This is a genomic window from Brevibacillus sp. HB1.4B (assembly GCF_013284285.1).
GTDB classification, from domain to species: Bacteria; Bacillota; Bacilli; order Brevibacillales; family Brevibacillaceae; genus Brevibacillus; species Brevibacillus porteri.
In genome coordinates this window covers 1-57,671 of sequence record NZ_JABSUT010000017.1, presented here as the reverse complement: position 1 = coordinate 57,671, position 57,671 = coordinate 1, and the positions used below count along the sequence as shown (strand labels likewise).

Sequence of the window (57,671 nt, the reverse complement as noted above, 5' to 3'; positions counted from 1 at the left end):
AGTTCATCGAGTATTGGGGTCATGACGGTAAAAACAAGTACAACACCCTCTTGGACATGTATGAGCCTGGCATGACTGTCGACCAGCTCGATCCGATCTTCGCCACCTTGCGCGAGAAAACTGTCAAGCTGGTAAAAGCAATCGCCGACTCCCCGAACAAACCAAATACATCATTTTTGACGAAAAACTTCCCTGTGGCAGACCAAGAAGCATTCAGCCGTTATATCCTCGAGAAAATCGGGTACGACTTCAAGTCTGGCCGCATGGATCGCAGTGCGCATCCGTTCTGCACCACCTTCAATCCTGGTGATGTCCGCATTACGACGCGCTACGCTGAAAATGATTTCAACTCTGCGCTCTTCAGTTGTATTCACGAGGCTGGCCACGCGATGTACGAGCAGAACATCAATCCTGACCTGCTGTTCACTCCTCTGTGCGATGGTACCTCCATGGGGATTCACGAATCTCAATCCCGCTACTGGGAAAACATGGTCGGACGCAGTCTGCCGTTCTGGAATCACTTTTTCGCGGACTTGCAAAAAGCGTTCCCTACTCAATTCGAAGGTGTGTCCGTAGAAGACCTGCATCGTGCGGTTAACGCTGTTACTCCTTCCTTTATCCGTACGGAAGCAGATGAGTTGACGTACAACCTGCATGTCATGATCCGCTACGAAATCGAGAAAGGCTTGATCAATCAAACCATTCAAGTGGCTGATCTGCCAAAAATTTGGAACGAAAAAATGAAAGAATACCTGGGTGTCGAGCCACCGACAGATGCACTGGGTGTGCTTCAGGATGTACACTGGTCAGGTGGAATGATCGGCTACTTCCCTACTTACTCGCTGGGTAATGTGTATGCGGCACAATTCGTCCACGTTATGGAGAGTGAGATCAACGGCTACGAAGAACTGATCGCAAAAGGCGATTTCGCTCCAATCCGTGAGTGGCTCAAGGAAAAAATCCATCAGTACGGTAAAATGAAGAGCCCTCGTGAACTCGTTCAAGCGATTACAGGCGAAGGTACAAATGCGACTTACTTGATGAATTACCTTGAGAAAAAATACACAGACGTATACAAGCTGTAAGCAGTTATCCCCTTGCTATCCAATGTTCTCCCTGCTCAGGGAGGACATTTTTATTTTGCAAAGTTACTTTTCGTAACCTACGTACATAAAAGTGCATCCTTCCCCTCGAGGATAAATGCTAGTACACTGCACAATATACATGAGATTCCTATTGTCTTGAAAAAGGAGTGTTATCGATTGGCTATCGATCTAAAAGGAAAAACCGCAATCATTACAGGAGCAGGTAAAGGCATTGGTCGCGCTACTGCAATTGCTTTGGCAAAAGAAGGCGTGAATCTTGGACTCTTGGCTCGCTCTGAGGAAAATTTGAAGCAAGTAGCCAAGGAAATAGAAGCATTCGGCGTGAAGGTCGCGATTGCCACAGCAGACGTTTCCAACTATGATGACGTCACGACAGCCGTTACCTCTATCAAAAATGAACTGGGTCACATTGATATTCTGCTCAACAATGCAGGCGTCGCTAAATTCGGTAAATTCCTGGAGCTTGAAACGAGCGAATGGGAACAAATCATCCAAGTCAATCTGATGGGTGTGTACTACGTCACTCGCGCTGTACTCCCTGGCATGATTGACCAAAACTCCGGTGACATTATCAACATCTCCTCCACTGCTGGACAAAAAGGAGCTCCTGTCACCAGCGCGTATAGTGCATCCAAGTTTGGTGTTCTTGGTCTGACTGAATCGTTGGCTCTCGAAGTGCGCAAACACAACATTCGCGTAACGGCGCTTACGCCTAGCACAGTAGCAACCGATATGGCTATTGACTTGGGTCTGACCGACGGAAATCCTGAAAAGACCATGCAACCTGAGGATATTGCTGAGTTCGTGGTTAGCCAGCTGAAGCTGAACAAACGCATCTTCGTAAAATCCGCTGGACTGTGGTCCACCAATCCATAGAAATGGCACGGCAAAAAAGCGAAAAGAGTCCGTTCGTACAGGCGGATTTCTTTACGCTTTTTTTCGAAGCCCTGTGAAATCGCTTCCTTTTTGTTCACGTTCTATCCACGATTTCTTCACGCCTTATTCACACCTGCCCAACCAAAAATGCCCTCAACTGGAGTATGATGAACATGTAAAACATTTCCACAAAGTGGAGGGTATCCTTATGATACAAATGCTGTCGAATTGGTTGTGGGGTAACGAAGAACAAGAAGTCGTTCCATTCGAGACGAAAAGATACGTCCGAAATGAAATGGATCAATTCACGTTCAATGAGCCACAGCAAGTGCTGCCGTATCCGCTTCCCCAGTTATAAGATCCAATACTTGATCGAATATAACCTGAAGCTGCCGAATCTGGCAGCTTTTTTTGCTCCTTTCTGAAAGCGCTCACTGATGTGCTACAATGTGGTAAACAGGAGGGGTTCGCTTTTGGTCGAGTTCACAGAAAAATGGTTGCCCACATACATTCGCCGCGATTTGGCGGTCTTATTTTGCGGTATCAATCCAGGGCGTATATCAGCTACGACGGGTTTCCACTACGCCAATCCAGCCAACCTGTTTTGGCGTGGATTGTACGAAGGCGGCCTGACACCTCACAAGCTCTTGCCCGAGGAAACCGCTACCCTCTTAGACTACAACTACGGTATTACCGATCTGGTATCACGCCCTACCCGCTCCGCAACAGACCTGCGCAACGAGGATTATGCCACAGGGGCAGAGCTGTTCGTCCAAATGATCCAGACTTACCGGCCTCGTGTCATTTGTTTTAACGGCATTACTGCTTTTCGTCACGCGACTGGACAAAAAAAAGAAGCCATTTCACTGGGGCTTCAGCCAATCAGGTACTTTGGGACAGAAGATTGGTCTGGCAGCTATGTGTTTGTCGTCCCGTCTACCAGTGGGGCTAACGCATCTTTTACACGTGAGGAACGAATCGCCAAGTTTAGTGAGCTGAGTCATTTTTTACGCGAGATGAATTGGCACCCTCTTCCCGCGCCTAAGTAGATCCTTTCGTGTCAACCACTCCTCTTCTTCCATACAATACTTGTAGCTCTGTACGCAAGGAGGGGCATCAGTAGTGGACGACCTCATCAAAAAAATCCAGAACAGATACGACATGACCGTTCTGCATCACAAAACCATTCGGGATACATCCAAATCATTCGTCATTTACTTGGAAACAACCAATGGCAAATTCATCGGAAAAGCTTTCCCTCTGCAAAAGGAACGTTTACATTTCATTCTGAATGCAGAAGCGTATTTGCGCAAAAACGGCGTACTCATCCCCGACATTCAACGAACCAAAAATAATAAGCGTTACATCACTCATAAAGAAAATCTTTTCGTTCTGCACCAAAGGCTATCCTGGCCAAATATTGCGTATAACTCCCCTATTCGAATGGAACGGATCGGCATGGTATTAGGCAAATTTCATGCGAGGTCGCTCGGTTTTTCCTCCAACCATGGCATCCTTTACAATGGCGCAGAAAAATGGTCCGTGGAGTACAAAACAGATTTAGCTGCCATTGAGAAGTGGGAGCTTCGACACGCTGGGAAGAATGATCAAAAATACACTGCGCTCGCGGATTATCTTCCTTTTTTTAAACAAGCCGGGATCACAGCCAAGGAACATTTGATATCCTCTCCATACTTCTCGAAATGGAAAAAGGAACCCCTAAGCAATCACTATCTCTGTCATGGAGATTTTAACAATGGGAATTTGCTCGTCAGTAATCAAAGAATTGCAATCATTGACTGGGAGGATGTTCGTTACGATTTTCCGTCCAAAGACATTGCCCGTGTTCTATCCCTTGCGATGCGAAAAAATGAGCAGTGGAACGAAGAATGGTTCTCTCATATATTGAGTGGCTATCTCCAAGAAAATCCCCTATCGATTGAGCAACTGCATTTGCTCTTTGTCGATCTCGCATTCCCACATATCATTGAACGTTTCTTACGCAAGAAGCTGTATGCCCAGATGAGCCTTGCTGAGATTCAACAGTTTTGCAATCGGGAAGCTCTCAAGACCGCCTATATGTTAGACGAGATGAAGGCCCATGTATATTAGACGCAAGGCTATAGCCTGTCTATACACATAGGCCTTCCCTATTTTACTGATGTATACCGCTAAGTCTGAGCCAGCTTCACTAATGAGCTTTGCTGGCGCGTGTATTGAATGAGCTCTGCCGCCATCTCGTAATAATTGAAGGGTGTAATCAGATAGATGCCATTGAAGTAACGAACGGCCGTGTCGACCAATTCCTTCGCGATTGCGATCCCTTCCTGTCGGGCGGCCTCTCCCTGTACCTTTTTCATCCGTTCCAGAGCTTCTGTCGATAGCTTGATTCCTGGCACTTCATTATGCAGGAACTCCGCATTGCGCGAGCTGGTCAACGGCATGATCCCGATAAAGACAGGAATGCCGATATGCTTCGTCGCCTCGTATACATTCCGGATGGACTCAGCATCGTACACAGGTTGTGTCATAATGTAGTCCGCGCCTGCCTCGACCTTTTTTTCCAAGCGGGCAACGGCAGCATCCATATTTCGGACATTCGGATTAAAGGCTGCGCCCACGATGAACTGGGCTTTTTGCTTTAACGGACGTCCTGAGAACGAAACGCCTTCGTTCAACTGCTTCACCATGCGAATCAGATCAAAAGAGGTCACATCAAATACCGAGCTGGCACCTGGCAAATCCCCAAAGCGCGATGGATCCCCAGTAATCACCAATATTTGGTCGATCCCCAAAGCGTGCAGCCCCATTAAGTGCGATTGCTGCCCAATGAGATTACGGTCCCGGCAAGCGATGTGTAAGAGCGGATCGATTCCATGTCTGCTCTTCATGAGTGCTCCGAGAGCCATGTTGCTCATCCGCACTGTCGCCAACGAGTTATCCGCCAACGTAATGGCGTCCGCTCCTGCCTTGTGCAGCTCGCAGCATCCATGGAGAAACTGGTCTGCATCCAGATCACGCGGTGGATCAAACTCGACAATGATCGTCGTTGCTGTTTTTACGCGCTCGACAATGCTTGGTTTCTCCCTCTCCCTCGTGTTTTGCACAGAAATCGAAGGACGATCACCTGCTACGATGGTCGGGTTCACACGCGCTTGCGGCTCAAGTGACTCAAGTGCATCCGCAATCGCCTTCACATGTGCAGGTGTGGTTCCGCAGCATCCGCCAATCAACCGTACCCCCTGCTCACGCAAGCGAAGCGCACTCTGTCCAAAATATTCAGGTGATGATTTAAAAGCGTATTCGCCGTCAGTCATCCCCAGACGCCCCGCATTCGGGAATACGGATAAAAGTGCATCTTCTGGAATCACTGTATTTTCAAACGAGCGTAGCAATTCAGCGGGACCAAGGCGACAGTTTAGTCCGATCACGTCAGCTCCTGCGGCTTTTAGCTCGGAAAAAGCATCTGTCAAAGCGTAGCCATCACGTGTGCGTCCTACTTCCAGAGTGGCTAACTGCGCGATTACAGGGACATCTGTGAGCGGACGGATTACCTCGATCGCCAGAAGCAGCTCCTCCAAGTCCACGAACGTCTCCAGAATCAGTCCATCTACGCCAGCATGCAACAGAGCAATCGCCTGTTCCTCATACTGGTCACGGTATTCGTCCAAAACCTTTTTCTTCACCCGTCCAGCCAAAATCGATCCGATGCTCCCAGCCACATAAGCATCATCCTGTGCGGCTTCCCGTGCAATGGCGACTGCTAGCCGGTTAATCCGCGCTACCTTATGCTCCAGACCGTAACGGCTCAATGCATCTCGGTTGGCAGAATACGTATTTGTCTCTAGGAAACGTGCACCGGCCTGATAGTAAGACGTATGAACTTCATGTACCAAACGCGGGTTGGATAAACACAGCTCTTCAAAGCTGACGCCAACCGGGACGCCCAGCCCGTGCAGCTGGGTCGCCATCGCACCATCTCCGACTAGCAGGTGGTCTTTCAAATAGGCTCGTAAATCTTTCTTTCTCGTCGTCAACTCAATCCCTTCTCTCCCCGTTTCATTTATCTTTACTACTTTCCTTACACTTCAAAAATAGACGGACCTGCGTTGAAATAACGTGCTTCAGGATGTGCAAATACCATCGCCGATACGGAAGCTTCTGGCTCCATCATGAATCCCTCTGTCAGCTGAACGCCGATATCCTCTGGACGCAACAGACGGAACAACTGCGCCTGATCTTCCAGGTTCGGGCAAGCAGGGTAACCGAAGGAGACACGAATGCCCTGATATCTAGCACCAAAGCGCTCGAGCATCGTCATCTCAACCGGATCAGGAATGCCCCACACGTCGCGCATGACGTGGTGAATTCGCTCTGCAAATGCCTCTGCCAGCTCCAATGCCAAGGATTGGAGGACATGAGAGCGCAAGTAGTCACCACGCTCTTTTAGCTCTGTAGATTTTTCGCGAATCCCTCCCCCAGCCGTTACGGTCAGGAATCCGACATAATCCATTTCCTTGCTCTCCACTGGTCGCAAGAAGTCGGACAGGCAAAGATGAGGTTCTTCCAGCTGACGCGGGAACGAGAAGCGCTCCAGCAGCTTGCTGTGGTCTTTTGGATCATAAACCAAAATATCGTTGCCATCTGACTGAGCCGGGAAGAACTGATACACGCCGTGTGTCGTAATGGTTCCTTTTTGCTTCGCTTCATTTAATAGCTCTTCCACAATGCCGTACAGTTCCAGTACCTTCTCGTCGCCTGCCTCTATCAATCTATCTACATTTCCGCGAACACCGAGGTGTTTTCCGAGGAGCATCCGCAGGTTCAAATACGGTTGCAGATGGCTGAGCGGGTATTGTCGCAGAACATGTCGTTCACAATCTGGTGGCAGGTGGATCGGAACCGTTCTGCTGACGGCTGAGCGAGCTGGCAAAGGTGCTTTTTTCTCCTCGATAACAGGTTGAGCCGTTGCAACTGCTTCCAGGAGATGTTGCTGTTCCTCTACCAAGCGATCACGTTCTTCCGGATTTTGCAGACGATTTACGAGATCCAGACCATCCATGGCATCTTTTGCGTATAAAACAATTCCACGGTATTCCGGTGCGATCCGGTTCGATGTGAACTTGCGCGTCAACGCCGCACCGCCAACCATCATCGGGATATCAATGCCTGCATCACGCAGGTCTTGTGCTGTAATGACCATTTGCTGTGCGGATTTTACCAAGAGTCCAGACAGACCGATGGCATCCGGCTTTTCTTCTCTGCATGCGGCAATCAGTTGCTCTGGTGGTACCTTGATCCCCAGGTTCACGACATTGTAGCCATTGTTTGACAAAATAATTTCCACCAAGTTTTTTCCGATGTCGTGCACATCGCCTTTAACGGTCGCCAGCAAGATTTTCCCCTTTGCAGCAGCGTCGCTTTTTTCCATGAATGGCTCCAGAAACGATACGGATGCCTTCATGACTTCCGCACTCTGCAACACTTCTGCCACGATCAACTGGTTGCCGTTGAACAGGCGACCGACCTCTTCCATCCCAGCCATCAGCGGACCGTTGATGATCTCGAGCGGTGTGTATTTTTCCAGAGCCAGCTTTAGGTCTTCCACCAGGCCATCCTTGGAGCCTTCGACTACATAACGGGCCAAGCGTTCTTCGAGCGTTAACGAGGAGACTTCCACACTGACTTCCTTTTTCTTTTGGCGATAAAATTCGGTAAAGGCCGCCAATGTCTCATCATTTGTCTCGAATAGAAGAGCTTCTGCCAGCTTTCTCTCGTCTTCTGGAATCGAAGCGTAGCGCTCCAGCTTTTCCGTGTTGACGATGGCGTAATCAAGCCCTGCGAGAGTTGTGTGGTACAAGAAGACCGCATTCAGTACTTCCCGACCCGCAGGAGGCAAGCCGAAGGAAACGTTACTGACACCTAGGATCGTCTTGCAAGCAGGCATTACCTGTTTAATCAAACGAATTCCTTCTACGGTTTCCTTGGCAGAGCCGATGTATTGTTCATCCCCTGTCCCTACTGGAAAGACGAGTGGATCGAATATAATATCCTGTGGCTTTATGCCATACTGGTTGACAAGAATGTCGTACGAGCGTTGCGCGACCTCCAGCTTCTTTTCGCGAGTGATAGCCATACCCGCTTCCTCAATCGTTCCAACGACAACGGAGGCACCGAACTTGTGAATAAGTGGAACCACTTCCTCAAATCGCTCCAAGCCGTCTTCCAAGTTAATCGAGTTGAGGATGGCCTTCCCTTGCGAATAGCGAAGTCCCAGCTCCATGACCTTGGCATCTGTCGAATCGATCATGAGGGGCGCTTTTACTTTTTTCACGATGAACTGTAGGAATTTTTCCATATCTTCGTATTCATCACGGTCGGGGTCAGCCAAGCATATATCGATGACATGTGCGCCGCGCTTCACTTGTGCTCGGGCAATATCAGATGCTTCTTCATAATGACCAGCTGCAATCATTTCACGGAATTTTTTGGAACCGATGACATTGGTCCTCTCCCCTACTAGCAAGGGACGATTGTCATCTTCGACGTAAACAACCTCGATCCCGGAGACTGCGCTCAGCGGTTCCACAGCTGCACTGCGCGGCTTGCAGTCTTTCAATGCTTCTGCCATCGCTTGAATATGGTCAGGCGTTGTTCCGCAGCAACCGCCAGCGACGTTTATCCAGCCCTGATCAGCGAATGCCCGCATTTTCGAAGCAAGTCCCTGTGGCGTTTCATGGTAATGGCCGTTCTCGTCTGGCAAGCCTGCGTTCGGATAACAGCTAACCGCACATTGGGCAATTCCTGACAGTGTCCGCAGATGATCACGCATAAACTCTGGTCCTGTCGCACAGTTCAGACCAATGGAGACTGGCTGTAAATGCTCTAAGGAGATGTAAAACGCCTCGATGTTTTGGCCAGCCAGCGTTGTGCCCATCGGCTCAATCGTACCTGACAGCATCACCGGGAGCTCCTGTCCAAGCTCTTCAAAAGCTTTGCGAATCCCGATTCCGCCAGCCTTGACGTTTAACGTGTCTTGCGAGGTTTCCAATAGAAGAACATCGGAGCCGCCAAGAATCAGACCTTTTGCCTGACGATAATACGCCTCGACCAGTTCTTCGAAAGTGACACCGCCTGTCAACGCAAGGGTTTTGGTCGTAGGTCCCATTGCACCTGCTACAAAACGCGGCCACTCCTCCGTAGAATAGGCATCCACCGCTTCTCTGGCCAAGCGGGCTGCGGCTATATTGATCTCAAGGTCTTTTTCTGGCACATCGTACTCAGCCAAAACGATGGAAGCAGCACCAAATGTATTTGTCTCGACGATGTCTGCGCCCGCCGCTAAATATTTCTCGTGAATGGAACGGATCACATCTGGTCTGGTCAGGTTCAGGAGTTCATTACAGCCATCATAGGCTTCACCGCCGAAATCATCAGCAGTCAGGTTTGCCTGTTGAAGCATGGTGCCCATTGCACCGTCCAGAATCAGAATTTTCCGGGAAAGTTGTTCGCGAAAAGTTGGTTTCATTGACGTGCCCCTTTTCTACCTTGCATCGGCTTATTCTCCGTAATTGGGTAAATAAAAAAATCCTCTTCTTTGAAAGAAGAGGATTTGTCAGCAGATACGAAAACGCCTGAGACATCCTCTTATCTTTCAAAGCACGTAGCTTTGCTGGAATTGGCACCGGATTTTTACCGGTTGCCGAGGCTTCATCAGGCCAGTCCCTCTGCCTCTCTGGATAAGAGTCGTACACTTGTCATTTAGTTGTTTTGCGAAATGTCTTGAATGTTTGCAAGTATCTTAACACCACCTTTGTCTCCCCGTCAATTGTGAATTGTCTATTTTTTACTGAGCCTCTCCTCTTACGCGCCCATTTTTGCCTAAGCTGGGCATCCGCCCAGTCCAATATCCGCATTCGTGTATAGACTGGAGTATAACGGAAAGGAGGGGAAACAAAGATGAGTACATCATTCTGCGGAAACGGATTCTTCGGTGACTGCTTCGCAATCGTGCTCGTGCTGTTTATCCTGTTGGTAATTATTGGGTGTTCGTGTGACGACTGTTAGATAAGTGTTTAAAAAAGGCTATCCCAAAAGCCATCAGGAATGGCTGCGGGATAGCCTTTTTTTCTTGTTATTTGGTGATGATCTTGCCTGTCACGGCATCCAGAGTAATATATTTGAGCGCCAGCTTTTCGTCACTCCACGGCACATACGCCAGCTTTGGTTGAGCTAATTTTTGCCCATCCACATCTCTCCTCAAATAGACCAGCTTTAAAGGCATGACGCGTAAATACGCCTCAACAGCCTTGTCTTTCGAGACGATCTCGTCGGATGCTGGAAGCTCCACCAACTCGTGCGTCTCTCTGTAGTTTTCAAACTTTGTCACTTTGCCAGAAGACGGATCGACTGTTACTGAATAAGCCGCTTTTTGCCCGCGATCCTGTACTGGAATGCCATCCTTGCTCATGAGATATCTGAATTCCCATTCGCCCGATGACACAGGATTCGTTTCGCCTGGCTGTATGACTTGTGCCAATTGCACTTCTTTTATGCCTGGATCAACGTATTTAGGCAGAAAGGCAAGTGCAGCCTCTTCCGCTTGCTCGCGTTTGACAGTCACTGCTGTATCGGAACGAGGTGTTCCCAGCCCGACGACACTGCCTGTTTCTGCAAGGACTTCTACGCCGATATACTTGTCATTTTTATCATTCCAGGCGTATTCCTTGCGTCCGTCACGGTTACTCTCTCTATAGGTCGAGTCATCCACTTGTATGCCGAATTCCGCTTGAAGCAACGCTTTTGCCTCATCCTTGGAGCGAACCTTGACGTATTCCTTTGGAGATTCGATCGGATGGGCTTCCTTCGTATTCAACTGATCATAAGCAAGCCCGTTATCTCCCGTTCCATACACCGTCTTGCCATTTGTCGCGTCGATATACCACTCCTGACCATCTTCACGTCCTCTTTGCATGAAGGAAACAGCTGGTGTGTACTCCAGAATGGGCTGCCACATATCCCCTTGTTTTGATTGTGGCTGTATTCTCGGATTCTGCACGTACCGAAGCTTCATATGCTCGCTCAGCTCTTTGATGGCTACCTCTTCTGACACAGCAGTCGATACATCCGGGTACTGCGACGGCTCAAATGATTCGAGGTCCTTACTGAAATATTCGAGGTGGCCAGAGTCGGTTGTTTCGATGCTTATTTCATCAGACAACACCGGCATCCCGTTATAGTATCTCAGGTACAATCCCGGATGGTTGGCGTCCAACAACCGATAGTTCTCGCTATCAGCCCCGAGCAGCTTGTTCAGGAACTGTCGCTCTTGCTCCAATGCTTTTGCTCCTTCTGCTCTTTTCTGGCTCGCTGCTTCCTTTTCATCCTTCAACAGAAGGCTATACCATTCCAATGCTTGACCATTGCCAGTGATCACAAGAGAAACTTTATGCCCCTCTTTGTTCGTTTTCCCCAAGATGAATGACATGCCATCGTGGTTCTTTTCTTTATCCAAAAGAAGAAGGGAGGGGTTCAAATCGGGCACGGTATCTGTCAGCTTGGTGAAAAAAGCTTGTTCACTCGTATTCAATCGCCCGAAAAACGCGACTTGCTCACGTTCGTCAATTCCAACCGACAATACGTCGAACGGAACGGGCTGGCCGTTTTCCATACGTTGATAATTCACGCTCATCCATGGGCCTTTTACCTTATACTCGTCCGTATAGATCTGAGTCTCGACGAGCTGATAGGTCTTACTTTCCTCCTCCAAAAAAGCTTGAAGAAATGCGCTTGCTGCTTTCTCCGCAGTCTTGGCTGATGGCAATTTCTCTTCCTTCTGTTCTCCTCGATCACCATCAATTGTAAAGCTCTCAATTTGTCCTGTCTGTATATCATAAGCAACATTGGCACGCGCATTATCGCCTTCCAGTAACATTAAGTCACTGATTCCATGGCTTGTACGATCCACCCTGATTGTCATCTTGCTCAAAGCTGGAATCACCTTTTTCAATGGTAAAACAGCCTCTTCCGGCGACACCTTTACGTTGTTCTGATTGGCCTCCGTTTTCTTTTTATCCCTTGCAGTCGTTGCGACCGCATTCGTTACATTTTTTCCACTGGGCATCTGTGAAAACCAACCTTGTTGCTGCAAGCCCACGGCTGTTACCGCCAAGCAAGCTACCAAGGAGCCAGCCATGAATATCCTGTTCCGATTCTTGTGTTTATCTCGTGCAATCGCATCTCTGATCCGCGATTCCATTTCTTTTGTAAACCTCACTTCCTCCACAGATTTCTCACTTGCACTCCGTACCACTTCGCGAATTTGCTTATCTACATCCATTCCAATCCCTCCTTTTCACACAATGCCTTAAAATGTTTTCGGGCCCGTGACAATTGGGTTCGTACGGCATCTTCTGAAATATCCAACACTTGCGCAATCTCTCTTATCGACAAATCTTCATAGTAATGAAGTACCATGACTTTTCGGTACAGCGGCGAGAGCTTCATCACCTGCTCCGCTACCTGTACCTTGCTCATTCGTCCGATGACTGCCGCTTCAACGTTTGCGGTGTCGGCCTTCTCCGGGGGTGCTTCCTCTTTGGAGAGGTATGTAGAAAAAATCTGGCGAAAGGACCACGAACGCAAATATTTGCGGGACTCGTTGATCGCAATTCGGTAAAGCCACGTTTTTACGCTACTCTGATGGCGGAACTGATCCAGACCCCGATACGCCTTCAGGAACACTTCCTGGGTAATGTCTTCCGCGATTCCCCGGTCCTTGACGATCAAGTAGGCGAGCTGCACGATGTTGTCTCCGTACTCGCTCATGAGTCTCGTCAGCTTCTCCTCGTTGGTCAGTTGCAGCGTCCAGTCCGCTTCGCTACTTTTGGCACTTGCATTCACGCGCTGTTCACCTCCTTGTTTCGTGTTGATATGTATTTGATCCAGCTGGCTTATTTTTGTGACAAGATTATCCAATTGTTTTATCAATCATCCTTTTCCCTGCTTCCACTGCTGCACTCCGTTGCGTTGCTTTCATTGTCAGAGCACATTGCTTTTGCTATCATGAGGCTTATTGTAGAGCGAAAGGAACGAGATGACATGGCTGACTTGCAAGCACGTGAAAAAGACAAATTTCTGTCCTGTTTAGAGACCATAAAAGAACTATCCAAATCCGAATTTGAAACGTATTCCATCGTTAAGAATACCGAAACTGGGGAACATTATCTCCACTATTTTTTGTCCCACATTAACTTGTCCGAGGGAGGCAGAAGAGACGATTACGATCACTTCCTGCCGATTGAATCCGACGATATTTTAGCGATTATGTTTGGCGAACAGCCTTACCAGTTTCCGGAGAACTGGCGCTCCGCTTATTTGCGCAGTGGGAATGACAATCGATTGATCCCGTTCGATCCATCGGAAAATTACGATCTGGACGATGCCGCTGCTGCCGAGCTGGCCATGCTCGAAAAGCTGGAACAGTACAAAGAGCAAATGATGAACGCGGATAACCTCAGCGCGGAAGAAAGAGAAGAGCTGACCAAACAATATTTCGCGGAATTAGATAAGATTTTGCAAAAACCGGAACAGTGAGTTGCATCCTGACGGTTAAAACAGCTATAATTCTAGAGAAACAAACGAATCGTTGATGAGGAAAGTACTCCTTGTGCGAGGCTGTAGCGAGTCGGGGACGGTGTGAGCCCGATGCCAAACCATGTGAGGAAACGCCCCTCGGAGATGCGGCCTGAACATCCTACGCCAGTCAATATGGGCAACGGATCGTGTAGGGCTATGCCGGGACTGCCCGTTACAGCAGGTCAAGCGGTTTTTGTCTTCCAAGTTTACTGGAAGGGAAAAACAACAAGAGTGGCACCGCGGGAGTATAACCTCTCGTCTCTTTTTCACAGGAGACGTAGAGGTTTTTTTATTTGAAAGGAGTAGAAATTTTAGATGAGCTACAAACACCAAGTCGCTGAAAAGATTGCCGCTACGCTCTCCTCGATGGGCGTAGACACACTGACAAAAGAAGCCGTATACGGCATGCTGGAAACACCACCAAACCCTGCAATGGGCGATGTGGCCTTCCCTTGCTTCCAATTGGCAAAAGCATTGCGCAAAGCCCCACCGATGATCGCAGCAGAGCTGGCTGGACAGCTCTCCGGTGCACCATTGCGTGAATCACAAGCAGTTGGACCGTATGTGAACCTGTTCCTGGACCAAGAAAATGTGGCAGAGCAAGTAATCGGAACCATCATTACGCAAGGCAGCACATATGGAAGCAGCAATGTCGGTCAAGGACGCAAAGTACCAATCGACCTCTCCTCACCGAATATCGCCAAGCCGTTTTCCATGGGGCATCTGCGCTCTACTGTAATCGGAAACGCGATTGCCAACATCATGGAAAAGCAAGGCTACGAGCCAGTGCGCATCAATCACTTGGGTGACTGGGGTACGCAGTTCGGTAAACTGATCGTTGCGTACCGCCTCTGGGGTGACGAAGCAAAGGTAAAAGCAGAACCAATCAAGGAGCTGCTCAGCCTCTACGTTCGCTTCCACGAAGAAGTCGAAAACGATTCTACGCTGGAAGACCAAGGCCGTGAATGGTTCAAAAAGCTCGAGGATGGCGACGAAGAAGCACAGCATCTGTGGAAATGGTTCCGTGATGAGTCCCTCAAGGAATTCATGAAGATCTACGACCTGATGAACGTAGCCTTCGACTCCACACACGGTGAAGCATTCTACAACGACAAAATGGATCGCGTTGTTACGTTGCTCGAGGAAAAAGGTCTCTTGACTGAATCCGACGGTGCGATGGTCGTGAACCTCGATGAATACAACATGCCGCCATGCCTGATCAAAAAATCAGACGGCGCTACCCTGTACGCTACGCGTGATTTGGCTGCTGCCCTCTTCCGCCACGAATCGTACGATTTTGCAAAAGCACTCTATGTCGTAGGGAACGAGCAACGCCTCCACTTCCAGCAGCTCTATAAAGTGTTGGAAAAAATGGGCTATGCTTGGTCCGCAAATATGCACCACATCCCATTCGGCATGATGCTCAAGGACGGCAAGAAAATGTCCACGCGTAAAGGGAAAGTGGTTCTCTTGGAAGAAGTGTTGGCACAGGCCATTTCTGATGTCCAAAAAGTCATCGAAGAGAAAAACCCTACGTTATCCAATAAAGAAGAGGTGGCTCGTCAAGTCGGGGTAGGCGCAGTTATTTTCCATGACTTGAAAAACTTCCGCCTGAATGATGTCAACTTCTCCTGGGAAGAGATGCTGACCTTCGAAGGGGAAACAGGACCATACGTGCAATACGCACACGCTCGTGCATGCTCACTCTTGCGCAGAGGTGGCTACCAGCCAGCAACGACAGTGAACCTGGCTTCCGGTGCACTTGACAGCAAAGAGGCTTGGGCAGTGATTACCCTCTTGAACGCGTTCCCAGAGGTAATCGAACGTGCTGCCGATAACTTCGATCCGTCGCAAATCGGCAAGTATGTAATCGACCTAGCGCAAACGTTCAACAAGTTCTATGCGAATGTACGCATCCTGGCTGAAGAAGAAGATGTGAAAGCATCCCGTCTCCAGCTCGTAGCAGCAGTCGTTGCTGTACTAAAGGAAGGTCTGCGTCTGCTCGGTTTGGCTGCTCCAGAAGAAATGTAAGAAAGAATACGAAAAGCCGGTTGCCTTCCTCTTGCGGGGAAGCTCCGGCTTTTTTGATAGTCCCGTGTCATCATCATTCATCTGTGAGATAATGAAACGATGGCAGATGAATGAGGTGATCAACGATGGGAAGACGTGTACATTTTGGAAAGACGGATTTTACCTTGCGTCTCACTGGCTTGCATACCTTCTTAGCCTTGAAGAGCACCATCACGTTACCGTATCAATCGATCAAGCATGTCGAGGTCGGTTCTTTTGTTCCGCCAAAATGGATGTTGCGCATGCCAGGGACGTCTATAGCTCCATTGAACATATATGAAGGAAGCTTTCAGCATGGAAATGAATGGTACTTCCTTTCTTTTGCCCAGACTGATTCGTTGTTGATTCTAGAAGTAGAGGGTCATGTTAAATATCAGCATGTCATTGTACAGCTGGAAAACCCAACAGAAGTAGCGGCCACATTGCGAAAATACTTACACGAACAATAGGTCCCCTAATAAGCGATCACACTTTCATGGCAAAAAGCCCCGACATATCAATGTTCGGGGCTTTTTCATATGCACATGAGAATTTTACATCGTCAAATTTTCATAGATCACTGACATCCCCATGCCACCTGCCATGCATAGCGTCACCATGCCATACTTCTCTCGTCTGCGCATCATTTCGTTCATCAACGTCACTGTCAGTTTAGCACCAGTAGCTCCCACAGGGTGACCCAAGGCAATCGCGCCTCCATTGACATTCACCTTGCTCGTGTCCAGCTCCAGGCATTTGATTACAGACAAAGCCTGGGCGGCAAATGCCTCGTTCAATTCGATGAGTCCAATGTCACCCTGCGTCAATCCCGCTTTCTCCAGAACCTTCTGCGTGGCGGGCACTGGTCCGATTCCCATCACCCCAGGTTCGACGCCTGCGCTTGCAAAAGCCTTGATTTTCACGAGCGGAGTCAAACCCGCTTCCTCCGCCTTTTCACGAGACATCATCAATACAGCGGCTGCGCCGTCATTCATCGGACACGCATTTCCGGCAGTGATGGTTCCTTCATTTTGAAAAACACTTTTCAGCTTAGCCAGCTCTTCCAGCTTGATATCATGGCGAACGGATTCATCTTGCGCAAATACGCGGGTGCCTTTGCGATCCTTGATTTCAATCGGTACGATCTCACTCTCGAACGTACCCGCTTCGATTGCTGCCGCTGCTCTTACGTGACTCTCGTAGGCATAACGATCCTGCTCCTCACGGGAAATACCGTACTGTACAGCCAGCCGTTCTGCGGTCATGCCCATATGCTCACCAGTCAACGAGCAGATCAAGCCATCGGATAAGAGAGCGTCCTCCATGGACAAATTGCCAAATTTGCTGCCCCAGCGGTTCTTCACGAGGTAGGGAACATTGCTCATGGACTCCACTCCCCCCGCAATCACCACATCCTCTTGACCTGCTGCTATGGCTAGCGCACCGTTGCCAATCGCCTTCAATCCTGAACCACATGCTTTGATGACGATGTGACCATAGACATTGCGTGGAAATCCCGCCAGCTGCGAGCTGATACGTGCAGCATTGAGTCCTCCCCCATGTACGTAACCATTGCCAAAAATCACTTCATTGACTTGTTCCTTCGGCAAATCAACCTTATTCATCAAGCCTTCCAACACTTGCCGCCCCAGCTCTGTTGCCGGTACGTCACGTAGGCTCTTCCCGAATGCACCCACTGCACTGCGCACACCCGCGACTATGACCACATCTTTCATGCCACAGCTCCCTTTCGTTTTCTGTCATTACAGTACACGGTTCAAAAATTCTCTCGTGCGCTCTTCTTTCGGGTTGTTGAAAATTTCTTGGGGTCTAGCCATCTCGATGATCTTGCCTTGATTCATAAACGCAACCCAATCGGCCACTTCCTTGGCGAACCCCATTTCGTGCGTCACAATAATCATCGTCATTCCTTCTTGCGCGAGCTGCTTCATTGTCTCTAGCACTTCCCCTACCAGCTCTGGGTCAAGCGCTGAGGTTGGTTCGTCGAAAAGCATGATCTCAGGCTTCATCGCCAGCGAACGAGCAATTGCCACGCGTTGCTTTTGTCCACCGGAGAGGCTGGACGGGTAGGCGTCTGCTTTTTCAGAAAGACCTACCTTTTGCAGCAGCCGGAGCGCTTCCTGCTTCGTTTCTTCCTTGTCCGCTTTCTTAGCAATCAGCGGTGCCTCCATGATGTTTTCCAGTACCGTTTTATGCGGAAACAGATTGAAGTGCTGGAACACCATGCCTACCTTTTGCCGTACTTTGGTCAATTCATCTTTTTTCGGGTCGATGCTTTTCCCTTCGATATAGATCTCTCCGCCGTCCTTGATCTCCAGAAAATTAATGCATCGAATCAATGTGCTTTTCCCCGATCCACTGGCACCGATCAAGACGACGACCTCGCCCTTTCCGACTTGCAAGGTAACATCCTTGAGAACTTCCACTTTTCCGAAGCTTTTCTTCAAATTTTGCACGCGTATCATTTCTCTTTGCTTTTCCATCGTCTTTCCCCTCCGCTTTACGCCTCTCCTTTGGCCAGACGCTTCTCCATGATGTGGACCACAAACGTAAACACCATGACAATGACCAAGTAATAAAGCGCCACAATCAAAAAGTACGTCATTTCGTCAAACGTTTCCGCAGACAAGCGGCGGGCCAGTGAGAACAACTCATCCATGGCAATGAAAGCGGCCAGAGACGATTCCTTCAAAGACAAAATAAACTGGTTACCAAGCGGCGGGATCGATCTTTTCATCGCTTGCGGAAAAATGATTCGACGCATGGTCTGACGAGTGGACATGCCCAAAGACAGCCCTGCCTCCATTTGTCCTTTATCAATCGACTGAATAGCACCCCGGAAAATCTCTGCGATATAGGCTCCGCTGTGAATCGCCAGAGCGAGCGCTGCTGACCAAAATTGACCGAGGTCAATGATTTTGTAAAAGCCGAAATACAAGACGAATATTTGCACGATCAGCGGTGTCCCGCGAATGATCATGATGTACGCATTGGCTACGAAACGTGCAACTGGAAGCTTGGATACCTTTAACAAAGCGACAAACAATCCGATAATCGAGCCTACGATAACAGAAGCGATCGTCAACTGAAATGTCAGCAGCAACGGCTTCCAAAAAAACGGCAATGTCCGGAAAAACTCTTCTGTCAGATGGGCAAAACTGGGCACTTGATGCCACCCCTCACTCGTAATGGAATATACTTGTTATACCAACTCACTATTCGGCTTTGCTGATGTCGCGATTAAAATACTTTTCGCTCAATTTGACGTAGGTACCATCTTCCATCATTTGCTTGAGCACTTCGTTGATCTTGTTCAGCAATTCCGTATTTCCTTTGCGCACTGCGATTCCATGCTTGACTTCCGAGAGTGGCGACCCGCTTTTCTTGAGCTTCAAGCCTTGCCCAATGGCAATCTCCCCTACGACGCTATCTGTAATCACGACATCATGTTTTCCCTGCTCCAAGGCACGCAGAGCCGTTACATCACTGTCATACGTTTTGATGTTATCCGTATACTCCCGCGCCATCTTTTCATGTGTAGTGCCGAGTGCAACTGCCACTTCCTTGCCTTTTAATCCTTCCAGCGTGCTAATGGTCCCATCCGGGCGAACGAACAGTTGACCACCGGACAAGTAGTACGGGTCTGCGAAATCAACCTGCTGCTTCCGCTCTTCTGTAATCGCATGGCTGGCAATCGCCGCATCGTAGCGTCCTTCCTTTACCCCTGCGATAATACCGGAAAAAGGCGACGTGACTGGCTTTGGCTCAAGCCCCAAGCGCTTGGCGATCTCATTACCGATCTCGACATCAAAGCCGGTCAATTGACCATCCTTGAAGTAGCTGAATGGCTGATATTCACCTGATGCCGCGTATACAAATACGCCTGCCTCTTTTGTCATGGACGATGCATTTCCAGCAGTAGCCCCACCCGCTTGACCTCCCGCACTGTTTGTGGAAGCGCCTTGGCTACATCCGCTTACAAGTAGTGACAACGAAAATACGACTCCTGCGATTGTTTTCCATGTTTTTTTCATCTGTTCCATCCCCCAATTCTTTATGTTCACGCTTACAATTCTCATTACTCTACTATTTGTAAATTTTCTGAAATCATTAGAGGTGCTCCGGTATGCGTGATGACATTTTCCAAGGTGTACGGGTACATGACCTCTGTCAAAAGCAAGCCTCTTTGCGTGACCTCGATAACGGCCCTCTCGGTGATAATGAGATCAACGCAGCCCTTCGCTGTCAGTGGCAACGTGCACTCCCTGCGAATTTTGGGCTCCCCTGTCTGATTGACATGGCTCATGAGCACGATTACTTTCTTCGCGTAATAGGCTAGCTCTGCTCCTCCACCAATTCCGTGAACGCGTGAGCCAGGAACAATCCAGTTTGCCAGATCTCCTCGGCGATTCACCTGCAAAGCCCCGATAAACGCTGCATCCAGCTTTCTTCTTCGGATCATGCCATACGCTATGGTGCTGTCGAAATACGATGCCCCCGGTACTACGGTAACAGGTGCTCCACCTGCGTTGGAAATATGCTGGTCCTCTTCTCCCTTTAACGGCGTAGGTCCGACTCCCAAGATTCCATTCACCGAGTGAAACATGACTTGCCATTCATGCGGGATAAAATCAGCGACGAGCTCAGGTATCCCAATCCCCAAGTTCACTGCCATTCCGGGAGCGACCTCTTTGGCTGCACGCCATGCAACCATATTTCGCTGATCCACTTCCAACCCCATTAGCTGTTCCCTCCGCCACTTACCACGATATAATCCACAAAAATGCCAGGCGTCACGATTTTATCCGGGTCCAGCTCTCCTGCCGGAACGATCTCCTCCACCTCAGCGATCGTGATATCTGCGGCCATCGCTACTAGCGGATTCAGATTTCTTGCCGCCTTGTCATAAATGAGGTTTCCGTAAGTATCCGCCTGTTTCGCATAGACGATCCCTACCTCCGCTGTAAGGGCAGCTTCAATCTGACAAGTTCTTCCGGCAAAAGCAAATGGCTCTGCTCCTTCCATTCGCTCTCCTCTCACATGCGCATCTACAACGATTCCCGGAATGCCAACACCTCCTGCCCGAATCTTTTCTGCGAAAATTCCTTGTGGACAAAATGTCACTTCCAGCATCCCGTCCATCATTCGTTGACCTGCTTCGGGATTGGAGCCAATATGTGTGGTTATCAGCCGCCTCACCCGTCCATGACTAATCAGCTTTCCGATTCCGATTTCCGGATACCCCGCATCAATTCCGATGAGTGTCAAGTTTTGCACGCCTTTGTGCAAGATCGCATCAATCAAGTGTGCTGGGGAACCAATCGTGCCGAATCCGCCATACATCAGCCGGGTGCCATCCAGAACATGCTCCACTGCTTGTTCGTGCGTCACCAGTTTTGATAACATCGCATGCTTTTCCTTATCTCTTATTCTTGGGTCAATCGCTTACGTCTAACTATGTAATAGCAATTCTTGTGCCAAGCCTTAAAAGGGCAAGAAAACGCAATCAAGCTAAAAGCATTCCTTTCCGGTTGAGTCGAAGTAGATTCACTTTCGAATCGAAAAGTAGGAAAAGTCTAACTTTTCGCTTGAATCTATTTCGACTCAACTATTTTTAATTTCGATTCACTATACAACGATCAATTTGATCTTGTACAATCAGTTGAAAAACCGGGGAGCTACTCAACATGGAAAAAGCTGCGGAGATACTAGCATTGTCTTCTGTTGATCGTTTTATTGACATCCTGAACACACTGGCAGATGGCATATTCATTGCTGATGCGCAGGGAACTACTTTATGGTTAAACAATGCCAGTGAAAACCTGTGTGGTCTACCAAAAGCCGAACTCATCGGGCAAAACGTATCCGACCTCGAAGAAATGGGGATTTTCAGTCCTTCAGTTACCCGCTTGGTTTTAGAAACGGGAAAACCGACCACAACCATTCAACTCGTCAATAGTAAAGGGAAGTTCCTGGTGACCGGGCATATCATCCCGGATGAGGATGGGAGACCGGAGCTGATCGTTTCCCACTCACGTGATATCACAGAGGCAGCCCGTGCCAGTTCGCAGCTGGAAGAGACGGTCGCTTTGCTTAAGCGGTACAGCGAAGAGATTCAGCTCATGAAGTGGGAAGCGAGCCAGAGCTCTTCTCAAACCATGATTGGCAACAGTCGTTCCTATCTCGCCCTGTTGGAATTAATGAAAAAAGCAGCCCCTGTCGACACAACTGTGTTTATTACGGGTGAAACAGGCGTAGGAAAAAGCTATCTTGCGGAGCAAATCCACCAGTTGAGCGGACGAAGAAGCGGGCCGTTCGTCCACGTCAACTGTAGCGCCATTCCCGAAACCTTGATCGAGTCAGAGCTGTTCGGCTACCACAAAGGGGCATTTACGGGGGCGAGTCACTCGGGGAAAATCGGATTAGTGAAAATGGCGGACAAAGGGACGCTTTTCTTGGATGAAATCAGCGAGCTTCCCTACCACTTGCAATCGAAATTATTGCTGCTTTTGCAAAACAAAACATTTATGCCGATCGGCGGCACCAAAACATACACAGCTGACATCCGCATCATAACGGCAACGAATGCCAACCTTCAGGAACTCGTGCGGTTGGGCAAATTCAGGCACGACCTGTACTATCGCCTAAATATTTTGCCAATCAATGTTCCGCCATTACGGGAGAGAAAGGACGATATTTTCCCTTTACTCCACCACAATTTACAGCGATTCAATAGCAAGCATAACCAGAAACGTCGTTTTTCCCCGGAAGCGCTGGATGTTTTGCATCAATACGAATGGCCTGGGAATGTGCGGGAGTTGGAAAATTTGGTAGAGCGGATCGTGATTACGTCCAAGCTGGATGAAATCCAAGTCAGTGATTTGCCAGAAGAACTGCGGAGTATTCGTGAGCTGGAGGAAGGGATTCTTTCACTCGGTTCTCTTTCTCTTACAGAGCGGATGGAGAAAATTGAGATGGAATTTATTCTGCAAGCATTGCGCACGCATAAAACGACTCGCAAAACAGCAGCGGCCCTCGGCATTACCCAGTCTCTTCTCATGCGTCGGATTAAAAAGTATGGGATTCAACTTGATTTTGAGGATGAGTGATTGGGAAACTTAGTTAAACACTGAGTCAACATAGTGGAGGAGAAGAAAAAGCGCAGTTCTCTTCGACTCTGACACGCCCTCAAGCGGGATTGACTGTCCGTCTCCACTTAAAAAAGGGGACCGTCGAGCCAAAGCCACCCTACGGACGGAAGATTCCCAAGGAAGAAGTGTTCGACAAGCGTGGTCCCCTTTTTTAAGTTCCGACTGGGTAGGCGTTGTCAAGGTCTGCGAGTCCTGCGCTTTTTCTTCTCACCAGCATTGTTGGTTCATCGATACCTTTAAAAATGATCATCTTTATCTTTTTAGATTGGTATATAAAAAAGGAGCGCTATCTCGCAGCGCTCCTTTTCATTCTTGGATTACTCTTCAATCTTCTTTGCTTTTTTGCCAAACCACGTATTGGCAACCAGCTCGACGACTTGCTTCGGCAGTGATTGCGGTGCTTGGATTTCTGTTCCAGCCTTGTCCACTGTGCGGTACAGCAAAGCCTTGTCATCTGCTGGGTCAGACATGGTTTGCAGTGTCCACTCGCCGATTTGTCCGGCGTTTGTCCACTCCTCGATCATCAGCTGATACTCTCCCGGAGCCAGCTCGATGTAATCCTCGTCTGTCACATCCACAATCGCATATCCATCATGCTCGATTTCAGCATCGTATGTATTTCCGTTCGCCGCTTCGTACAGAGCGAGCTCCTCCGGGTTATTCAAGTTTTCTGTAAGATGAGTAAAATCCGCAATCGTCACCTTAATACGCTTTTTCATAGGTACCCCTCCCGTGTTGAACACATCATTTCACACTCTACCACAACATGGTCAGCCCTGCCAATTGTCTCTAAGTAGACGAACATGTTTGATTTCTTCGCTATGGACTCCTTCTGAGCCTCTCGCCGTTTCCAGAACGATGGGAAGTCCTTGCAATTCGGGTGTTTGTAAGAAAGCCGCAATGGCTGCATCACCAATCATCCCTTTTCCGATGGAAGCATGTCGGTCTCGAAAGGAACCACTCGGATAAACGGAATCGTTCAGATGAACGGCACGCAAGCTCGTAAAATAATCGAGCTCTCGCATCCGATCGGCTACTTCCCCCCAATCATTCCCTTTCCACAATCCACTGGCAAATGCATGACACGTATCCAGGCAAAAGCCTACCTTCTGTGGCTCAGCAAACAATTGTCGAACCTGCGTGAGCTCTTCAATTGTTGTGCCCATGCGATTGCCTTGTCCTGCATTGTTTTCGATTAACAGCTGGGCCTTTCCATCCCAGCCATCCAGTATTTGATTGACCATCTGGATCATGATTTTGTAACCGGTAAGTACATCAGCGCCTTTATACTGGCCAAAATGAACGACCACGCCCAACGCTCCACAAGCTTCGGCAATTTCAAGGTCATTTCGTACGGAGCCCACTGTAACAGCGAAAAGCTCCTGCTCCTCGACGCAAAGATTCACCGGGTATGGCGTATGGGCAATCGACAGCATGCCGTTTTGCTGACAAAAAGCGCGACATCGCTCTGCGTCCCGGGCATCGAATTGCTTGACACCTAGGCTTCGCGGGCTTTTCGGGAAAAATTGAAAGGATAACGCTCCTTCTTTGTATGCAGTTCTCGCTGCCTCCTCATACCCATGACGAATACTGACATGACAACCGATTTGCAAGGTAATCCCGCCCTTCTCTCGCTTCCTTTCATTGCTTGTTCAAAAAGTCGTCTTTTCAGCACCAAGAAAGTGGTGTGAACCTGAAAAAGGAGGAGCGGAATGTAGGGAACCTACATGAGCACCGGACTTTGAAGGTGAACACCTCTTTCGACGCCGAATAGACTTTCAGGACGACTCCGTGATCAAAAGACGACTTTTTGAAATACCTCTATCATTTTTCCCTCTGTCTCTTCTTCTCAATCGAATACTTGCGCTTCCCTGTCAAATCGAATAAACTAAAACTAAACCGAACGTTCAGTCTAGGAGAAGGAGCATTTGTAAAATGTCAAAGCGTCGTCTCGATGGGGAGAAAACCAAGCAACATATCGTAGAGAAAGCCACCGAGTTATTTTCTCAGAAAGGCTATTCAGCCACTTCCATTGAGGACATTTGCCAAGCAACTGGAGCGAGTAAGGGCAGCCTCTATTACCACTTCAAAAACAAGGAGCAGTTGTTCCTGTATTTGCTTGAAAAACAGTACAACGAATGGGAATATCTGTGGCAGGAAAAAGAAAAAGAATTCGAGACATCTATCGATAAACTGTACGGCTTAGCTGTTTTTTTCTTGGAGGATTATTTGTCCCACCCTCTAAAAAAAGCGGGCGAAGAGTTCTCCGGTAGCCAGCTAGCAGATCCAGTCATTTTGGAACAAGTGCTAGAAATGCTCGGCTCCACGTATACCCTCTATACTTCCCTCTTCCAAGAAGGAATCGACCGAGGCGAGTTCGCCCCATGCGATCCCGAAGAAATGGCGATGATACTGGAAGGGCTGATGAACGGAATCATTAACGTGGGTTATCAAATGGAAGACGAGCGTCTTTATGCTCTGCTGAAAAGGAGCATTGACGTTTTGCTGCATGGCATTGCTGCCAAGTAGCATTTTTTTCAACTTTTATTAGACCGGACGTTCGGTATAACTTTTTGGGAGTGAAATGACCTATGAAAGGTCTTTGGGGAAACAAAGTTTTTCTCACTGTCTTTATCAGTGATACATTAGAAAATATCGGTATATGGATCCGAAACATGGCCTTGCTCTACTATGTGATGGAGACGAGCGGCAACAATCCAACTGCCGTATCGCTTTTGACCGCTATCGAACTTGCGCCGATCTTGGTTTTTTCGATTATTGGCGGAGCATTAGCTGATCGCTGGAATCCGAAGCGAACGATGATAGCCGGGAACCTGTTGAGCGCCCTCTCTGTTTTAGTCATCGTGTATTTGCTCTGGCAAGGGATGTGGATCGCTGTATTCTTTGCGACATTTATCTCAGCTGTCGTGTCGCAGTTCTCCCAGCCTTCCTCTGCCAAGATGATGAAGCGTCATATTCCTGATGAGCAAGTTGCAGCAGCTGTGTCTATTTCACAAAGTACGGGTTCAATTTTTCTTCTGGTTGGCCCAATCGTCGGTACCTTCTTCTTTGAACATTGGGGCATCTACCCTTCCCTGTTAACGATGGCCGGCCTCTTCTTCGTCTCGGCACTGATCCTTTTGACACTCCCTACCTCAACTGCCAGTGCAACAGAGGAAGACGGAACTCTCCTTTCTGAGATTAAAGCAGGTTTTGCCTATGTAAAAAAGCGCCCAGCCTTACGCGGGCTTGCCGTTACCTTTGCGTGTCTGGGACTATCCTCGGGTCTTATCAATTCGCTGGAGGTATTTGTTATCACGGATCGTCTATTACTCTCCAAGGAAGCCATTCAATGGTTTACCGCATTAGACGGATTGGGTATGCTGTTGGGCGGTATTTTGGCTTCCATTTACCTGGATCGCCTGAATGGTCGTTGGGTCATTACAGGTGGATTGATTTTCTTCGCTCTTTCCGTCGCGGTAGAAGTTCTCTCTGTTTGGGTATACGTCACCGCAGCGATGCGCTTTTTCACTGGAATTGGGATGGCATTTTTACAGATCGTGATCGGTATGTTCATGATCAAGCTCGTGGATGAAGCGTATATCGGACGAGTGAATGGAACGATTTCACCGCTCATGGTCGGACTCATGATGATCGGTTCCTTTGTTGCAGGTCCGCTCATGCAGATGACTTCGTTGATTACGGTATTTCTGATCGCATCTGTCATCCTTCTGCTCGCTGCATGGGGATGTACACGAATCAAGTGGGATTCGGCCGAAGTTACACCAGATGGAGCAAACCATCTTCTCGAACACAAACAAGCGTAAACTCTATCGTAAGAGAATGCGCCCAAGCAAAAAAGCTGTCCACCAAGCGGACAGCTTTTTCTAAAATAATGCTATGTTTTCACAATGAGGAGTGGTGTTTTCGTACGATGAATCGTTTTAAATGTAACACTGCCAAGTAGCGTACCTGCCACTGCACCTTGGCCATGATGACCGAGCACAACCAGTCCAGCGTCGATTTCTTCAGCCGTCTGGCGGATCACAGTAGCTGGATCTCCAACCACGACCTTGCTTTCAAACGGGATTGAGGCAGCTGCAAGCATCTCCTCGCAAGGTTTTAACGTTTCACGTCCCCAACCTTCGAGTGTATTCATGTTATCCCAGCCTACGCCATACACACCTGCGTATGTGACTGGTGGGATGACAACGGACAAGAGTGTAAACGATACATCCGGGAGGTGCTGCCCCATCTCGACGGCTTTTTTCGCAGCTTCCATCGAATGATCGGAGCCATCTACTGCAATGAGTACTTTATTCCAAGGGAAGCGGCTATCATCTGTCTCCTCCGCAATGAGGAAGACCGGAACTTTGACATCGTGGAGTGTCGGATAGCTGACACTTTGCAACAGGAAGCCTGTAATACGGCCGTAGCCATGTGTTCCCATTACGATGGCAGCATAGTCATTCGCAGCGTGCTTTGCAATGACTTCATGCGGCTCTCCGAACTCAATCTCCAGTTCATACGTAATACCGGCTTCTTCTACGATCGACAGGAATTTTTTGAGATCATCTCTTGCTTCATCCAATTGATAATCTTCTACAACATCTCGTCCCAACCTTCTGACAACATTGCGTGAAGGGAACGGTGAGATAGCATGAAGCAATGTGATATCATGCTTATTTTTGGCGTAGGCCAGCGCGAAGCGGACCGCCTGAATGGACTGCGCTGAGAAATCGACAGGGACTAGAATACGGGACATAATGACACGTCCTTCCTCTTTTTCATCTGGCAAATGTAGTGTAGCTCTATGTATCCATCTGCCTTGAGTCCATTGTAGCCCTGTGAGCCCTACGTGTATGTAGGGGTTTTCCCTGATCTTGGTAGGGATATTCCCTGATAGGGAGTCCTATTCTTTCCAGGCCCTAGTCCATGACAGCTGTGATAAAAATAGTAGGCTTTTCACTCAAATCAATGTCCGTGATCTCATGATCATCCACCATCCGCCGATTCGCCTGCTGGTCTCTTCGAATGACCCGAACGACTGGGCGCGAAGGTAAGCCTCTATTTTGGTCAATGATCACACCGATCTCTCCTGTCGACAGCTTCAGCGAGGTTCCTGTCGGGTACATAGCAATCGAGCGCAAAAAGTGAATGACCATTTTATGATCAAAACGTTTCTCCGCGAGCCCCATAACTTTTTCGCAAGCCTCATACGCAGGCAACGTCTCTTCTTCCTCTGAAAAAGGAGAGATGAGATTATCGTAGTAGTTACAAATCGCAACAATCTTGGCGAAATCATGAATCTCATCGCCAGTCAGGCCTCGTGGCTGCCCACTACCATCCACCCATTCATGATGCTGCAAAGGGACGTGAGCGGAGACAATGCTCATCTCATGTTTTTTTCGCAACAGATCAAAGCCCAGCCACGTATGATGATTGGTCTTGCTGTTCTTTTTGTAGGCTGGAGCTTCCTTGTCGACTGACAGCTTTCCAATGTCATGCAAGAGCGCTCCGATGGCGAGCTCTTTTAGTTGAGCCGTATTATAGCCTAATCCTACGCCCATTACTGTTGCCATCATGCACACATTCAAGGAATGAATGTACATAGCGTTGTCGGTCGTGCGAATTTCTCCTAGATTCAAGAGCACGCGACGATTTCTCAAGGTTTCGTCGATGATACTTCCCACTGATTTTTGAATGCCGCGAACATCAAAATTTTTTCCAGTCTGCACACACGAAATCGTTTGCGACAGATTGCGGATGGCGTCCTTCCGAGTGGTCTCTGTGATGACCTCCTGCTCCTTCACTTCATCAAGCAGCGGGTCTTTGATACTTAACATCGTGACGCCAAACCGACGCAATTTATTAATCATTCCGACTGTCAGCTGGACACCTGCATGCAAGAGCGTTAAGCCTTCACTTGTATAAATGCTTCGAGCCAAAACATCTCCTGGCTCTACTAGGTCTACATTCACATATTTCATGGGGTCTTTCCTCCTGATTCCATCCTCCCCTGATGCTTCTTCCCTATCTTCGCTTTGGAAAAACCTGTTTCGCATGATTTTGCCGAAAAAACATCCGTAATACCAGATGCCTTCTCATATTTCACCTGTTCCTGCCAAGACCAAGCCATGTACAAAGTCCAGAAAATTGGGTACGAGCATCCTGGTAGCCTTGTCTGTAATAATGCTCCAGCTTCTCCTCTTGACGTTCAAAACCTCGTAGAATGGTACCCACTGGTGGTGCGATGACAAACGCTTTGCCTTCCTTCTGCATCTCTTTGACCTTTTCAATCGTCTCGTAATAGATACGAAAATGACGAATGAATGCTTGGCACAAGCGCGTACTTCTGGAAAAAAGACGCTCGACACGCCATAGCTGTCGCATCCACTCACCCGGAGGACAAGAAGAAGTAAGCACAATAATATGCTTTTGATTGCCATCAAGTATGGACTTCATGAAAGGGACCGGATGCACGATGCCACCATCCCATAGCTTACGTCCGTTGATCGTAACCTGGGGTGATAGAAACGGAAGACTGCACGAAGCCCGAATCACATGGAAAATATCCTCACAGTCGTCTTTCGTAAAGTAAACGGCTTCTCCTGACCCGCAATCCGTTGTGACGACGACAAATTGTTCCTTCGCTTCGCGAAACCGATCAATGGCGAACGGCTCCAGCTTGTAGGGCATCTCATTGAAAATAAAATCCATGCCAAATAGCGAGCGCTTCATGATCAAATTTTTATAGTGAAAGTATCGGGGATCGCGAATGTATTTCGTATGATAAATCTTGCCCAATCCGCTCTGCCTCGCCAAGTATGCCGCTCCATTGCACGCACCTGCTGACACGGCAACCACATACGGGATGTATAGCTCCTGCTCCATGAAGTAATCCAGAACGCCAGCGGTATAAATCCCACGGCTTCCCCCTCCCTGCAAAACGAGCCCGACCTTTTCCATATCAATCACCCATTTTGATTTCGTCTACCCGTAGTATGAATGGTTGCCCAATGAAACATGCAGGGCGGGATCGTGCCCATCAAAAAACGACCCTCAAACGGGGTCGCCACTCAATCGTCTTTTTTCATCATGCTGTACTCATCACGGACCATTGCTACATTTTCCTCTTGTTGCGTCAACTCCAGCTTATAGAGGATATCGGCAAGCACCACGGCATAGATCAAGGTTAATTCCCCGGTATTGACCGGCTCTCGAAAGTAGCTCCCGATCATTTCATAGCCTTTTCGCTTATAGGATTCGGTCTCTTCCTCTTCCAGTGCTTCACATAGCTCTCCAATCAGATCATCCAGTGCCAGCCTTGCGCGCTCATAGACATCTGGCTGGTCATGTGATACAACGTCTGACTCTTTCCTCGTACCCACCTTACCCCCTCCTCCTTCTACTCCTAGAGTGGGGCACGCGAAGAGGCTTTATGCAGATTCTTGTTTCGGTTTCTTCGCAGGTGGAACTCGGATTCCCGTCAACGCCTGAAACAGTACGCGTTGATACTTCATCTCCGCATCAGGATCAGGCCGATCCAGTATTGTTCCGAGCACAGCTCCTAAAAAGCCGAGTGGTATGGAGACCAATCCAGGATTCGTCAGTGGAAAAAGTGGCTCCGCACGGATAAGTCCGGTGAGGGGATGCATAACAGTCGGTCCTAAAATGACCAGTACCACTGATGCCGTTAACCCAGTCAGGACGCCACAAATGGCTCCTCGCACGGTAAAACGCTTCCAATACAACGTAAACAACAGCAGTGGCAAATTGGATGATGCTGCTACAGCAAACGTCAGCGCAACGAGAATTGCCACATTCATTTTTTCTGCACCGATAGCCAACCAAATGGAGATCACGCCCACTGCCACTGACGAAAGCTTTGCCATGGTGACCTGTTCTTTTTCCGATGCCACCCCTCGTCTGATCAGATGACTGTAGACGTCATGCGCAAACGCAGAAGAGGCAGAGAGCACGAGTCCTGTCACGACTGCCAATATCGTCGCGAAGGCAACGGCAGCAATGTACGCCATCAAAAACTCTCCACCGAGAGCATCCGCCAAGAGCGTAACGGTCAGATTCCCCCCGAAGCCCACATTTTTCAATGCCTCGTAGCCTACAAACGTGCTCGCCCCGAAGCCGAGAAAAATCGTCATCAAATAAAAGGCGCCGATCACCCACGTAGCGGTGTAAATCGAATTACGTGTCGTCTTTGCGTCCTTGACTGTGAATAACCGGGAGATAATATGGGGGAGTCCGGCGGTACCGAGAATCAAAGCCAGATGCAGGGAGATCGTTTCCAGCGGATCATGAAGTTGATTACCCGGCTGTAAGAACTGTTCCTGAAGAGGTGTAATCGTACTCACATGTGAAAACATCTCGGAGAAGCTCCAATCAAAACGGGCAAACACGATCAGACTTAGGATCAATGTCCCTGTCAGGAGCAAAATCGCTTTAATAATCTGAACCCACGAGGTCGCCACCATCCCGCCGAACACGACGTAAAATGTCATCAGGCTCCCGACAACGAGGACAGCCGCATCGTAACGCACTCCCAATAAATAATGAATGAGGGCACCTGCCCCAACTAATTGCGCCAGCATGTAAAAAATCGTAATTAATAGAGTCGTACAGGCAACAACGCCACGCAGCCAAAGACTGTCAAACCTGACGGCAATCGCGTCTGCCAACGTATAGCGCCCCAAATTATGCAACGGCTCCGCGACTAAAAACAAAATAATCAGATAAGAGACAAAAAAACCTATCGCATACACGAACCCGTCAAAGCCGTACATCGCAATCGTTCCTGCAATCCCCAAAAACGAGGCAGCACTCATGTAATCGCCCGCAATGGCAATGCCATTTTGCAACCCGTTTAAGCGATTTCCTGCTGCATAAAAGTCTTTCGTCGTCCCCGTCTGTTTGGCAGCTGAATAAGTGATCGCCATCGTTCCGATAATGACGGCAAGGAAAAAGATGATCGTCGTCACGGACAATACCTCTCCCTTCTTGCAAAAATGAAAAAAAGACCAGGGGTTAACCCCAGCCTTCTCTTCGTGGCATGAGCTTCCTACGATTACTGTTTCTACGCTGAATCTTTCATTCCTGTATTCGCTTTCACCAAAATTTCATCGTACTTCTTATCATCACGGGAGCTGGACATCAAGGTTCCGATCCATGCTGCCAAAAACCCTAAAGGGATCGAGACAATGCCCGGATTCGGTAACGGGAACAGCGCTTCGCCGACCAAAATGGCTTTTCCAGCTACAGGATTCCAAACGTTCGGACTCAACGCAACCAGAATGAGAGAGCTGAACAAACCAACGAGCATCCCGCTGATTGCTCCTGCCGTATTGAACCTTTTCCAGAAGATCGTGAACAAAATCACTGGTAGATTTGCACTCGCCGCTACTGCGAAAGCCAGCGCAACAAGGAAAGCCACGTTCAGATTTTGCGCAAACAAGGCAAGCAAGATGGAGACAATCGCGACACCGATTGACGCCCATTTGGCCATCTTCATTTGCTCCTTTTCTGTTGCTTTTCCTTGTCGTAATACGTGTCCGTAAAAGTCGTGCGCAAAGGCAGAAGCGGCAGTCAGCACCAGCCCAGCCACTACCGCGAGAATGGTAGCGAAGGCAACCGCCGATACGAAGGCAAACAAGAAGTTACCACCTAGTGCTTGCGCTAGCAGTGGAGCTCCCATGTTACCTGCGGGGTCCATATTCCCCGCTCCTACAAACGCTGCCGCTCCGAAGCCAAGGAAGATCGTCATGACATAGAAGGCACCAATGATCCACGTCGCGTACACAACCGATTTGCGAGCTGTCGTCGCATCTTTTACGGTGAAGAAACGAATCAAAATATGCGGCAATCCAGCTGTTCCGAGCACAAGCGCGAGATTCAGTGAAAGGGTATCGAGCCCCACTTTAAACTTGTTGCCAGGATTGAGGAATTGCTCTCCTAATGGGGTCACCGTCTTCATTTGCTCGAACATTTTCAAGAGATTAAAATCGAATTTGGCAAAAACCATCATAGAGATAATGAATGTCCCGACCATCAACAAAACCGCTTTGACGATCTGCACCCAGGAGGTTGCCGTCATCCCGCCGAACACGACGTAGATCGTCATCAATGCCCCTACGATCAAAACAGATGTCGTGTAATCCAGCCCCAAGAGCAGCTTGATCAAGGCCCCTGCTCCGACCAATTGCGCGATCATATAAAAAATCGAGATCGCAATCGAATTGAGAGCGGCAACACCACGAACCTTTTTATTGTCAAAACGCGCGGCTATCATATCTGCCATCGTGTATTTTCCTAAATTACGCAAAGGCTCTGCTACCAAGTAGAGCACAACGAGATACGCGACAAGAAAGCCGATACTGTAGAAAAAGCCATCAAACCCACTCAACGCAATCATCCCGGCAATTCCCAGGAAGGAAGCAGCGGACATGTAATCTCCCGCAATCGCGAGGCCGTTTTGCCAACCCGTCAAGCCTCCTCCAGCGGTATAAAACTCACTAGTCGTGTTCGTCTTTTTCGAAGCGTAAAAGGTGATGACAAGTGTCAAAAGAACAATGCCGAGAAAGAGTAAAAATGCAGTAACGTTCATTAGCCCCTTCCACCTGCCTCTTGTTTGATTTTCTCAACGAGTTGATCAAACTGCTCTGCCCGCCTGGTGTACAGAATACAGAGACCCCATGTCATAACGAACTGAGCAAAGGCAAATACCCACGCCCACGAAATGGCTCCAAACGCTGGTTGGTTCAGTACGGTGAAGTAAGAGGTTAAAATCGGAAGGGTAAAGTAAAACACGAAGAAAAAAATAGAAGATGGCAAAATAAACGCTTTTTTTCTTCTTAAGAGCTCTTTGAAAGTGGCTGACTGAATCACTTTTGCATAATCAACAGCATCCTTCTTTTGATCCTCGGCTTTTTTTGCCGAAGCGGATTTGCCCATGGGAACCTCCCCCTCATCTACAAAAATGTAAGCGCTTCCTACATTGTAGAGAATCCTTTTCTAACCGTGTATTTTTCTGCGTAAGATGTCGGGGAGAGTGTGTCAGTGGCAGATTTTTAGCCACGATCTGCAAACGATTGATCATCAGGCTTACTCCTCAAGACGTTTGAGCAAATCCTTGGCAGAGGTCCGAGATACGGGAATACGCGGTCTTCCTTCTCCCTTCAAAATCAGGTTGTAAGCACCGTTGAACCATGGTTCGAGCTCGCTCACAAATTGAAGATTGACCAAATAGCTCTTGTGAGTACGGAAAAAGTCGTATGCGAAAAGCTTATCCGCCAGTTGTGTCAGGGTCATCCGCGTCGAGTACGTAGCCGTTTGGGTGACGATTTGCACATATCGCTCCTCCCGCACTGCATATACAATCGTCGCTGGATCAATGACCACTAATCTGCTATTGTCTTCTACCAACAGCTTGGTTCGTTTTGTCTGGACAGGCTCTGCTTTCGGTTTGACCAGACGCTCGCGTATTCGTTGCATCGTTTCTACCAGGCGCTTGGGCTCCGTAGGCTTCAACAAATAATCGACGGCGTACAGCTTAAACGCATCGATGGCAAATTCCTCATACGCGGTACAAAAAACGATGAGGGGATGCTGCTTGCGTGATGCGAGCATTCTTGCTGCCTGCGCTCCTTCCAGCTCAGGCATTTTCATATCTAGGAAGACGACATCCGGTTCGTGCACATCGACCATTTCCAACAGCTCTCGCCCGTTGGTGGCATAGGGCAACAATTCTACGTCTCCTTCTTGTAGCAATAAATAGCTCAGTTCTTCGCGTGCTAGTCGCTCGTCTTCTGCAATCATGACGCGTATTGGCATCAGGCACTCACCTCTGTTGTCATTGGAATGGTAAAGGTAATCGTACTGCCGCCTTCTTGTTTATTGGCAAAATGAAGTTGGGCATCTTGTCCACACAAGCTGATCAGACGTTGGTTGACATTATGAATGCCAATTCCGTTGCCCTCCTTACTCTCCATTGGCACCTTTCCCAGAACTGGCAGCAAGTTGTCAGGAAAGCCTTCGCCATTATCTTCGATTTGAAAAACAACGTGCACATCCTGCCGTTTCACATGGAGTATGATCTCACCGCCGTTCGTGATGTCGCGAACACCATGCTGAATGCAATTCTCAAATAACGGCTGCAACGTACCAGGAGGAATAAGAGCTTCCTCTACCCCCGCATCAATGATCGTGCGAACGGCGAATTGCTCGGAAAATCTGATTTTGATAATTTCCAAATAAGCATGTAGGTGATCCAACTCCTGTCTCACAGTGACAAGCGGACTCGCTGTGAGCTTCAGGTTGAATCGCATGAACACACCAAGCTGAATGGTCATATGCCGGGCTAGCTGCGGATCAATTCGTATCAAGGTCACAATTGAATTCAATGTGTTGAACAAAAAGTGAGGATGAATCTGTGCCTGTAGCATCCGCAACTCTGCATCCTTCATTAAACCTTTCATTTGCTCCGTGAGAGATAGGGTCAATTGATTGGAGATTAGGTTGCCAAGCCCTTTAGCTAGTGCTTCCTGGACTTTTCCTATTTGTTGTGGCCTCCGATAATAGAGTTTGATCAGACCGACGACGCTGTCCCCCTCTTTAATCGGCACGAGAATCGCTGCATGCAGGTTACAATTTTTGCGCTTGCACCCTACGCTCTCTCGCGTGAATCCCTTATCGATTCCACCGCTATACAGAGCCCGCTTATCGAGCTCACTATTAAGTGCTTCTCCCGGATGATGATGATCTGCCCCCACTCCAACGTGCGCAAGAAGCTGTTCTCGATCGGTTACCGCAACGGCTGCTGCTTTCGTTTCTTTTTGTAAGACGAGGGCTGCTGACTGAGCCGTTTGCGGGGTAAGCCCCCTTTTCAGGTGTGGCAAAATTCTTTCCGCTATCGTAAAGGAACGCTCCGCCTCAATGGCAGCCGAACGTTCTGCCTCTTGCAAGGCAACCCGTATCATCGTCGTAAAAATCGCAATCGAAACACTGTTCGTCAGCACCATCGGAATCCCAATCACATTAACCATGGTTCGCGCCAACTCGGGCGGAGCTGCCATGATCAATAAAAGCGACATCTGAATAATCGGCGCGAACATGCCGATGAACATGGCTTTGGACGGAGAAATAACCCGCTCCTGTGAGAAAAAACGTGCGACGTATCCTGCCAGCAACCCCGTGATCGGGATCGACAAGCCCATCGGTGCTGCGGCGAATCCTCCCAATTGAAAGACATGAAGCCCAGCAATGACACCTGCCCCCAGGCCAACGAGAGGCCCTCCGAGCAAACCTCCAATGACGACCCCTACCAAAGTAGAATTGGCGATCATTTCGTCATACGACAAACGAAAAATCCAAAAAGCAGGGAGATAGTTCTCCCCTTGCACGACCACTCCTGCATATGTACCTGCAATCCCAAACAATCCGAACATAACCGAAAATGCGATTGACGTCCCTACGTGCAATTCACGGTCTAAAAGCTGGCGAAACAACGGTGTCCTTGTCAAAATAAATGCTAGCGTCAAAAGAATGCCCATTCTTTCAATGAGCAATAACGTGAGATTGTCCACCGTAGCCTCCCTTAGTTTAAATCTTCTATAAATTCCGCATATTATCCTCATTTCCCTGCTGGACAGACAACCTCGCTAGGCTGATTGCATACGCTGTGTGTGCAATGCTTCAGGAGAAGGGTGATCATACCATGTGTGGAATTGTAGGATGGATTGATTGGGAAAAGGACTTATCTGGTGAACGTAATGTGCTGCAAAAAATGACCCAATGTCTCAAGGATCGAGGCCCTGATGCAGAAGGCTTTTGGCTGACTCCTCGTGCGGCCCTTGGTCATCGTCGACTTGTGGTCGTAGACCCTGCTGGCGGACAGCAGCCTATGTCGGCTCTCAAAAACGAACATGCCTGCACCATGATTTACAATGGTGAATTGTATAATACCGAGGATTTGCGAGCAGAGCTGCTTGCTTGCGGACATACCTTTCAATCTCACTCGGATACGGAGGTACTTTTGCACACGTATTTGGAGTGGGGCCCAGACTGTCTGTCAAAGCTAAACGGTATCTTTGCATTTGCGATCTGGGACGAACGCGAACAAAGATTGTTTGTCGGCCGTGACCGGATGGGGGTTAAGCCGCTGTTTTATGCGCAAAGAGGCAGTTCATTTCTGCTCGCCTCCGAGCTAAAAGCCTTGCTTGCTCACCCCGAAGTCAAACCAGAGCTCTCTCGTGAAGGCTTGGCGGAGGTTTTCGGAATCAGTCCCGCTCGTACACCTGGCCATGGTGTTTTTCACAACGTACACGAGGTTCGGCCCGGCTCCTATCTGTTGGTAACGCGTGATAGCCTCAAGCAAAAACGTTACTGGCAGCTCGAAAGCCATCCACATACGGATGACCTAGCGACAACTGCTGAACGTGTCAGGGAGTTAGTCACGGATTCGATTGAGCGCCAATTAGTTGCGGATGTTCCCGTATCGACCCTTTTGTCAGGTGGGTTAGACTCGAGCATTATTACAGCTGTTGCGGCAGATCATTTTCAAAAAACAGGCCGCGGAACCCTGCACAGCTACTCCATTGATTACGTAGACAACCGAAAGCATTTCAAGGCGAGTGCTTTTCAACCAAATGAGGATGAACCTTATGTGCAACTCGTTACAAAGTTTCTCGGAACCCAGCATCACACGATTGAGTTCGACACAGACGATTTGATTGAATCCCTGAAAACAGCGACACTCGCCCGCGACTTGCCGGGGATGGCTGATGTGGATGCGTCCCTCTACCTGTTTTGCCGCGAAATAAAAAAAGAGACGACCGTCGTCCTCTCTGGAGAATGCGCAGATGAAGTATTTGGCGGATATCCGTGGTTTCATCGCGAGGAACTGCTGAATGCCGGAACGTTCCCTTGGTCGAGAGCGACGAAAGAACGTGCTTCCTGGCTTTCACCTGATCTTCGTGATTGGGTCAAACCTGAGGAATACGTTGCCATGCGATATGAGGAATCTCTCGATGAAGTCCCACATCTCCCAGGCGAAGACCCTCTCGAAGCTCGCCGACGGGAAATGTTTTATTTGAATATTACGTGGTTCATGAACACACTGTTGGATCGCAAAGACCGAATGAGTATGGCGGCCAGTCTGGAAGCGCGCGTCCCGTTCTGTGATCACCGTATCGTGGAATACGTCTGGAACATCCCATGGGATATGAAGACGCACGGGAATCGGGAAAAAGGAATTTTGCGAAAAGCTATGGAAGGAATCTTGCCTGATGAGGTTTTGTATCGCAAGAAAAGCCCGTACCCGAAAACACATAATCCCGCCTATACGGAAGCCGTTCGCTCTTGGCTGCTGGATATAGTAAACGACTCTTCCTCTCCACTGCTTCAACTGGTAGATGTTCCAACGATTCGAAAAATTGCCGAGTCAGATGCACAGGCTTCGAGCATTCCGTTTTTCGGTCAGCTCATGAGTACACCTCAGTTGTTCGCCTATCTCGGCCAGCTGGATTATTGGCTACGGGAGTACCGTGTTTCCATTCGAGCCTAAATACCAAAAGCTCCTCGCCCCTTATGATTCGGGGGAATTGAGGAGCTTTTCGTTACTTTTTGGTTCTTCCCCGTTGCTTGGTTCTAGGTGCCGATTGTGGTTTCGGGTTGAGGGGAATGGTAGCAAGTGATTGATATCTCAGATCAAACTGCTCGCCTGAGCGTTTCATGATCGTGAACGTTTTGGTTGCGCCGACTCGGATCAAACGGTAGTCCACTCTTGTTTTTCTCCCTCCCCCGCTCAGTATCGCAGCTACGGTCCGATGATCCGGCAGATTCACTTTTATCTGCAACGACAACACAGTTGCAGGAAAAGGTGGGATTTCACGATAAGGAACACAGAGCTTACCTTTTAGTATCCGCAAATGGAGATTCCGAATCATCACTTCCGTCAATTGCTTTCCCCAATACCGGCGGAAAATACGGGAGATTTTTCGTTTGGTGTTGTATTTTTCGGGCAATGGGGTGTAATCCACACCGTTTACGGTATAAACAGGCTTTCCTCTCGGCGAATTCGCGATCTGAGTCCAGACATGCTCTGCTGAAGTGATAAACTGCTTGAGCCTCTGCAACTCATCCAAGGATTTCACCTCCTCCATAAACCGTATGGTGGTGGGCTTATGCTAGTACGCCCGATTTCAGCGTTCTAAACACAATGGACAACAATTCTGAACATACATATAAATTGCAATCATATTATTGAGATGATAGAATATAAACCGCTTTCACTTCTCTTGTTCGGGGAGTGCGTTTTTTTGCCTTTTAAGTTTAGCACTATTTAATTTCTTGGAGGTTGTAATGAATTTCATCATTCCCATCGCTGGCTTACTCATCGTGATTGGGTTAGCATTATTAGGGAGCAATGGACGTAAACAGGTCAAATACAAACCGATCATCGTCATGATTGCTCTGCAATTTTTGCTTGCCTTTCTTCTTCTGCACACCAAGTTTGGGTTTATATTCGTTTCAGCCATTTCCAAATCGTTTGAAAAGCTTCTTGCCTTTGCTGCGGAAGGAATCAATTTCGTATTTGGTAATCTGGCAAACGACGGACAAATGTCCTTTTTCCTTGGTGTATTGCTCCCAATCGTCTTCATTTCCGTCCTCATCGGTATTTTGCGACACTTCAAGATTTTGCCGATTATCATGAAGGCAATTGGCTTTGTACTGAGCAAAATCAACGGCATGGGTAGACTGGAGTCATACAACGCTGTCGCTTCCGCTATTGTCGGCCAAAATGAAGTTTTCATCACTGTAAAAAAACAGCTCGGTTCCTTGCCAGAGCATCGTCTGTATACGCTGTGCGCATCAGCCATGTCTACTGTTTCGATGTCGATTGTCGGTGCGTACATGACGATGATTGAGCCGAAGTACGTCGTCACGGCCCTGTTCTTGAATCTGTTTGGCGGCTTTATTATCGCTTCGATAATCAACCCTTATACAGTGAACGAAGAAGAAGATTTACTGGAGATTCAAAGCAATGAAAAGCAGTCCTTTTTCGAAATGCTCGTCGAGTACATCATGGATGGCTTTAAGGTAGCAGTAGTCGTGGGCGCAATGCTGCTCGGTTTTGTTGCCTTGATCGCGGCTGTGAATAGCTTGTTCGGCATGATTTTCGGCTGGACGTTCCAAGAAATGCTCGGCTTCGTCTTCGCTCCTTTTGCCATCCTGATGGGCATTCCTTTTGCGGAAGCGATGACGGCTGGTAGTATCATGGCGACGAAGCTCGTAACGAACGAGTTTGTAGCGATGATCGAGCTGGGCAAAGTCGTATCTGAACTGAGTCCACGTACAGTAGGAATTCTCTCTGTCTTCCTCGTTTCGTTCGCGAACTTCTCCTCCATCGGCATTATCGCTGGTGCGGTGAAAGGTCTGAATGAGAAACAATCCAATGTAGTTGCTCGCTTTGGGTTGAAGCTGTTGTTTGGTGCCACGCTGGTTAGTCTTTTGTCTGGTGTCGTCGTCAGCTTTGTCCTGTAAGTGATAGGAGAAAGTGTCCCTCTGCCATGTGCAGTAAGGACACTTTTTTTATGGTTTGTTTGGCGCTTCTAAAATTTCATAGGTTGGGGGCCATAAACTCCTCAGCTACCTTAATATCTTTTGCAAGCAGTAACTCTGGATATTTTCTGTCCACTCTCTTTATGCATTCGATAAAATCCTGACTGTTAACTCTTGCTGAGATATCCTCAAAAATTTCACTAAGCCAATACGCTTCTTGCTCTGTGCAAGTATCGAAGAACTTGATGGTTTCTAGAACATTGGCACTCAGTATTTCAGTCAACTTTCCCCAAAATTCATTTACTTTCGGATCATTCAGGTGAAGTTCTGAACGTTCTTTAATCAGCCGCTTTATTTGATTGGAATCAAGCATAAAGAAACTTCCTCCCCTGTTAGTGTTCCGCTACATTCACGAAAAAATGGAGCAGCGAGTGCCCTGCTACAGTCGGGCACTCGCTGCTTTTATCGAATAATCTTTTCCACATCAACACGTCCAGAGAAAAACGTCGCGCCTCCGCCCATATCCGCGATTCGGTCCGGTGTGAGGGCATTTACATAATGCTTCGGACCTTCGTTGTCTGCCCATAAGCCTTGGCTCACGACGACACCCGAGAGAACATTTTCACCCACAGCCGCTACGAGCTCGCACTCTCCCCGCTCATTCCATATGCGGACCGTATCTCCATCACAAATGTCTAGAGCACCAGCATCCGCCACATTCATGTGTAAACGAGGTATTTTTTCCATCTTCTTATGTTTTTCATTATTCGAGAACGTGGAGTTCAAATAATTGTGATTGGGCCCTGGGACAAATAAATACGGGAAATCCCCATCATTCACCAATGGCGTGTACGTAGGTAATGGGGGCAGCCCTCGTTTTGCCATTGCTTGCGAGTAAAGCTCAATTTTTCCACTTGGGGTGGGAAGGTGTTCCAAAAAGAAAGGTTCCATATTGGCTTTGGCATATTGTTTTTCGACCAACGTTTCATATGTGATTCCTTCCAGATGCGGATTGCCGTGCCCTACCAACGCCTGTCTGACCATCTCTGTGTCACTGTCTTGAAAAACAGATTCGTCATATCCCATGGCAGCAGCCAGCAAGCGGAAAACATCCGTGTTGGACTTGCTCTCTCCAAATGGGGCGATCACCGGCTGCTGAAGTTGAATGTAATGATGCCAATACGACGTGTAAAAATCAGTATTTTCATAAGAAGATGTCGATGGCAAAACGATATCGGCATAAAGAGCCGTCTCCGTCAAAAATAAGTCATGTACGACCGTAAACAAGTCCTCTCTTGCCAGGCCTTGCCGCACTTTGTTTCCCTCCGGTGCGACAATGGCTGGATTACTCGTATAGACGAAGAGCGATTTCACCGGTGGATCTGTATCGAGCAACGCCTTTCCAAGTTCATTCATGTTGATGACTCTCGTCTGTTTATTTGCCAACAAATCTGGTCGCTGCACGGCAAGCTTGTTGTGCTCCAGGAAACCTTTGTTCCCTTTATTGGCCCCACCGCCTTTGACAAGCCACTGCCCTGTCAGGGCCGGAAGACAAGCAATCGTCCTTACACACATTCCACCATTGTCGTGATGCTGAATGCCATTTCCAATGCGAACAAAGGAGGGGGATGTCGTGCCATACATTCTCGCCAATTTGTAAATATCGTCGATAGGGACACCCGTTATGGCTGATACGGTAGCAGGATCGTACGTCTGTACATGCTCCCTGAGCTCTTCATGTCCTACCGTATACTTCTCCATAAAGGCTGAATCCACCAAGTTTTCAGCAAAAAGCACATGCATGATACCCAAAGCCAAAGCTGTGTCTGTTCCGGGTAAAATCGGGATAAACCAATCAGCCCATCGACCCGTCTGATTTTTATGGACATCAATCACGACGATTTTCGCCCCATTTTTTCGAGCCTGTTCCGCAAGCACCACTTGATGCATGTTGGTGCTAACCGTATTGATCCCCCACATGATGAACAGCTTGGTATGAACGGTGTCTTCCGGATCTGTTCCAAAGGCTCCGCCCATCGTGTAGCTGTACCCTACAGCCCCTGCACTGTTGCATATCGTACGATCAAGTTGACTAGCCCCCATACGATGGAAAAAACGGCGATCCATTCCTTCCACACTAATCCGCCCCATGTTTCCGTAAAAGCTATAAGGCAAAATACTCTCGGGACCGTCTGAGTCGATCAAGTCACGCCAGCGTTCGGTTATGGTAGTGATGGCTTCCTCCCAACTGATTCGAACAAACTCCCCGCTCCCTTTTTTGCCAATACGCTTCAACGGATGGGTGAGTCTCTTGGGATCGTAAATGCGCTCTGTCATGTTGCGGACTTTGTTGCAAATATTCCCCTTCGTCACCGGATGGTTCGGGTCCCCTTCAATTTTGACGATTTTCCCCTCTTTTTTATGAAGGAGCAATCCACATTGGTCCGGGCAATCAAGTGAACAGACTGCTGGAAAAACTCCGTTTTCCTGGGTCGTATAAGTCATGGAGGTTCCCTCTTTCTCATAACTGTAACTAGCTTTTTACGCTATTATAATCGATTGAAAAAAGAAGGTACTACCCCTGCTGAATGAGAAGTTACTGATTTTTATTTACCAATCGTCTCATTACGATTTCTAATGGGCCGTTCAGCTTATGTTTTTCTAAAATCGTGGCCAATAGCAGAGAAAGCATCCAAATACCCACGGCAATCAAGGCAGCTATTCCGTTACTAACATGTCCCCCTAAATCAAGTGCTACTGGTGACAAGAAAAGAACAAGCATCGCTTCATTCCATACAAAGAAGGTTAATTTACAAAACACTTTTGTATATAAGGAAGGTGTAGACTTATTTTACTATGATCTTCCTTTTGTCTAAAAAAACTATTCCGAAAAGGTACCTTGTCGGAATAGTTTAATGTCTTATCGAGGGATCACTATCGGTCCCCCACAGTTAGCGGTTGAATAAAAGTACAGCGACACAAATTTACGCTATCTTCTTGGATACGACTGCGGTGCGAGTCGTTGTTGATCCTTTTTTACAGGAGGTACATACGGTTCAATAGTCACTGGAATACCAAGTCTCTGTTTGTGTTCGTCCAACGTCGGAGTATCAGGATATATGTTGTCTCGAGTAATTTTGAATGGTTCTTCGAATTTTCCCCTATACGGATTATATTGGAGGGGCATATTGAACGACCCACCGCCGTAGCTGCTCGTCGTTGTATAGGTCGTCTCTTCATAATGTATCCTAGTTGGTTCAACTGTAAAGGTCATCTGAACGTCTGGACCATCCGATTGTCTCGATGATTTGGAAGGCTTTTTGACCGTTTTCTTTGGTTGCTTTTTTGATGCCGTCTGTACGGCCTTTGTCGATGACTGCTTTTTCGCTTCTGTGCCAGGCATGCTTGCTACCAACTCTGATGGGGTTGACTGAACTACTGGTTGTTCAACCGGATACGCCGATACATTGGGTGGCCTCGTCCCTTGATTGGCTAAATCCATAACCGGAGTCGAAACTGACAAATGCGAAGCCGAAGCCGTTTGCGGTGCTTTTTGGACATTCTTCGCGTTTTTCTGATCGGCTTTTACTTCTTTAATCAACGTTGGCCACAGGTATGCATTGAAACCTAGCAACGCTACCATAAGCGTGATTCCTGCTACTTTTTTCATTATCACATTCTCCGTTGCTGTTTGATTTGAAGTGTAAAAAGTATGAGAACTATAGAACTATAATATGGAAATTATACGTTATCAGGCTAATGATTTCCAGAATAATAGCCTGAACCCTATTTCTACGCTTTAACAAACGCTGTTCTAATCCTGGATATATGCTTCTAGTAATGCAATCATTTCACGATTCCCCAACATTCTTGCCTCTGCGATTGGGGTCCCCAACTTGGTTGGGTGTTTAGGAGCATACTGTGTTGCAAGTATCGGATCGGCTCCGTAATCCAATAATAGCTGTACAAATTCTAAACGGTTGTCCTGAACTGCACGCATTAGGGTCCATCCCAGCTTTCAAAAATAAACGTAGCCTATCTTTATGATTATTCTTGGTGATAATTATGTTTCTTGAACCTATGTTACTAGATCAACGAGACAAACCGTTTCAGTTGTCAAGAGGCCCCCGAGAACAATGAAAAGGGCCCCATCAGTGTGATGGCGCCCCTTTTGTCTACGAGTTTAGAAATCCCAATCCAGCAAGTCTTCCAGCAGTTCGCGGGAAAATGCTAATTGCTCAGGTGTGTATTTATCCAGAAAGCGCATAAATCGCTGTTCAATGTCCTGATGCATCCGGTGATGAATCTTATACAGCTTTTGTCCCTTTGCCGTTAGCCGATAGTACACTTCTTTCTTATTATCAACCAGCTGTTGCCTTTTAATGAAATCAAGCTTCCATAGCTTCTTGCTAATTCGGGTTATGGACCCTTTCGTTAAGTTGACTTTTTCCGAAATCGTGGTGACATTGATGGGACCATGATCCCCGATACAAGCAATGAAATGAATTTCAGATAGCGTAAGGTTTAGCTTCATCCCCATCTCGGATTCCAGCATCTGCATCTCTTCTGCCATTCGCGCAGTCAATTTGCTTTCTCGCAGCTCTTGCTGCGTGACTAGCTGAATATAAAGCTGTATGATCCTCTGCTTGGAAAGCTCTGTGCTTTGCATATCATGTCTCCTAGATAACCATCTCCTCTCCATTATACACTGATTGTTTCGAGAAAAACAATTTCATTTTGTTTTGCACGAAACAATCCTGTTGCAATCAATCATGTCCGCACCAGTGGATGACTCCTTTCCGAATCGCTTCCATCGGATTAGACTCCTCCTGGGAAACTGCCCATGCGATATATCCATCCGGTCGAATCAACGCTGTATGCACGTCAAGCCAATCAGCAGCCCCCTTAGCAAGCGACGCGCGAACTACATGGACATGCTTGTATTTCGACCAATCTAAAGCAGCGTCCAATCGTTCATCCGAGTCAAAATGTAGCAAGAGGAATGAACCAGAATGAAAAAGCTCGTATGCATTCTGGCACTCACCGTTCTCCAGATGCAGATTCAGCTCTGTAAAACGTCGACCGTTCAATACATGCGGCTGCGTCTCTCCATTCGGTTCATACTGGACATGGAAGGCAGAGATTTGGGTAGCCAGCCGATAATTTGCCTCAGGTATTTGCAGCAGGTTGGACAGCATATTCCTCAAAGCTATGACGGATGGAGAGAATTCCGAACTACCGAACAGCAGCGATTGCACCTGTGTATTTGTTAGCAATTCAGTATTGATGGGGAAACGCTCCATATGATAGCTGTCCAACAGCCAATCCGGTGCCCAGCCTTTTAATTGGGCCGCCAGCTTCCAACCTAGGTTGATTGCTTCTTGCAGACCAACGTTCATCCCCTGTCCACCAGCTGGAAAATGAATATGCGCTGCATCTCCCGCCAGGAAAATTCGTCCCTCCCGATAACGCTGAGCCTGCAAGGTCGCATTGCCAAAACGAGTCATCCAAAACGGATCGGAAATCCCCAAATCGTCTCCAAGAATACGCAGTAAACTAGCACGCAGTTCCTCCAATGAAACTGGTTCTTCCTTTGGCACTGCCATTCGCTCCGGATCGATCAACACCACCCGATGCATCCCTGCTGGCAAGGGTACAATCATGACCAAACCTTGCTCATTAAAGTAGGAAGGAATTCCTGATTCCGGCGGATTTTTCAAAACGACATCCCCTTGCATAGCCGTAAAAGTCGCATTCTTACCGATAAACGGAATGCCTGCCTGCTTGCGGACAATGCTGGCAGCACCGTCTGCACCGACCACATAGAGTGCCGTCAGCACAACCTTTCCATTCGGACCGACAGCCTCAACCTCAACCCCATGCTGATCTTGGTGTACGGCCACTACCTCCTCTTCCCTGCGTATTTCCACCCCAAGGCTTTTTGCCCACTCCTCTAGTACCTTCTCCGTGTCATGTTGGGGAATAATCAGTGTGTAGTTGGAGGAAGAATCTAAGACAGAAAAATCCAAGCGTGTATCCAGTGCTGCAAAATGCCCTGTCGTAATCGGCTTTCCTTTATCAAGTAATTTCGTTTTCAACCCGCGCATATCCAGGATTTCCAGTGTGCGTGGATGTAAAGTGAGCGCCCGTGAATAAGGGGTTGTTTCCCTTAAGCGCTCAAGCACGCATACCTTCACTTTGGCCAACGCCAGCTCTGCAGCCAGCATCATTCCAACTGGTCCACCGCCAACAATAATCACTTCATAATCGAATCGCATGAGAACCACTCCTTGTTTTTTTGTTTTGCGCGAAACAATTTGAATATATCACATCCTCTTTTAATTGAAAATGTTTTTCAATTAAATACTTACTAAAGACTATCCTACAAATGAAAAGGCGACCCCTTCTCGAATCGAGCAAGAGATCGCCTTTTTTATTTTCTTATCGTTTGGCTACGACAATCACATATACGTAACCTTGATCGTTTGTCCACAAATCCACTTTATCCTTGGAGGAAAGATCGCTTTCTTTCAAGTCATTACCGTTGTAGTATTTGATCTTCGCGTCTTCTGTCATCTTCAAGCTCGTCGATACATCATTGAAGAATACGTATTTGTCTTTGTTCACACGGGATTCAATTCCGACGAAACTCACGTTTTCCTTCGCCAGCTTTCCACTGACGGAAGCAGCAATGACATCGCCGTCACGATCAAGGGTCAATGTCACGTACTCAAATTGATCGACGTCTTCAATCGCATCCTCATCCGTTACATCGTACGTCTTGCCGTTAACCTCAACTTTCGCGGAAGTCACCTTGCCGTCATCGTTTCGAACCTCAACAGAATCAACCACGCCGCTTACTTTCCTAGGCGCACCTGTAACGGCCTTTACTTTGCCAGCGTTATTGAGTGTCAGCGTGTACTCGGTGTCGTTGGATGCTGCATCGCTGTCAATCGTGACGCCGGACAAGAGCTCATACACTTTCCCGTTCACGGTAATTTTGGAACCGGATTTTTTCGTCACGTAGCCTTTTACGGTTTGCTTTTCCAATGTCAGCTCCACAATGTCATTCGTGCCGACGTTGTATTTCCACGTAAGGATACGGTGGTCATTAAACTGATCGGTTTTAATCGTCGTTGGAGATACGGAGCTGCCATCTACAGTCAGCTTCGCATTGGTCAAGATGTCGTAGGTTTTCCCGTCGATTTTCACAGTTGCCAGTTTTCCTGCTTGATATGCGGTTGTGTCTGAGACCAGCTTGTTCGTAGCTGCACCTACACCCTGCTCTACTTTGATCAGATTTCCATTCTTGTCAAACGTAAGAACTGCAATTTGACCGCTCGTCAACTCATCTAGTTCATCTACTTCGTCTTCGTCTACGAACAACTCGGTATCTTCATGCACCTCGTAATTAACGCTGCCAACGCGAATCCGGTTCTTGTCTGTATCAACGGTGATAGTATCCGTGAGGCTCAGCTTTGTGTAAACAAGCTCAGATACTTTGCCGTCCACGTTGAGTGTCAGCTCGACTAAGTCATCTTTTTCGATGTCAGAGAACGAAGCACTTGTTTCTTTTGCTTCTGGATGCGCCTTGCCTTTGATCGTTGCTTTGGAATCCAGAACATAGGTCGTACCGTCTACTCTTAGTTCATTCTTCGAGTTGGAACCGCTCACGGAAGATACTTTTTCCACAATTCCTTTTGTCGTGTTGTCGCTAATCGTGATGGACTTGATCTTGCCATTGTCGCCGACGACTGCCACAAACTTTTGGCCGATGTGAGAGCGGCTTACATTTACGCCATCTTCTACTTCCAAAACGACTTCTCTTCCATTAACGATTGCCTTGAATTTCTTCTCATCGCCTACAGCCGTTGTAAAATTAAGGCCAGTCTTCACGATTCCTTCGACGATTTCGGAGTCAGAAGTAACAACGGTGAGGAACGCCACTCGGCCGTTTTTCGCAATGTATTCCACCTGCGCGCCTACGACCAGATTGCCGTATACTTGCGCGGAATCAGCTATTTCGATTTCTTTGTTTTGTCCGACTAGTTTCAGCTTTTTGTCAGACTTGTCATACGAAGCAACTGCACCCTTTACTACTGGCAGCTTCTGAATGGTTCCTTTTGCATTGCCATCTTTGTCATAGTAAGCGCCGCTTGCGTATACAGGTGTTTCCATAAACTTATCTGTATACTTTGCCACAATATCACGCGGAGCTGCTGCTGTCGGTGTTTCTTTTGCATCGTAAATACCAGCTCTGTCTGCTTCCAGTAAGTACGGGATGTACCACTCGCTTGAAGCTGATGGACGAACGTCGATCTTCAAGCCTTGAACGTATACGGTCAGTGCTTCCGCAATTTTTACGTTGTTGTTAGGTTTGAATGTACCATCCGGATAGCCCTTGATGATGCCTTGCGATACGGCTAGATTGATATAGCCTGTCGCCCAGTGATCTGCAGGCAGGTCTTTAAAGGCTGTCTTTCCTTGCAAGAGCTTTGCTTGTGCATCTGTGTACCCGAGTGCCAACACCGCAACTTTGGCGAACTCCGCTCTCGTCACTTCTTTATTCGGCTTGAACGTGCCATCGGTATACCCTTTTAACACACCAGCATAATTCAATGTCAGAATCGCGTCTTTATTTACGTTTCCTCCGATATCAGAGAATGGCAGTGCCGTAGCAGCCAATCCGGTACCCGGCAACGCAAGCGATCCAGCCAGAACAGCTGTCGCCAATAATTTTTTAAAATCCTTACTTGCTCGATTCTTTTCTTTTTGCAAAATAAACCCCTCCATCAATGTAACAGTTTTATCAGTTCATTCTCTCCAGCAGACACTCCCATTTGAAGAAATGATGGAATTGTCCGCAGTAGAACTGTTTTCTTCGGCCGAATGCTCTTTTTAGACGACAAGATTTCCGAAAAAGTTTCAGAGCTTGTTCACGGTAAATCATTCCACTGTTCTTCAAACATGGATAGGTAGCGGGTTCACGATATTTCGCAGAACGTAAAAAAACCACCTGAGATCTCAGGTGGTTTTACATTTCATTCCAGCAGGAAATGCTATAAGCCAGGTTCTGTCTCTCCCGTGCTTCAAGCGGGGCAATCCCTCGCACCAAGAGTGGTAGCCATCTATCTATGGCATCCGAAGATACCATCCGTCCTTTCCGTTTGATTCCTTCAGGACGGTTCCCCTACCTAATTTGGGTTTCTCGCTCGCAGGGTTTACCGCGTTCCATCTTTTCTGTCGCCAGAAAAGCTACGTTTCTGTGGCACTTTCAGCGTACTCGGGCCTCAGAGAGAGCCCTTTCCACGCCGTCAGCAAGGTTTGCACCTCACTGCCCTGGCTTGCACCAGGTACGAACACTCCAGGCATCTCAGCCTGGGCGAGCCTGGACTTTCCTCTACCGCCAATCGTCGAAACGATTGCGGCAGCGACTACCCACATTTCCTGCACATCAGAATCAGTAACATTTACTCTATCACATGCCTCATGCATGGTCAACAAGCAGGATTTGGAAGCTCCATTTGTAGTACAATAGAAATGGCTACAAGGAGGTAGGACGATGATAACCATTACTCCAACTGCAGCAGTACGTCTTGCACAAATGATCGCGGAAGAAGCGGATGCTGAACAGCTCGGAATCAGACTCGTCCCGACTACGACGGGTTGTGGTAGCTATACATATAGCATCGCCATTACGGAAGCGGACAAATACGATATTGTCCAAGATATTAGTGGGATTCATTTCTTTTATCAAACGCATGAGATAGACAAGCTCTCCGGGACAGTCATCGACTGCGATCCTGCAACTGGCCGCTTCTCCATTTTCCATCCGCGCCCGATGCAAACAGATTGCTCGCTTACTCATTGATTAGGAGGTTACTATGCTGCTCTTATCATTTGAAAACATCAAACCAAAGATTCACCCTACTGTTTTCCTGGCAAAAGGCTCCGTCGTTTCTGGCGATGTCGAAATCGGTGAGGATTCTTCTATTTGGTATAACACCGTGATCCGCGGGGACATCGCTCCGACTGTCATTGGAAAACGCGTCAGTGTGCAAGACAACAGCACCCTGCATCAAAGTCCGAACAACCCGTTGATCCTCGAAGACGAGGTGACCGTTGGACATAATGCCGTTCTACATAGCTGCGTGGTACGACGCGGTGCATTGATTGGAATGGGTGCGATTGTTTTGGATCGTGCGGAAATCGGGGAAGAAGCCATGGTTGCTGCGGGTGCACTCGTTCCTCCAGGCATGAAGGTGCCTCCCCGCTCGCTTGTTGTCGGCAATCCAGCGAAAGTAAAACGCGAACTTAACGAGGCAGACTTGAAAGAATTCGTACGCATTCGCCAATCGTATGTAGATAAAGGAAAGATGTATCGCCAACTGGAAGAAAGCCCGCTAGAACGGGAATAGGAAAAGGAACAGGGAGGTCGAGGGCGCAAATGCACCTTCTATCCTCCCTGTTTTTTATGATTTACGAATTTCCAAATAATGCGTAGCGCCCACTAAAAACCGAAAGTTCGTCGGTTCCAGACTGGCTGTGTGACCGAACCGTTGTATTTCTTCCATGAGCTGTGGCAGTTTGCTATATGGTTTGCGATCCAATCCGATTAACGGATAGAGTCTGATTCGACCGCCAGGCTGACAAATTCGCAGCAATTCTTTGATCGCGTTCAAGTGAAATTGCTCATCGAACTGTTGCTGGTACAAAAACAAGAAGTGACTGCCAAGCACCAGTGAAAAGTGATCGTCTGCAAAAGGCAATTCCGGTAACAAGCCTGCGAAGTAGCTTTTACCGATGCCTTCATCGGCACGATACGCGGCAATGAATTGCTCCAGTGACCTTTCTCTGTTTTGATGATGCTGGCCAAGCGAGCCGTAATATTCCCAATGAAGGGTGTGTGCGATACCAGCCAGCTTTTGCGTCGATTCCTCGATCTCTCGCTTCCCCTTCGTATAAATCTCTTCAGGCTTCATTTCATAAAGCGGATCGACTGCGATTGCCTCTCGTCCATGTTGGCATGCCTCCGCTGTAAAAGAGGACGCTCCTGCACCGACATCCAGGATCGGTCCCATCGCCAAGATTTCGTCTGAAAGTGAAAACATATCCACATACTCTTGATAGGAACGACATGTCATTGCCACTCCCATTTGCTCGTATACCCCTACATCCTGTTCTTTTCTCATCTCGTCTCAGCTCTCCTCATCTCATATTCCTCGATCCCTTTTCAAAGGAAATGGGATGAGTTGAGCAAATATTACCAAAATACTTTTCAGGATTCAACGTCACAACCAACCTGCGCGTGGAACAAAAAAAGCGGCGTATCCATAGTGGAAACACCGCTTTTTCCTTACGAAGCATTTTGCAATCGATCCACTTCGCGAATGTGCTCAAATAGCATATACGAGCGGATCGCTGTCTCTAAATGAAGCTGATCCGGTTCTTTGGTCGTGCTGTATTTTTGAAAGAAAGCCGATAGCTTGTAAAGAAAACCGAAATATTTACGCACGTAGCGATCCCCGAGCATGCCCACAAGCAGTCCTGCTACCCCGCATGCGACACTCCATTCTAAAGGTAAAAAGAATACGGACAAAATGAACCCCGTAAAAAACCACACGACCAGATTCGTCGAGCAACCGTCATTCACGATATCTGCCCGTTGAATCTCTTTCAGTGCTGCTAGCGACTTCTTACCGCCATAGCTAAACACTTTATGTTCCGCACCGTGAAATTTTTTCATCATTCTCGGAAAAACGAAGTGAAAGCCTGCGATGTATACAGCTACCCACATCGGATCGATGATGGCCCAGTCAGGCTTCACGATCGCTGCCAGTACATAACCAGCAAGGAGGAGGTGAAACAATTGATAGTACCACGGAAAGGAGAAAAATATTCGATACCAGAGCTTCCCAATCGTTTTCAATGTGATTTTTTCCGCCCACATATGAATCACGCCGTCTTTTACTTCCGCGCAAGCCAGCACATTTCGATCATGAAAAAGCACACCGCGTCCAAAAGACATCCCCATAATCATCTCGTTAGCTATTCTCCTTCCGCCCTAATGTCGTTATAATAGGTTGAGTTGTACGCAGAATGAAGGAGGTTTCCACAATTGATCCGCATGGTTCCAACTACATCATTAACACCTTTACACGATCCATGGGAGCCGTTGTTCAATGCGACACCCCCCGCCTATAAACTTACCAGCGTCGAGTTTACTGTAACGAATCTGTGCAATCTCCGCTGTGAGCATTGCGCGGTTGGTGATACATTGCGATACAAAGACGATCCCGCTCTCCCTGTCGATCTCATACTCCGTCGTCTCGATGAAGCAAAAGACCTGCTTACTATCAGTATAACAGGCGGAGAACCGATGTACAGCGAGCGCACCGTGAAAACTGTGATCGCGCCTATTCTACAATATGCAGCAGATCGTGGACTGCGGACGCAAATCAACTCCAACATGTCCATGCCGTTTTCTCGGTATGAGTTGATCCTGCCATACATCGACGTCATGCATATTTCATGGAACTGGTCTACTCCCGAAGAATTCCATGATATTGTTTACGCAAAAGCACGGCAGCCGGTTTCAATCAAAAGAGCGGAAGCACAGTTTCAAGAGATGATGGAAAATGCTCGCAAGCTCTCGGAAGCTGGTGTATTTGTCTCAGCCGAAACGATGCTGAATCATCGCACATGGACAAAGCTCGATACCCTCCATCGTCAGATTCAGGAGATGGGCAGCAAGCGACATGAGGTACACCCGATGTACGCGAGTGATTTTGCCCGTGATCTGGATGTACTTTCACTCGATGAGCTTCGTCAAGCCATTCATCGGATGCTCGATGTACGCAATGAAGATTTGTGGATGCTTTTCGGGACGCTTCCGTTTTTCGCTTGTAGTTCTGAAGCGGCCGACAGGGAATTGATCAGCAGACTACGCTCAGCGAAAAATGTGACGACTCGCAATGATCCTGATGGTCGCAATCGTCTTAACATCAACATTTTCACTGGCGATGTCATCGTGACCGATTTCGGGGATGTAGAGCCATTGGGCAATATTCAAACCGACCAGCTCCAGTCGATGTTTGGAAAATGGCAAGAACACACGCTGAATCAGAAGATCAATTGCTTTTGCCCTGCTGCAGGATGTGCAGGACCTAACCTGCTCGTTGCTAATACTTACTATCAGGAGACTGATTTCACTCTGCGCAAAGCACTCGTCTAATTGGGCACACTAGGGCGTGAGGTGATCTACCATGAGCAGACGCAAACGCCCACTCGTCCCCGAGGCGAGAAAAGGACTGGACGCCCTAAAAGCGCAGGTTGCACACGTTGCTGATCCCGCGCAAGCAAAATTCGAGGTCGCAGAAGAAATTCATGTTCCATTGCAGCCCGGCTACAATGGACAATTAACCTCTCACGATGCCGGTCGAATCGGAGGACGCTTAGGCGGCAGTATGGTCAGAGAAATGGTTCGGATGGCAATGGAAGGCATGAATAAAAAACCGTGATCCTATTGTTTGGGAACCCCGCTATTTGAGTTATGCGAATGGCGGGGTTCTTTGTCGAGCAATCGAGTATTGCCGATTAGAACACTGGCTATCAAACTGATTCCAATTAAAATCAATCCAGTGACAAAGACACCGTGCATAGCTTCACTAAACATCATTCCTGCCCGCATTCGCCATTCTACAATGGTCCCAAACACACTGATTCCAATCGTCCCCCCAATGGAACGAAATAATTGCGATGTCGACATAGCAATGCCCCGATCTTGCGGTTTTACAGCGCTGTGTGCGGCTGTACCAAGTGCCGGATAGATTGCCCCCATGCCTAAACCTGTGACAATCATGTAGCTAACGAGTTGTGTGTTGGTTGTCTCTCCATCAATCGTGCTCAGAAGGAAAAAGCCGGTCGCCATGATGAGTAAGCTGGGAATCAAAATCGCCCGAAATGAAGCTTTTTCCATCCATCTTCCCCCACCCGTCGAAGAAATCGCTGCGGACAGCATGAGTGGCACTAAAAGGAATCCAGCTTCTGAGGGACTCGCACCGCGTACCCCTTGAACGAACAGAGGGATATAGGCGATGGCACCGAACAAAGCGGCACTCACAAAGAATCCTACGAGATTGCCATATCCGATGACCGGAATGCGAAATAGGGAAAGCGGAAGCAGGGGCTCCTTTGCTTTGGTTTCAATCCAGATGAACAAACCGAGAAGGAAGATACCCGCTCCCCCTAACCCGATCTTGTATTCCCTCCCCTCCATAATAAGGGACAGCAGGATGAAAATGATGGCTGCACTCAAGCTAGTCGCCCCATACCAATCAATCACGGGCTTCTTATCATAGTGCCGCTGGTCACGAAAGGCTAGAGCAATGATCAATAAAGCAGTGATACCGATAGGAAGGTTTATAAAAAAGATCCATCCCCACAGCAGATGCTCCACGAGAATTCCTCCCAACGAGGGACCAAGTATACTCGTCATGGCAAAGACAGCTCCGAAAAGTCCTTGAAATTTGCCTCTCTTTTCGGGTGGATACAGTTCACCCACAATGATGAACGCAACCGGCATTAATGCCCCAGCGCCCAACCCTTGAACTCCTCTCGCGGCAATAAGACCCGTCATGGAATTAGCCATGCCGCACAGGAGAGATCCCACAAGAAACAGAAACAAACCGATCACATACATTTTTCTCGGTCCAAACAAGTCCGCCATTTTCCCATAGATGGGCATGCTCGTGGTCGATGTGAGCATATAAATGGCGAACACCCAGCTATAAAGAGAAAGACCTCCCAGCTCTTTGGTAATTGTCGGCATGGCTGTTGATACAATCGTCTGATCCAACGATGACAAGATTAGCCCCATCAGCACTCCACTCGTAACCAATCCTACGCGACGCTTTTCCTTTTTCAACTCCATCACTCCCCTTTTTTGAAGTCAGTTGATAACAGCTCCAAAAATATAAGGGAATTTTTAGAAAAATAGTAGACTTTTTCTTTCTGATGAGTTATTCTGATGATAGAGTCTGCCCCTAAGAACTACGAATAAATCATAAATAAAAACCGCCTCCATTATGGACGCGGTTTTCTTGTTTTTCCATTCATCTCAGCTTGTCGAGCTTTTTGGCACTTGCCTTACGAGGTCCAAGCATCGCCTTTCCTATGTTGCCCACTTTGTTTACAGAGTCAAAAACTTGGTCGATCACATCCACCAGTTCCCGAATCTGCACCACTTTTCCATAGACGCCCATGAAATGGTGTCGGACGTTTTTTCCATTTAACCCTAGCATGGCCGCACCTCCTCTTAATCCTCTCGTATCACTTTATGCAGGATCAGGCGAAGAGGAAATAGGATGTGTGGAAAATTATTCGGCCCTCTATCCGGCTGCTTAGCGTGGGCGAGGCGTGCCGGTCGGACGTGGGCGCGGAGGTTGTGTCGGCGTAATGGCCCGCTCTAGACGAGTGACACGGTTCTCCAACCGATCTACTCGATTATCCAGCCTGCGAAAATCTTCGCGAAGCGCATCTACTCGATTCTCCAGTCGATTCAAACGACGCTCGACATCCCCACCAGGAGCTGGTGTCGGAGTCGGAGTAATCGGGATATACAAATTTTGACCAACGTAAATGTAGTAGGGATAGGCGATATTATTCACGCGGATCAATTCCTGAACGGATACACCAAAACGAGCCGCAATGCTGTTTAACGTATCCCCCGAACGGACTACATAGTTCACGAATCTCACTCCTTTTTTTCTGTGATCATTCGTTATTAACCTATGCCCGCCCTGGTACACGCGCAATAAACCAATACCCATTTTCGCAAAGAATAGTCAAACACCCAGTACAAACGCCGTTACAAACCTGAAAGAACAAGGCTCAGTCCCATCAACACTTGGAATAGACAGTCACACCTTCAAGAAACACTTCTTCCACTTGCTTCAATACCTCAATCTCTTGTAGTGGATCCCCTTTTACCACAAGCAAATCTGCAAAATAACCTGGCGCTAACGTACCGATCTTGTTCCCTTGGTCCAGCACCTCAGCAGCGTTTTGGGTAGCAGCCTGGATCGCACGAATTGGCTCCATTCCTAGCTCCACCATCAGCTTGATCTCTTCTGCCACAGGGGTAATCGGATAGCCTTCCAATACGATATCCGTACCCGTAGCGATCTTTACGCCTGTATTTATCAATTGCACGAAGTTCTCCCGGTACGCCTTTTCCGATTCGATGAAAAAGGCTCCCTGCTCGATAAGCCCTTCGCTCAATATGCCTTGATTCGCCTGTTGTTGCTCATTCCAAATATGTTTGTAATAATCAGCAATCTGGAAAAAGGTGACCATGGTCGGTACCCATACCAGTCCTTTTTCTTTCATCTGTTCTGCCTGTTCGACGGTCATAAACGTCGCATGCTCGATCGTATCAAATCCCGCATCAATCGCCATCTGGATCGCAGGTTGGATCGAGGCATGCACACAGCATTTCCGTCCCAAACGATGCGATTCATCAACCGCCGCATCCAGCTCCTCTTGCGTGAACTCCGGCGTTGGTGTACGGTGACTCGTCATGAGCTTGATCCAGTCGGCTCCTGCTCTCACTTGTTCACGCACGGCTGTCCGCACTTCCCACGGACCATTTGCTTCTCGCAAGGCACCCTCTAATTGCCAACCGTGCCCCCCGGTCATAATAATCCCTTGGTTGACCTGAAAAAGACGAGGGGAAACAATGAATTTGTTCTTGGCCGCCAACTTCAGCGTACTGCACAATCCATCTGGTGCTGCTACATCGCGGATCGTCGTAACCCCCAAGGAAAGTGCCTCTTTCAAGTTCGCTGTCGCAAGTAAAGCCACCAGTCCATCGTTGTTGCGATACTCAGCGGAGTCTGGTTTACTCCACCAATACCCGATATGAACATGTAAATCGATTAAGCCTGGCAAAATGGAGCATCCGCTGTACCGCTTTACCTCTCCTTCCGAAATGGAATCCGTAAGCTCTGATTCTGTCCCCACTGCGACAATTTTTCCTCGCTCATCCATCCCAACAACGCCTTGTTCGATTACATGCTCTCCATCTCCGATAATAACGCGATCAGCAATCAACCATTTCATTTCTGTCCCCCCTGTCAAAAATGAAAATCCATCTGTCCGCAATCCTGGTTAGTCCCTCGAAAGTTCATCATGCATCCAACCTTTTCCTCCTTGTTTCTTGGCCTTGTAAAAAATAAAAAAACCTCCGGCTACACAGAAG

Annotated in this window: 53 protein-coding genes, 1 other RNA gene, 1 pseudogene, 1 riboswitch and 1 other annotated feature (1 of these 57 running past the window's edge); of the genes and pseudogenes, 18 read left to right on the top strand and 37 right to left on the bottom strand. The window is 48.0% G+C overall.

Annotated elements, in window-relative coordinates; translation table 11 throughout:
• The 5 genes from HP398_RS28665 to HP398_RS28645 form a co-directional block, all read left to right on the top strand.
• Nucleotides 1–1,085: the 3' portion of a carboxypeptidase M32 gene (locus HP398_RS28665; protein ID WP_173624309.1), read on the top strand. 436 nt of this gene lie to the left of the window's left edge; the window shows 1,085 of its 1,521 coding nt (coding positions 437–1,521); its start codon lies beyond the left edge, outside the window; its stop codon occupies nucleotides 1,083–1,085.
• Between the two features lie 177 nt (nucleotides 1,086–1,262).
• Nucleotides 1,263–1,982, top strand: coding sequence for a 3-ketoacyl-ACP reductase (locus tag HP398_RS28660; protein ID WP_017247885.1), 720 nt, complete (start codon nucleotides 1,263–1,265; stop codon nucleotides 1,980–1,982).
• A 208-nt stretch (nucleotides 1,983–2,190) separates the two neighbouring features.
• A complete protein-coding gene (locus tag HP398_RS28655) occupies nucleotides 2,191–2,340 on the top strand; it encodes a hypothetical protein (RefSeq protein WP_173624308.1) in 150 nt (49 codons plus the stop codon).
• A gap of 115 nt (nucleotides 2,341–2,455) precedes the next feature.
• The gene (locus tag HP398_RS28650) at nucleotides 2,456–3,031 is read left to right on the top strand and encodes a mismatch-specific DNA-glycosylase (protein WP_017247884.1); all 576 of its coding nucleotides are present in this window, start codon (nucleotides 2,456–2,458) and stop codon (nucleotides 3,029–3,031) included.
• A gap of 73 nt (nucleotides 3,032–3,104) precedes the next feature.
• Nucleotides 3,105–4,094 carry a phosphotransferase gene (locus HP398_RS28645; RefSeq protein WP_173624307.1) on the top strand — a complete coding sequence of 330 codons (990 nt, stop codon included), beginning with the start codon at nucleotides 3,105–3,107 and terminating at the stop codon, nucleotides 4,092–4,094.
• Nucleotides 4,095–4,153: 59 nt separating this feature from the next.
• Here the strand turns inward: HP398_RS28645 and HP398_RS28640 are convergent, their stop codons facing one another.
• Together HP398_RS28640 and metH are read right to left on the bottom strand one after the other, a co-directional pair.
• Complete coding sequence (locus HP398_RS28640) at nucleotides 4,154–6,019, bottom strand: bifunctional homocysteine S-methyltransferase/methylenetetrahydrofolate reductase (protein ID WP_017247882.1); 1,866 nt, start codon at nucleotides 6,017–6,019, stop codon at nucleotides 4,154–4,156.
• A gap of 44 nt (nucleotides 6,020–6,063) precedes the next feature.
• Nucleotides 6,064–9,510, bottom strand: a complete 3,447-nt coding sequence (metH, locus tag HP398_RS28635) for a methionine synthase (RefSeq protein WP_017247881.1) — start codon at nucleotides 9,508–9,510, stop codon at nucleotides 6,064–6,066.
• Between the two features lie 116 nt (nucleotides 9,511–9,626).
• Nucleotides 9,627–9,728, bottom strand: a riboswitch (SAM riboswitch).
• A 213-nt stretch (nucleotides 9,729–9,941) separates the two neighbouring features.
• Here metH and HP398_RS28630 point away from each other — a divergent pair.
• The gene (locus tag HP398_RS28630) at nucleotides 9,942–10,049 is read left to right on the top strand and encodes a YjcZ family sporulation protein (protein ID WP_007724452.1); all 108 of its coding nucleotides are present in this window, start codon (nucleotides 9,942–9,944) and stop codon (nucleotides 10,047–10,049) included.
• Nucleotides 10,050–10,116: 67 nt separating this feature from the next.
• Here the strand turns inward: HP398_RS28630 and HP398_RS28625 are convergent, their stop codons facing one another.
• Together HP398_RS28625 and HP398_RS28620 are read right to left on the bottom strand one after the other, a co-directional pair.
• A complete protein-coding gene (locus HP398_RS28625; protein WP_173624306.1) occupies nucleotides 10,117–12,321 on the bottom strand; it encodes a YcdB/YcdC domain-containing protein in 2,205 nt (734 codons plus the stop codon).
• The gene (locus tag HP398_RS28620) at nucleotides 12,312–12,884 is read right to left on the bottom strand and encodes a sigma-70 family RNA polymerase sigma factor (protein WP_017247879.1); all 573 of its coding nucleotides are present in this window, start codon (nucleotides 12,882–12,884) and stop codon (nucleotides 12,312–12,314) included. The genes HP398_RS28625 and HP398_RS28620 overlap by 10 nt, the downstream gene beginning before the upstream one ends.
• Nucleotides 12,885–12,899: 15 nt before the next feature.
• Between HP398_RS28620 and HP398_RS28615 the strand changes: the two genes are divergently transcribed.
• From HP398_RS28615 to HP398_RS28605, 3 genes are all read left to right on the top strand, one after another.
• Nucleotides 12,900–13,577, top strand: a complete 678-nt coding sequence (locus HP398_RS28615) for a hypothetical protein (protein WP_238144707.1) — start codon at nucleotides 12,900–12,902, stop codon at nucleotides 13,575–13,577.
• A 43-nt stretch (nucleotides 13,578–13,620) separates the two neighbouring features.
• Nucleotides 13,621–13,885: a binding site (T-box leader), on the top strand.
• Nucleotides 13,886–13,934: 49 nt separating this feature from the next.
• A complete protein-coding gene (gene argS / locus HP398_RS28610; RefSeq protein WP_017247877.1) occupies nucleotides 13,935–15,650 on the top strand; it encodes an arginine--tRNA ligase in 1,716 nt (571 codons plus the stop codon).
• A gap of 125 nt (nucleotides 15,651–15,775) precedes the next feature.
• Nucleotides 15,776–16,138 (top strand): hypothetical protein, encoded by a 363-nt coding sequence (locus HP398_RS28605; RefSeq protein ID WP_017247876.1) that lies wholly within the window; start codon nucleotides 15,776–15,778, stop codon nucleotides 16,136–16,138.
• Between the two features lie 84 nt (nucleotides 16,139–16,222).
• On the opposite strand, the gene HP398_RS28600 is transcribed toward HP398_RS28605, so the two are convergent.
• Genes HP398_RS28600 through HP398_RS28575 form a run of 6 tightly spaced genes read right to left on the bottom strand, consistent with a single transcriptional unit; the run spans nucleotide 16,223 to nucleotide 21,095 of the window.
• A complete protein-coding gene (locus HP398_RS28600) occupies nucleotides 16,223–17,404 on the bottom strand; it encodes a thiolase family protein (protein WP_173624305.1) in 1,182 nt (393 codons plus the stop codon).
• A gap of 27 nt (nucleotides 17,405–17,431) precedes the next feature.
• A complete protein-coding gene (locus HP398_RS28595) occupies nucleotides 17,432–18,172 on the bottom strand; it encodes an amino acid ABC transporter ATP-binding protein (protein ID WP_017247874.1) in 741 nt (246 codons plus the stop codon).
• A 17-nt stretch (nucleotides 18,173–18,189) separates the two neighbouring features.
• Nucleotides 18,190–18,855: an amino acid ABC transporter permease gene (locus HP398_RS28590; protein WP_173624304.1), complete on the bottom strand. Its 666-nt coding sequence runs from the start codon at nucleotides 18,853–18,855 to the stop codon at nucleotides 18,190–18,192.
• 49 nt (nucleotides 18,856–18,904) lie between these two features.
• The gene (locus HP398_RS28585) at nucleotides 18,905–19,723 is read right to left on the bottom strand and encodes an ABC transporter substrate-binding protein (protein ID WP_069852266.1); all 819 of its coding nucleotides are present in this window, start codon (nucleotides 19,721–19,723) and stop codon (nucleotides 18,905–18,907) included.
• A gap of 44 nt (nucleotides 19,724–19,767) precedes the next feature.
• Nucleotides 19,768–20,430, bottom strand: a complete 663-nt coding sequence (locus tag HP398_RS28580) for a 3-oxoacid CoA-transferase subunit B (RefSeq protein ID WP_017247871.1) — start codon at nucleotides 20,428–20,430, stop codon at nucleotides 19,768–19,770.
• Complete coding sequence (locus tag HP398_RS28575) at nucleotides 20,430–21,095, bottom strand: CoA transferase subunit A (RefSeq protein ID WP_017247870.1); 666 nt, start codon at nucleotides 21,093–21,095, stop codon at nucleotides 20,430–20,432. Before HP398_RS28575 ends, HP398_RS28580 begins: the two co-directional genes overlap by 1 nt.
• 281 nt (nucleotides 21,096–21,376) lie before the next feature.
• Between HP398_RS28575 and HP398_RS28570 the strand changes: the two genes are divergently transcribed.
• Nucleotides 21,377–22,798, top strand: coding sequence for a sigma-54 interaction domain-containing protein (locus tag HP398_RS28570; protein WP_173624303.1), 1,422 nt, complete (start codon nucleotides 21,377–21,379; stop codon nucleotides 22,796–22,798).
• Nucleotides 22,799–23,157: 359 nt separating this feature from the next.
• Here the strand turns inward: HP398_RS28570 and HP398_RS28565 are convergent, their stop codons facing one another.
• Nucleotides 23,158–23,559, bottom strand: coding sequence for a hypothetical protein (locus HP398_RS28565; protein WP_017247868.1), 402 nt, complete (start codon nucleotides 23,557–23,559; stop codon nucleotides 23,158–23,160).
• A gap of 51 nt (nucleotides 23,560–23,610) precedes the next feature.
• Nucleotides 23,611–24,453: a deoxyribonuclease IV gene (locus HP398_RS28560; RefSeq protein WP_173624302.1), complete on the bottom strand. Its 843-nt coding sequence runs from the start codon at nucleotides 24,451–24,453 to the stop codon at nucleotides 23,611–23,613.
• A gap of 322 nt (nucleotides 24,454–24,775) precedes the next feature.
• On the opposite strand from HP398_RS28560, the gene HP398_RS28555 reads away from it, so the two are divergent.
• Nucleotides 24,776–25,369 carry a TetR/AcrR family transcriptional regulator gene (locus tag HP398_RS28555; RefSeq protein WP_017247866.1) on the top strand — a complete coding sequence of 198 codons (594 nt, stop codon included), beginning with the start codon at nucleotides 24,776–24,778 and terminating at the stop codon, nucleotides 25,367–25,369.
• Nucleotides 25,370–25,431: 62 nt separating this feature from the next.
• Nucleotides 25,432–26,667, top strand: coding sequence for an MFS transporter (locus HP398_RS28550; protein WP_173624301.1), 1,236 nt, complete (start codon nucleotides 25,432–25,434; stop codon nucleotides 26,665–26,667).
• A gap of 71 nt (nucleotides 26,668–26,738) precedes the next feature.
• Here the strand turns inward: HP398_RS28550 and HP398_RS28545 are convergent, their stop codons facing one another.
• From HP398_RS28545 to HP398_RS28505, 9 genes are all read right to left on the bottom strand, one after another.
• Nucleotides 26,739–27,605 (bottom strand): universal stress protein, encoded by an 867-nt coding sequence (locus tag HP398_RS28545; protein WP_017247864.1) that lies wholly within the window; start codon nucleotides 27,603–27,605, stop codon nucleotides 26,739–26,741.
• A 163-nt stretch (nucleotides 27,606–27,768) separates the two neighbouring features.
• Nucleotides 27,769–28,830, bottom strand: coding sequence for an HD-GYP domain-containing protein (locus HP398_RS28540; RefSeq protein ID WP_017247863.1), 1,062 nt, complete (start codon nucleotides 28,828–28,830; stop codon nucleotides 27,769–27,771).
• Between the two features lie 121 nt (nucleotides 28,831–28,951).
• A complete protein-coding gene (locus HP398_RS28535) occupies nucleotides 28,952–29,809 on the bottom strand; it encodes a patatin-like phospholipase family protein (RefSeq protein WP_173624300.1) in 858 nt (285 codons plus the stop codon).
• Between the two features lie 110 nt (nucleotides 29,810–29,919).
• On the bottom strand, nucleotides 29,920–30,231 hold the full coding sequence (locus HP398_RS28530; RefSeq protein WP_173624299.1) for a hypothetical protein: 312 nt from the start codon (nucleotides 30,229–30,231) through the stop codon (nucleotides 29,920–29,922).
• A 48-nt stretch (nucleotides 30,232–30,279) separates the two neighbouring features.
• Nucleotides 30,280–31,842 (bottom strand): solute symporter family protein, encoded by a 1,563-nt coding sequence (locus HP398_RS28525; protein ID WP_254476432.1) that lies wholly within the window; start codon nucleotides 31,840–31,842, stop codon nucleotides 30,280–30,282.
• Between the two features lie 89 nt (nucleotides 31,843–31,931).
• Complete coding sequence (locus HP398_RS28520) at nucleotides 31,932–33,458, bottom strand: solute symporter family protein (RefSeq protein ID WP_173624297.1); 1,527 nt, start codon at nucleotides 33,456–33,458, stop codon at nucleotides 31,932–31,934.
• Nucleotides 33,458–33,805, bottom strand: coding sequence for a DUF485 domain-containing protein (locus HP398_RS28515; RefSeq protein ID WP_017247858.1), 348 nt, complete (start codon nucleotides 33,803–33,805; stop codon nucleotides 33,458–33,460). Before HP398_RS28515 ends, HP398_RS28520 begins: the two co-directional genes overlap by 1 nt.
• 150 nt (nucleotides 33,806–33,955) lie before the next feature.
• On the bottom strand, nucleotides 33,956–34,684 hold the full coding sequence (locus tag HP398_RS28510; protein WP_017247857.1) for a LytR/AlgR family response regulator transcription factor: 729 nt from the start codon (nucleotides 34,682–34,684) through the stop codon (nucleotides 33,956–33,958).
• Nucleotides 34,684–36,435 (bottom strand): LytS/YhcK type 5TM receptor domain-containing protein, encoded by a 1,752-nt coding sequence (locus tag HP398_RS28505; RefSeq protein WP_173624296.1) that lies wholly within the window; start codon nucleotides 36,433–36,435, stop codon nucleotides 34,684–34,686. Before HP398_RS28505 ends, HP398_RS28510 begins: the two co-directional genes overlap by 1 nt.
• A gap of 131 nt (nucleotides 36,436–36,566) precedes the next feature.
• Between HP398_RS28505 and asnB the strand changes: the two genes are divergently transcribed.
• Nucleotides 36,567–38,414, top strand: coding sequence for an asparagine synthase (glutamine-hydrolyzing) (gene asnB, locus HP398_RS28500; RefSeq protein ID WP_173624295.1), 1,848 nt, complete (start codon nucleotides 36,567–36,569; stop codon nucleotides 38,412–38,414).
• Between the two features lie 52 nt (nucleotides 38,415–38,466).
• On the opposite strand, the gene HP398_RS28495 is transcribed toward asnB, so the two are convergent.
• Nucleotides 38,467–39,003 carry a hypothetical protein gene (locus HP398_RS28495; protein ID WP_083261742.1) on the bottom strand — a complete coding sequence of 179 codons (537 nt, stop codon included), beginning with the start codon at nucleotides 39,001–39,003 and terminating at the stop codon, nucleotides 38,467–38,469.
• Nucleotides 39,004–39,211: 208 nt separating this feature from the next.
• Here HP398_RS28495 and HP398_RS28490 point away from each other — a divergent pair, with 208 nt between their 5' ends.
• Nucleotides 39,212–40,393, top strand: a complete 1,182-nt coding sequence (locus tag HP398_RS28490) for a NupC/NupG family nucleoside CNT transporter (protein ID WP_069852303.1) — start codon at nucleotides 39,212–39,214, stop codon at nucleotides 40,391–40,393.
• Between the two features lie 76 nt (nucleotides 40,394–40,469).
• Here the strand turns inward: HP398_RS28490 and HP398_RS28485 are convergent, their stop codons facing one another.
• The 9 genes and pseudogenes from HP398_RS28485 to rnpB all read right to left on the bottom strand — a co-directional run bounded on the left by HP398_RS28485 (nucleotide 40,470) and on the right by rnpB (nucleotide 49,857).
• A complete protein-coding gene (locus tag HP398_RS28485) occupies nucleotides 40,470–40,784 on the bottom strand; it encodes a hypothetical protein (RefSeq protein WP_017247852.1) in 315 nt (104 codons plus the stop codon).
• Between the two features lie 89 nt (nucleotides 40,785–40,873).
• Nucleotides 40,874–42,916, bottom strand: a complete 2,043-nt coding sequence (locus HP398_RS28480) for a molybdopterin-containing oxidoreductase family protein (RefSeq protein ID WP_173624294.1) — start codon at nucleotides 42,914–42,916, stop codon at nucleotides 40,874–40,876.
• A 91-nt stretch (nucleotides 42,917–43,007) separates the two neighbouring features.
• Nucleotides 43,008–43,220 (bottom strand): annotated as a pseudogene (locus HP398_RS28475) (DUF418 domain-containing protein); the annotation flags it as partial.
• 180 nt (nucleotides 43,221–43,400) lie between these two features.
• Entirely contained in the window at nucleotides 43,401–44,081 is a 681-nt protein-coding gene (locus tag HP398_RS28470; RefSeq protein WP_173624293.1) for a hypothetical protein, read from the bottom strand.
• 144 nt (nucleotides 44,082–44,225) lie between these two features.
• Entirely contained in the window at nucleotides 44,226–44,411 is a 186-nt protein-coding gene (locus HP398_RS28465; RefSeq protein ID WP_254476431.1) for an ankyrin repeat domain-containing protein, read from the bottom strand.
• 183 nt (nucleotides 44,412–44,594) lie between these two features.
• The gene (locus HP398_RS28460) at nucleotides 44,595–45,080 is read right to left on the bottom strand and encodes a MarR family transcriptional regulator (RefSeq protein WP_017247848.1); all 486 of its coding nucleotides are present in this window, start codon (nucleotides 45,078–45,080) and stop codon (nucleotides 44,595–44,597) included.
• Nucleotides 45,081–45,177: 97 nt separating this feature from the next.
• Nucleotides 45,178–46,689 (bottom strand): monooxygenase, encoded by a 1,512-nt coding sequence (locus HP398_RS28455; RefSeq protein ID WP_173624292.1) that lies wholly within the window; start codon nucleotides 46,687–46,689, stop codon nucleotides 45,178–45,180.
• A 163-nt stretch (nucleotides 46,690–46,852) separates the two neighbouring features.
• Nucleotides 46,853–49,204, bottom strand: coding sequence for an S-layer homology domain-containing protein (locus tag HP398_RS28450; protein WP_254476430.1), 2,352 nt, complete (start codon nucleotides 49,202–49,204; stop codon nucleotides 46,853–46,855).
• Nucleotides 49,205–49,468: 264 nt separating this feature from the next.
• Nucleotides 49,469–49,857, bottom strand: an RNA gene (gene rnpB / locus HP398_RS28445) — RNase P RNA component class B.
• Between the two features lie 116 nt (nucleotides 49,858–49,973).
• On the opposite strand from rnpB, the gene HP398_RS28440 reads away from it, so the two are divergent.
• Both HP398_RS28440 and HP398_RS28435 read left to right on the top strand, forming a co-directional pair.
• On the top strand, nucleotides 49,974–50,282 hold the full coding sequence (locus tag HP398_RS28440) for an iron-sulfur cluster biosynthesis family protein (protein WP_017247844.1): 309 nt from the start codon (nucleotides 49,974–49,976) through the stop codon (nucleotides 50,280–50,282).
• A 13-nt stretch (nucleotides 50,283–50,295) separates the two neighbouring features.
• Entirely contained in the window at nucleotides 50,296–50,829 is a 534-nt protein-coding gene (locus HP398_RS28435) for a gamma carbonic anhydrase (RefSeq protein WP_007724325.1), read from the top strand.
• A 54-nt stretch (nucleotides 50,830–50,883) separates the two neighbouring features.
• Here the strand turns inward: HP398_RS28435 and HP398_RS28430 are convergent, their stop codons facing one another.
• Both HP398_RS28430 and HP398_RS28425 read right to left on the bottom strand, forming a co-directional pair.
• A complete protein-coding gene (locus tag HP398_RS28430; protein WP_173624291.1) occupies nucleotides 50,884–51,603 on the bottom strand; it encodes a class I SAM-dependent methyltransferase in 720 nt (239 codons plus the stop codon).
• A gap of 164 nt (nucleotides 51,604–51,767) precedes the next feature.
• Nucleotides 51,768–52,451, bottom strand: coding sequence for a DUF1385 domain-containing protein (locus HP398_RS28425; protein ID WP_173624290.1), 684 nt, complete (start codon nucleotides 52,449–52,451; stop codon nucleotides 51,768–51,770).
• Between the two features lie 78 nt (nucleotides 52,452–52,529).
• Between HP398_RS28425 and yfkAB the strand changes: the two genes are divergently transcribed.
• Complete coding sequence (gene yfkAB / locus HP398_RS28420) at nucleotides 52,530–53,645, top strand: radical SAM/CxCxxxxC motif protein YfkAB (protein WP_017247841.1); 1,116 nt, start codon at nucleotides 52,530–52,532, stop codon at nucleotides 53,643–53,645.
• Nucleotides 53,646–53,676: 31 nt separating this feature from the next.
• Complete coding sequence (locus tag HP398_RS28415) at nucleotides 53,677–53,931, top strand: alpha/beta-type small acid-soluble spore protein (protein ID WP_007724320.1); 255 nt, start codon at nucleotides 53,677–53,679, stop codon at nucleotides 53,929–53,931.
• Between the two features lie 2 nt (nucleotides 53,932–53,933).
• On the opposite strand, the gene HP398_RS28410 is transcribed toward HP398_RS28415, so the two are convergent.
• The 4 genes from HP398_RS28410 to HP398_RS28395 form a co-directional block, all read right to left on the bottom strand.
• Nucleotides 53,934–55,343 carry an MDR family MFS transporter gene (locus tag HP398_RS28410; protein ID WP_173624289.1) on the bottom strand — a complete coding sequence of 470 codons (1,410 nt, stop codon included), beginning with the start codon at nucleotides 55,341–55,343 and terminating at the stop codon, nucleotides 53,934–53,936.
• 181 nt (nucleotides 55,344–55,524) lie between these two features.
• Nucleotides 55,525–55,713 carry a hypothetical protein gene (locus HP398_RS28405; RefSeq protein WP_017247839.1) on the bottom strand — a complete coding sequence of 63 codons (189 nt, stop codon included), beginning with the start codon at nucleotides 55,711–55,713 and terminating at the stop codon, nucleotides 55,525–55,527.
• Nucleotides 55,714–55,812: 99 nt separating this feature from the next.
• A complete protein-coding gene (locus tag HP398_RS28400; RefSeq protein WP_017247838.1) occupies nucleotides 55,813–56,160 on the bottom strand; it encodes a LysM peptidoglycan-binding domain-containing protein in 348 nt (115 codons plus the stop codon).
• A gap of 151 nt (nucleotides 56,161–56,311) precedes the next feature.
• Nucleotides 56,312–57,532 carry a metal-dependent hydrolase family protein gene (locus HP398_RS28395; RefSeq protein ID WP_017247837.1) on the bottom strand — a complete coding sequence of 407 codons (1,221 nt, stop codon included), beginning with the start codon at nucleotides 57,530–57,532 and terminating at the stop codon, nucleotides 56,312–56,314.
• Nucleotides 57,533–57,671: the final 139 nt, after the last annotated feature.

Coding starts and splice junctions, on each gene's coding strand:
- HP398_RS28595 (WP_017247874.1), bottom strand. CDS start 18,172: ATGGAAAAGCAAAGAGAAATGATACGCGTGCAAAATTTGAAGAAAAGC.
- HP398_RS28535 (WP_173624300.1), bottom strand. CDS start 29,809: ATGGAAAAGGTCGGGCTCGTTTTGCAGGGAGGGGGAAGCCGTGGGATT.
- HP398_RS28515 (WP_017247858.1), bottom strand. CDS start 33,805: ATGGGCAAATCCGCTTCGGCAAAAAAAGCCGAGGATCAAAAGAAGGAT.
- asnB (WP_173624295.1), top strand. CDS start 36,567: ATGTGTGGAATTGTAGGATGGATTGATTGGGAAAAGGACTTATCTGGT.
- HP398_RS28490 (WP_069852303.1), top strand. CDS start 39,212: ATGAATTTCATCATTCCCATCGCTGGCTTACTCATCGTGATTGGGTTA.
- HP398_RS28405 (WP_017247839.1), bottom strand. CDS start 55,713: ATGCTAGGGTTAAATGGAAAAAACGTCCGACACCATTTCATGGGCGTC.
- HP398_RS28600 (WP_173624305.1), bottom strand. CDS start 17,404: ATGAAAGATGTGGTCATAGTCGCGGGTGTGCGCAGTGCAGTGGGTGCA.
- HP398_RS28550 (WP_173624301.1), top strand. CDS start 25,432: ATGAAAGGTCTTTGGGGAAACAAAGTTTTTCTCACTGTCTTTATCAGT.
- HP398_RS28565 (WP_017247868.1), bottom strand. CDS start 23,559: ATGAAAAAGCGTATTAAGGTGACGATTGCGGATTTTACTCATCTTACA.
- HP398_RS28575 (WP_017247870.1), bottom strand. CDS start 21,095: ATGTTATCAAAACTGGTGACGCACGAACAAGCAGTGGAGCATGTTCTG.
- HP398_RS28435 (WP_007724325.1), top strand. CDS start 50,296: ATGCTGCTCTTATCATTTGAAAACATCAAACCAAAGATTCACCCTACT.
- HP398_RS28410 (WP_173624289.1), bottom strand. CDS start 55,343: ATGGAGTTGAAAAAGGAAAAGCGTCGCGTAGGATTGGTTACGAGTGGA.
- HP398_RS28510 (WP_017247857.1), bottom strand. CDS start 34,684: ATGCCAATACGCGTCATGATTGCAGAAGACGAGCGACTAGCACGCGAA.
- HP398_RS28450 (WP_254476430.1), bottom strand. CDS start 49,204: ATGGAGGGGTTTATTTTGCAAAAAGAAAAGAATCGAGCAAGTAAGGAT.
- HP398_RS28520 (WP_173624297.1), bottom strand. CDS start 33,458: ATGAACGTTACTGCATTTTTACTCTTTCTCGGCATTGTTCTTTTGACA.
- HP398_RS28425 (WP_173624290.1), bottom strand. CDS start 52,451: ATGATTATGGGGATGTCTTTTGGACGCGGTGTGCTTTTTCATGATCGA.
- HP398_RS28630 (WP_007724452.1), top strand. CDS start 9,942: ATGAGTACATCATTCTGCGGAAACGGATTCTTCGGTGACTGCTTCGCA.
- HP398_RS28570 (WP_173624303.1), top strand. CDS start 21,377: ATGGAAAAAGCTGCGGAGATACTAGCATTGTCTTCTGTTGATCGTTTT.
- HP398_RS28605 (WP_017247876.1), top strand. CDS start 15,776: ATGGGAAGACGTGTACATTTTGGAAAGACGGATTTTACCTTGCGTCTC.
- HP398_RS28580 (WP_017247871.1), bottom strand. CDS start 20,430: ATGGGGTTGGAAGTGGATCAGCGAAATATGGTTGCATGGCGTGCAGCC.
- HP398_RS28455 (WP_173624292.1), bottom strand. CDS start 46,689: ATGCGATTCGATTATGAAGTGATTATTGTTGGCGGTGGACCAGTTGGA.
- argS (WP_017247877.1), top strand. CDS start 13,935: ATGAGCTACAAACACCAAGTCGCTGAAAAGATTGCCGCTACGCTCTCC.
- HP398_RS28655 (WP_173624308.1), top strand. CDS start 2,191: ATGATACAAATGCTGTCGAATTGGTTGTGGGGTAACGAAGAACAAGAA.
- HP398_RS28460 (WP_017247848.1), bottom strand. CDS start 45,080: ATGCAAAGCACAGAGCTTTCCAAGCAGAGGATCATACAGCTTTATATT.
- HP398_RS28480 (WP_173624294.1), bottom strand. CDS start 42,916: ATGACTTATACGACCCAGGAAAACGGAGTTTTTCCAGCAGTCTGTTCA.
- HP398_RS28395 (WP_017247837.1), bottom strand. CDS start 57,532: ATGAAATGGTTGATTGCTGATCGCGTTATTATCGGAGATGGAGAGCAT.
- HP398_RS28430 (WP_173624291.1), bottom strand. CDS start 51,603: ATGAGAAAAGAACAGGATGTAGGGGTATACGAGCAAATGGGAGTGGCA.
- HP398_RS28545 (WP_017247864.1), bottom strand. CDS start 27,605: ATGTCCCGTATTCTAGTCCCTGTCGATTTCTCAGCGCAGTCCATTCAG.
- HP398_RS28465 (WP_254476431.1), bottom strand. CDS start 44,411: ATGCGTGCAGTTCAGGACAACCGTTTAGAATTTGTACAGCTATTATTG.
- HP398_RS28470 (WP_173624293.1), bottom strand. CDS start 44,081: ATGAAAAAAGTAGCAGGAATCACGCTTATGGTAGCGTTGCTAGGTTTC.
- HP398_RS28415 (WP_007724320.1), top strand. CDS start 53,677: ATGAGCAGACGCAAACGCCCACTCGTCCCCGAGGCGAGAAAAGGACTG.
- HP398_RS28440 (WP_017247844.1), top strand. CDS start 49,974: ATGATAACCATTACTCCAACTGCAGCAGTACGTCTTGCACAAATGATC.
- HP398_RS28540 (WP_017247863.1), bottom strand. CDS start 28,830: ATGAAATATGTGAATGTAGACCTAGTAGAGCCAGGAGATGTTTTGGCT.
- HP398_RS28625 (WP_173624306.1), bottom strand. CDS start 12,321: ATGGATGTAGATAAGCAAATTCGCGAAGTGGTACGGAGTGCAAGTGAG.
- HP398_RS28485 (WP_017247852.1), bottom strand. CDS start 40,784: ATGCTTGATTCCAATCAAATAAAGCGGCTGATTAAAGAACGTTCAGAA.
- metH (WP_017247881.1), bottom strand. CDS start 9,510: ATGAAACCAACTTTTCGCGAACAACTTTCCCGGAAAATTCTGATTCTG.
- HP398_RS28555 (WP_017247866.1), top strand. CDS start 24,776: ATGTCAAAGCGTCGTCTCGATGGGGAGAAAACCAAGCAACATATCGTA.
- HP398_RS28585 (WP_069852266.1), bottom strand. CDS start 19,723: ATGAAAAAAACATGGAAAACAATCGCAGGAGTCGTATTTTCGTTGTCA.